Source organism: Halorubrum sp. JWXQ-INN 858 (assembly GCF_009806985.1).
Taxonomy (GTDB): Archaea; Halobacteriota; Halobacteria; order Halobacteriales; family Haloferacaceae; genus Halorubrum.
This window is the reverse complement of the sequence record NZ_WUAX01000011.1, coordinates 109982-166599: the sequence shown is the minus strand read 5'-3', so window position 1 is coordinate 166599 and position 56618 is coordinate 109982. Positions and strand designations below refer to the sequence as shown.

The window sequence follows — 56618 nt, the reverse complement described above, 5'->3', positions numbered from 1 at the left end:
TGTACTTTCCGACGGAACTCCTTCAGCTCGGCCCCTTTGATCGAGGTCACGTCTTCGCCGTTGAAGCGGATCGTCCCGTCGGTCGGTTCGAGGAGCCGGATCAACGTCTTTCCCGTCGTCGTCTTCCCACAGCCGGACTCCCCGGCGATGCCGACGATCTCCCCGCGTTCGAGGCGGAGGTCGACGCCGTCAACCGCACGAACGTACTGTCGATCGCGACCGAGAACCGTATCGAGGAGCCCCTGATTGACGGGGAAGTACTGCTTGAGTCCGACACACTCCATTACGTACTCGTCAGTCATCGGCGACCTCCTCCCGCTCGGCGGGCCCCGTCCGTCGTTCCGTCCACGTCTCCTGTTCGGGTGCGCGTCGTCGCATGTCCTCGATAATGTCGTGCCGATAGCACGCGGAGAAGTGATCCTCCCCGACCTGTTCGACCTCCGGATGTGCCTCGAGACATCGGTCGGTGGCGAACGGACATCGGCCTGCGAACTGACAACCGGATGGTCTCTCGGCGATGTCCGGCGGGTTCCCGGGAATACTGACGAGTGCCTTTTGCTCGCCGAACAGGGTCGGGAACGCGTTCTGTAGCCCGAGGGTGTACGGGTTGTACGGGTTCCTGAATAGCGATTTGATGTCGCCGTGTTCCATCATGTGTCCGGAGTACATCACACCCATTCGATCACACGTCTCCGCGATGACGCTGATGTCATGGGAGATGAGCAGCATCGACACGTCGAGCTGGTCTTTGAGCTCGTTGATCCGTTTGAGGATCTGGTCTTGAACGATCACGTCCAGTGCGGTCGTCGGCTCGTCCGCGACGATGAGGTCCGGTTCCAGCGCCAGTGCCATCGCGATGTATGCACGCTGCTTCATTCCGCCGCTGAACTGGTGGGGATAGTCGTCCATCCGCTCAGGGTCGAGCCCGACCAGTTCGAACAGCTCGCCGACGCGTTCGCGGGCATCGTCCTTCGACGCGTCACGGTGCGCCTGGATGGCCTCAACGATCTGAGTCGATATCCGATGGACCGGGTTAAGCGCGTTCATCGCACCCTGACTGATGAGCGAGACGTGCTCCCATCGGATCTCGTTGAGTTGTTCGCGATCGATCGAGGCCACGTCGACGCCACGGTACCTGATCTCCCCGCCAGTGACGTGGCCGTTTCTCGGGAGCAACCCCAACACCGCCTTCGCAACCGTGCTTTTCCCGCAGCCGGATTCGCCGACGAGCCCGAACGTCTCGTCGCGACCGACGGTGAAACTCACCCCGTCGACGGCGACGAGCCGGCCGTCGGCGCGCGTTTCGTACTCGATGACGACGTCGTCGACGTCGAGCAGCGGTGCGTTCGGATCGAAGTCTGTGGTGACAGTCATGGTTCTCGAAGCTGTGGGTTAGCGATCTCTTCGTATCCGCGCCCCGCCATGTACGCCCCGAACACGACGAGGGTGATCGAGATCCCCGGCGGGATGGACCACCACCACGCGGTGGTGAACTCTTGCGTAACGAACGCCCGTTGCAGCATGACTCCCCACGAGGACACGTTCGGGTCCCCGAACCCGAGGAAGGAGATGCTCGCCTCTGCGGTGATCGAATAGCCGACCGCGATGGCGGCGTACAGCGCCGAGAGGGGGATCACGTTTGGCAGGATGTGGTAGAACATGACGCGGAAGTCGCTCGCCCCGGCCGCCTTCGCAGCCTCGATGTACGGGCGTTCCTTCAGCGTGAGCACTTCGGAGCGGACGACCCGTGCAGTCGTGAGCCAATACAGCATCGCGATACCGAAGATGATGTTCCAGATGCTCCCACCGAGGATCGTCGCGAGGACGATGACGAACGGAATAAACGGGAGCCCGTAGAGGATGTCAACTACCCGCATTACGGTCTCGTCCACCCATCCACCGTAGTACCCCGCGACCATCCCGACGGTGGTGCCGATAACGGCCACCATGAACGCCCCGAGGAGGCCGACGAACATCGCGACGCGGCTCCCCATGATGAGTTGTGAGAGGACGTCGTACCCGGAGTCGGTCGTTCCGAGCGGGTGTGCAGCCGTCGGTGATTCGAGCGAATACCAGCTTCCGTCGTCCGCGATTATCCGTTCGAACGGTTCGTACGGGACGAGATATGGTGCAAGCAGGGCGACGAGGAAGTAAAAGACGAGAATCCCCATCCCCACCATCGCGATCTTCGACTCGGAGAAGATCGCGGCCTGTTTGTACGTACTCCGTTTGAGGTTCTCGAAGAACCGCCGCCAACCGGTCTCGACGGTTGTCGTGGGTTCGACCGCCCTCGACTCCGATGACTCCCCGGACATCACTCCTCACCCCCGATCTGCACGCGCGGATCGAGATACGAGTACGCGAGGTCCGCCATGAAGTTCATCGAGATAACGATCACCGAAAGCAGGAAGAACGTGGCCTGTGCTAACGGGTAATCGTTCCGTAGCGACGCCTGTACCATCTCGCGTCCGAGCCCCGGCCAAGAGAACACCTGTTCGATCAGCACTTGGCCGCCGACCGAGAACCCAACCGCGATCGCGAAGGCGGTCACGACCGGCAGGATCGCGTTCCGTGCGGCGTGCCGGATCATGATCCGACGCTCCGCGAGCCCTTTCGCTCGAGCGGTGTCGATGTAGTCTTCCGTCAGGACTTCGAGCAGGTTGTTCCGCATCAACAGCAGTGGAAGTCCCGTGTAAAACAGGCTCAACGTGATAACCGGGATGACGAGGTGGTAGAGGAAGTCCGGACTGAGGAACTTCTCGAATGCGTTCGCGTACTGTGCGTCGACGCTCCGCATCCCGCCGAGCGGGAACCATCCGAGTTGAAACGAGAAGACGTACAGCATGACCATCCCGACCCAGAAGACGGGTGCAGAGCGGATGAGAAGCACTATCGTCATCTCGACACGCTCGCGTGCGGTACCGCGTATCCAACCCAGGTGTGCGCCCAGATACGTCCCGACGGCGTACGACATCACGAAGGCGGTCAACATCAGTGCGAGCGTGTTGCTCAGCCGTCCCCAGATGATATCGAACACCGGTCGCTGGTAGTAAAACGAAATTCCGAAGTCGCCCTGTACGACGTTGGTCATGTACAACGCGTACTGGACGTACAACGGCTCGTTCAGCCCGTACTGCTCGGCAACCATCTCACGGGCTTCCGGGGGCATTCGGGGATCCATCACCGTCGACATCGGATCGCCCGGAACGAGCCTGAACAGAACGAACAGGACCGAGAGCACCATGAAAAGCGACACTAACATCAGCGCGAAACGCCGAACTACGTACCGTCTGTTGACCATTATTGTGGAATAAACAGGTGTTGAAGAACTACTCCGGGTGGTAGAGTCTCCCCTCCGAGTCCCACACGTATCCGGCGTCTTCGAGGAGTTCGACCGCAACGTCCTCGCCGTCGAAAACCGGAGTGTCCGGGTTGTGCCAGAACTCGATACTCTCGTTGATCGGGCTGATAGCCCGTCTCCCGAAGCCACCGTAGACCTCTTCGACAATTACCGGATTCGCGGCGGTCATCACCGCGTTAACGGCCTGTCGGAACGCGACGTCGTCGAACGGCTCTCGTTCGAGGTTGAGCCACGCGGCCTGTCGGCTGTCGTCCAGGTGGACGACCGAAGTGAGGTGGTCGTTCTCTTCGACGGACTCCTCGAGGCGGTTGAGGTCTCCGAACCAGTAATCGAGGAGATCGTACTGGCCTTGGACGAGCGCCTCTAACTCTGCATCTCTCGTGGAGAGCGGACGCTGAACCCGCGTTTCGATGTTCGGTGCGGCGAACGGGTGATCCTCGAACGCTGGCATCTCGAAGCGCTCGCCTTGATCCCACTGTCCCCACTGGAACGGGCCGCTTCCGATGGCGGGGCGGTCGTCGTCAATGACGACTTCCCACGGCGTGTCCTCGTTGCCCGTCTCCGAGAGGATGTTCTCCCAGTAATGTCGCGGAAGGATCGGAACCTCTCCCAGCGAACTGACGAGGAACGGGGCGAACGGCTCCTCGAGGACGAACGTCACCTCGTCGTCGCCGGTCTCTTCGACGGACTCGATGGGGTCGACAAACGCGATGTACGCCGGCGGCTCGGTCTCCATCATCGTTTGGAACGTCCAGACGACGTCGTCCGCGGTCACCGGTTCGCCGTCGTGGAACCGCATGCCGCTTTCGAGGGTCACCACGATCTCCGTATCCGAGAGCCACTCCCACCCCTCGGCGGCCCACGGATCCGGCGAGAAGTCGTTCGGATCCGTTCGCACGAGGAAGTCGTGCATCATCGACGTCGGGTTGTTGTTCCGACTCGGCCCGCGAGCGTTGTGATGGAACGGATTGAGTTGGTCGCTCGGATCCCAATTGTTCGTCACGAGGACTTGTCCTTCCTCGTTGAGGGGTTCCATACTCACCCAGTTGTAGATGCTGGGGAAGCCGTTCGTCAACGGGTCGACGACGATCGAATCGGGGTCGATCCGGTCGCTATTGTACCCTTTGACGTTCTCGTTGTAGAGGTGCTGACTCTCCTGGCGCTGTTCGCCGAGGATTCGTTGTGCCTCAAAGACGAGGCTCTGTCGTTCGTCCACATCCGTTTCAGACGCCTGTTGCTCGGCGAGGTCGTCGAATTCCGAGTGGCTGAAGCCGCTGTGGTTGCGCGGACCGTCCGAATGGAACCGTTCCATCAGGATGCTGTGCGGGTCTCCGTCCCCCGTGGTCCAGTTGTAGGTGACGATGTCGTACTCGCCGTTCTCCTCGCGTTCGACCAACACGCCGATCTCGGTCGCATCAACCGAGATGTCGATCCCGAGGGTTTCGCCGAGCCGCTCCGTGATGTACTCGACCGACTGGTATCGATCCGGGTCGTATCGCTCGGTGTTGATCAGGTACTCGAGGTCCTCTCGAACCCGTCGCTCTTCCGGCAAGTCGTCTTCGACTGCCCTGTCTTCGGCACCGTCGTCGCCGGTACAACCGGCGACGGAGATTCCAGTCACCGCAGCGCCGGCACCACCGAGCTTCCTGAGCAGCTCTCTTCGATTGGGACTCATTGACAATGCACTGTGTCACAAAGACGGGAATAAACACACAACCAATCATACACGGGGGACTGTCATCGCTTTCCGATGGCTCATTCGGCCCCGATAACCGTACCCGGGGTTCGCCCCGTGTGGTCCCCGTCGCGGACGACGAACTCGCCGTTGACGAGGACGTGATCGATCCCGGCGGCGTACGCGTGCGGGTTCACGAACCCGCCGCGCTGAGCCACCGTGTCCGGATCGAAAACGGTGACGTCGGCTCGATGTCCGGCGACGAGCCGGCCGCGATCGCTTAGGGAGAGCCGGCTGGCGGGGAGGCCGGTCATCTTGTACACGGCATCCTCGAGCTCCAACACGCCTTCCTCACGGACGTACGTCCCGAGCACCCGCGGGAACGCCCCGTAGTTCCGCGGATGTGGAGTTCCCTCGCCGAGGGGACCACACGTACACAGCGACGAGCCGTCACTGCCGACCATCGTCAGCGGATGACGCATGACCGTCCGAACATCGTCCTCGTCCATACCGAAGTTGACGTGCATCGTCCCGTTCTCGTCCGCGAGCAGCACGTCGAGCAGTATCTCCGGAGGGGTCCGATCCTCCCCGTCACGGTCGGCGAGCTCCGCCAGCGTCCGTCCCTCGAGGTCCTCGAGGTCCTCGTTCCGCACGCGCGTTATCAGCACGCCGTCCCACGAATCGGTTCGGCTCCCTCGAAGCTCGTCGAGCAGCGCTTCCCGTGTCGGTCCGTCACGGAGCCGTTCCAGCAGGGCGTCGTCCCCGCCGTCATGGGCCCACGTGGGAAGGAGCGCACCGAGGCTCGTCGACGAGGCGACGTAGGGGTACTGGTCACACTGGACGTCGATTCCCTCCCGCTCGCGGGCGATCTCCATCCGCCGAAGGGTGTATCGGACCTTCCCCCAGTTATCCGGGCCGATAGCCTTGTGGTGGGAGATCTGGACCGGCACGTCGGCCTCCCGACCGATCTCGATCGACTCTTCCACGCTGGCGACGAGTTCGTCGCTCTCGCTCCGCATGTGGGTCGTGTATATTCCACCGCGGTCCGCAACGGGCTCCGCGAGCGCGACCACCTCGTCCGTGGCCGCGTAGGCCCCTGGTGGATAGAAGAGCCCGGTCGAGAGCCCGACGGCCCCTCCGTCCATCGCGTCGGCGACGATCCCCCGCATCCGGTCCAGCTCGTCGGCGCTTGGCTCACGGTCCTCGAAGCCGAGTACCTCGGCACGCACGTTCGCGTGGCCGAGGAGCGTGGCGACGTTGACGGAGAGCTCGCCGTCCTGGAGGTACGTCAAGTACTCTTCGACCGACCGCCAGCGGTCGACTTCGACCTCGCCGCCGAGCCCGTTTCGCTCGAACCAGGAGTCGACGAGCTCCGCGGCCTCGCCGCGGCGGGGTGCGGCGCTCGCCCCGCAGTTGCCGACGACTTCCAGTGTCACCCCCTGCCTGACCTTGCTGTGAGCCTCCCGGTTGACCGGAAGGGTGAAGTCGGAGTGAGTATGGATGTCGATGAAGCCGGGTGCGACGATCGCGCCCTCGACGTCGACGATCTCGTCCGCCGTCCCCTCGGCCCCGCCGCCGACCGCGACGATGGTGCCGTTCTCGATCCGGATCGATCCGGCACGCCAAGGTGCTCCCGTTCCGTCGACGATACGCCCGTTCCGGAGCAGTACACTATCGCTCATCGATCCGGGATCTCGGCGAACGGATAAAAAGACACGGCCGCGCACTACCGGCCCGTCTCGAGGCAACGCTTCCGCGGATGCCACATGCGGTCCCGCGCCATGCGGTCCCGCGTTCCGTTTCCGCGCGTGAGTCAGTCCGTCCGGAGTCGTTCGATCGCCTCCCGATCGGGCTCGATTCCGAGTCCTGGCCGCTCCGGGACTTGAAACGTCGGTCCGTCGACCGCCCACTCGTCGTCGTTGGCGACGAGCGTGTCGTCCGCGTACTGGTTCATCACGCCGGTCGGATAGGTTATCGTGGGCGTCGAAACCGTCAGGTGAGCGCTCGCCGCCGCGCCGATTCCGAGTTCGACCATACTCCCGGTAAAGCACGTCAACCCGTTAGCGGCTGCGACGGTCGCGACGTCCTTCCCGCGATGTAACCCACCGGTCTTCGCCAGCTTGATGTTGATGATATCCGCAGCACCGGCCCGGGCTATCGCTGCCACATCGCGGGGAGAGAAGGCCGCCTCGTCGGCCAAGACCGGCGGATCGACCGCCTCGCGGACGCGCCGGAGCCCGTCGAGCGTATCGTATTCGACCGGCTGTTCGACGAGGGTGAGCCCGTTCGCGGCGGCGTCGAGGGACCGGACCTTCCGGATCGCTTCCTCGGGCTGCCACCCCTGATTGGCGTCGACCCGGATCCTCGCGTCCGGAACGGTGTCGGCGATCGCAGCGATACCGTCGCGCTCGGCCCCGTGGTCGTCACCGCCGACCTTCACCTTGAACGCTCGGAACCCGTCGGCCGCCGCCGCTGCGGCGTCCGCGGCCATCTCTTCGCTCCCCTTGATACCGATCGAGTAGTGCAGATCGAAGGTCCGGTCCTCGGTCTTCGGACCGCCGAGAAGGTCGTACACCGGAACCCCGAGGTGCTTCCCGAGCGCGTCGTGTAGCGCGAGGTCGATCCCGTACACCGGGAACGGCTCGCCCGACAGTTGGCGTTCGAGGTCGTCGACGATCCGCGGCAGCCGCATCACTCGACGCCCCTCGACGGTCGGCGCGAGCGAGTCGTTTATCAGCCGCGTGCAGGCGTCCTGCGTGAGCCCGTGTGGCCACGCGGCCATCGGGGCGATCTCGCCGTAGCCGGTCACGTCCGCGTCGGTCTCTACCCGCACGACCACGTGGTCGTGTGTCCCGGAGTCCCCGCCCGGCGCGGACGAGAGGCTCGTCTCGTAGGCGCGTTCTATCGGAACCGACACGGGGATCGCCGTGACGTCCGTGACGTTCATGACGACCTCGACCACGACGGGTAGTCGCCGTCCGCCATCTCGTCGATCGGGAACTTCGGCCGGGCGATCCGTTGATGGTCGAACCGAGCGGGGTTCATCGCGACGAGGCCGGGGCTATCGACGGGGATCACCTCGCTCGCCATCGGCTCGTAGTCCGCACGGAAGTGGTTCGTGCTTTTCACGACGAGCACGTCCAGCCGCTCCGGTTGGATCCCGACGTGACGCCAGACCTCCGCGTCGAGCGGCTGTATCCGGTTGTCGACGAGGATCACCTCGACCCCATCACCGCCGCCCGTGACGGCCCGTACGGCCCGTCCGAGATCGTTTCGGGTCCCGGTCCCCATCGGGCCGGTGTTCCGGAACTTCCCGTCGGTGATCGCTTTCACGTACAGGTCTACGTCCGCGATCGGGTCCCCGTGGAGGTCGTCCTTCTTCCCGCCGAGCGTGGCCGTGATCCGCTCGCCGACCCCCGCGTCGACGGCCTGCGCGACGACCTCCGGGTCGTGCATCAGCGCGAACCCCGCGTTTTCGACCCCCTGATCGATGAGCTCCCGAAGGACAGTCGTCCCGTCGGTCGCACCACCGCCGCCCGGGTTGTCCCCGAGGTCCGCCATGACCACCGGCCCCGCCTCGGCACGGCCGTCGGCGACGAGCGATTTCGCCCTCGAGACCGCCTCTTCGGGCCCCGGATACTCCCCAACGAAGTCGTGCCGTCGGTCCCAAACCGTCTCGGCGAGCTCCCGTGCAGTGTGCTCCGCGACGTCCGTCGATCCGTCCGCGACGACCGGGATCGAGAACCCCATCGAAGGGATGTCGGCCTGGTGGAACCCGGGGAAGACGTTTACCTTGATAACGTCGTCCCGCTCCTCCAGTCCCCGTGCGTCGGTCATGACCTCCGCCATCGGGCCGGCGCGCGTGTTCTGTTTCGGGCCGTAGGGTAACACCGGAGGACGCTCGATCCGCATCACCGGATCGATCGCTCCGTCGATGGCGTCCAAGAGGATCGACATCGCCCGTCGTCCGGTCGGCCCCATATCCGTGTGTGGATAGCTCTCGAAGGCGACGAGCGCGTCCGCGGCGTCGATCATGGTTTCAGTGACGTTCCCGTGGAGGTCCAGGGTGACGACGATCGGCGTCGCGTCCCCGACGACGTCACGCACCGCCTCGATCAGTGGTCCCTCACCGTCGACACCCCCTTCTTGAACCATCGCGCCGTGTAACGAGAGGAAGACGCCGTCGATGTCGTCCGCCACGTCGGCGAGATCCGATCGGATGTGATCCGTATAGAACGCGTAGGCGTCCGCTGTCACGGTCCCGCTCGGCATCGCCGCCACCGACACGCTCGGGTGCAACTCGACTCCCTCCTGCTGAGAGACGTCGATCGCCCCGCCGATCGTCGTGTTGGTTCCGTCCAGTTCGGTCAGTACGTCCTCTCCGAAGTATTCCCGCCGTTCTTGGAACTCCGCTCTCCCGGTCGGTGTCGGCGAGAAGGTGTTCGTCTCGTGTGAGAACTCCGCGACGAAGACTGTCGGTCGTTCCATGTCCGTCGATCACAGGTGACGTGGATAAACCCGGTACCGATCATGCCTTGTACCCGGCCGCTCCGCGCGTCGTGGGCCTCAGTCGTCGGCCCCGACTCGGAGGGCCCGCCCCGGCGTCGCACCCGTCGTCTCGCCGTCACGCACGACGAACTCCCCGTCGACGAGCACGTGCGGCAGCCCGCGGGGTGGTTTCAACGGGTCCTCGTAGGTCGCCCTGCTCTCGACGGTGTCGGGATCGAACACGACGAGGTCGGCGTCCATCCCGGGACGGATCACGCCCTTTCGCTGGAGCCCCATCGCGCGCGCCGGGAGCGACGTCATCTTCCGAACGGCCTCCTCCAAACCGATCGCGTTCCGGTCGCGAACGTACGTCCCGAGGACCCGAGTGAACGTCCCGGCGAGCCGCGGGTGCGGGGTACCGCCGAAGAGCCCGTCCGTCGCGACGTTTACCACGTCCGTTTCGAGGATGGCTTCCACGTCGTCCGGGTCCATCATGTGGATCCGCATGCTCACCGCGAGGTCTTCCTCGACGAGGAGGTCACAGACCGTCTCGACCGGGTCCTGGTCCCTTTCGGCGGCGATGTCGCCGATGCTCCGCCCTTCCAACGGCTCGTTTCGTTCCGAACGAACGCTCGTCACGACGACTTCGTTCCACCCGGCTAACCCGGCGATGTTCTCCCATCCGTCGATCCGCCATTCCTCGATGTCCCGCCGGATCCGCTCGCGCGTGTCCGGCTCCGCGATCAGCTCCTTCGCGCGTGCAGGGCCTTCCGCGTGCACCCACGGCGGGAGCGCAGCGGAGAGCATCGTGCTCCCGGCCGTGTACGGGTACTGTTCGACCGTGAGGTCGACGCCGCGCTCCCGCGCGGTTTCGAGGAGGGCGTTGCTCCGATCGACGTGCCCGTGCTGGGCGGTTCCCGCCAGTTTGTAGTGTGACAGGTGGAGCGGCACGCCGTGTTCGGACCCGATGTCGACGAACTCGTCGAGCGCCTCCCATATCCATCGCCCCTCGCTTCTCACGTGGGCGACGAACGGCCGTCCGTACCCCTGAAGCGTTTCGGCCAACGCGGATACCTCCTCGGTCGAGGCGTACGTACACGGCGTGTAGATGAGGCCGGTCGAGAAGCCGACTGCGCCGTCGTCCAGCCCGTCGCGGATCAGCTCGCACATCTCCGCGAGCTGTTCGTCGCTCGGCTCGGCGTCCGACATTCCCATCACGTTGAATCGAACCGTTCCGTGTCCGACGAGGAGCGCGACGTGTGGGCTCACGCCCGACTCCTCGACGGCGTCGAGGTAATCCGCGACGCTTCCCCACGTCCACTCGGTGTCGACGCGTCCGGCAAGCGCACCGAGCTGGGTCGACCACTCTTCGGCACCGCCCTCACGATGCATTGGAGCCATCGAGAAGCCGTCCTGGCCGAGCACCTCCGTGGTGATCCCCTGACGGATCTTCGGCTCCAACGTGGGATCCGCGAACAGCTCGAGGTCCGAATGTGAATGCGTGTCGATGAAGCCGGGCGCGACGACCGCACCGTCGACGTCGATGACCTCGTCCGCGGATGGGGAATCGCCGCGGTAGACGCCGTCTATCCGTCCGTCCACCACGGCGACGGCTCCGTGGAACCAGGGGGCACCCGTCCCGTCGACGACTCGTGCGTTCTCGAGGCAGTAGTCGAGGCTCATACGGCCCGATCGGAAACGGCCGACATAACCGCACCCCCCCGTAAACCCGGGTCGAGGCTCGGACGCGGACGGCGATGGCCCGGCGGATCGAACGACACGCAGCCACGAACGACGCGTCGGAGCGATCGATCGCGACGCGTCAGACCGCTCGCTCCCAGAAGTCGAGGAAGTTCCCGCCGACGATCCCCTCGATCTCGGCCTCACTGTAGCCGCGCTCAGCGAGTCCCTCGGGGATGACGCCCCAGTCGCGGTACGACTGCATCGGGCCGAAGCCGGTCCCGATCCTGACGCCGTGCTCCTCGCGGAACCCCATCGACTCGAACGCGGACAGCAGGCCGTCGTGGAGCGGGGCGGGCAGCTCCGGCGTCCACGAGCCCCAGTCGGTGCCGATCCCGACCCGATCGATCCCGACGACGTCGACCGCGTGGTCGATGTGGTCGAACAGCACCTCGAACGGCGGCGACGACTCGCCGGGCGCGAGGAAGAACGGCACCGCGAGGACGCCGACGTAGCCGTCCGTCGCCGCGAGCGCCTCCAGCTCGGCGTCGGACTTCGCGCGGTCGTGGTCGGCGAGCGCGCCGCAGAAGGCGTGGGTGATCGCGACCGGCCCCGACGCGGCGTCCATCGCGTCGAGCGTGGTCGCCCGTCCGCAGTGGGACAGGTCGACCACCATCCCGTGCTCGTCGAGCGCTTCGACGAAGGCGACGCCGTGGTTCGAGAGCCCGGCGTCGACGCGCTCGGTGCAGCCGACGCCGACGAGGTTCTGGTCGTTGTACGTCAGCTGGACCACCCGAACGCCCGCGTTGTAGAGCCGCGTCGTCTCCGCGACGTCGCCGTCGATCGCCGCCCCACCGTTCTGGACGTTCATGACGACGCCGACGTCGCCGCGCTCGACGACCGCCGCCGCCTCCGCCGGCGTCGTCACCTTGTGGAGCCAGTCGACGGCGTCGAACCGGGCCTGCCAGCGGAGGACGTCCTGCCGGACGCCCTCGGGGAACCGCAGGGTCGAGTCGAGACTGCCCATCGTCGCGCTGACCAGGTCGACCCCGGCGTCCGCGTACGCGCCGCGGAGCTCGTCCCGGTACGCCGGGTCGTCTCGGAGCTGCCGGACCTGCGCCTCCTCCATCGCGTCGTAGGCCGCGCCCGCGCTGCCGCCCGCGTCGAGCACGTCCGTCATCGCGGCCTCGATGCGGTCGGACACCACGAGCGGGGTCCCCCGGGGGAAGTAGTCGAACGTCGGCGTGTGAGCCATGTACGGGGTGGACGGGCGAGCGTCTTAAGCGGACCCCCCCGTCAACACGGGGGTCGGCGACGACGACGCGGCGCGCCCAGTACACCTCTTACGCACCCAGTACGCCCCTCACGCACCCGGTACGCCCCTCACGCACCCGGTACGCCCCTCACGCACCCAGTACGCGCTCTAACGCGTCCATCGTTTCGTCGACGCGGTCGACGCGCGCGTTGTGTCCCATGTGGCCGATCCGGAGGACGTCGGCGGCGAGGTCGGCGAGCCCCGTCGCGACCGTGACGTCCTCGGCCTCGCGCAGTCGAGCCTGTAGCTCCCTCGCCCGGCCGGGAACCGAGAACGCCGTGACGGTCGGCGAGCTGCGCTCGGGGTCCGGAAACGGCTCCAGTCCGAGCGCCCCGCCGCGCTCGCGACACCGGGCGGCGGCGGCCTCGTGGCGATCGTACACGTCCGCGACCCCTTCCTCGACGACCAGCGACAGCGCCGCCTCGAGCGCGACGACGTTCGTCGTCAGGTGCGTGTACGGGAACCCCTCGGAGACGTCGCGCCACGGCAGGAAGTTCGTGTACAGCGAGTGCGGGTCGCGCTCCTCCATCGCGGCCCAGGCGCGGTCGCTGATCGCGGCGGTCGTCAGCCCCGGCGGCGCGCTGAAGCACTTCTGTGACGCGCCGAGACAGACGTCGATCTCCCCGGTGGGAACCGGGACGCCGCCGAGCGAGGAGACCGCGTCGACGACGGTGATCGCGCCGTGTTCGTTCAGCAGGTCGAGCGCCGGCCCGATCTCGTTGAGCGTCCCCGTCGGCGTCTCACAGTGGACCATCGTTGCGACCGCGAAGTCGCCGTCGGCGAGCGTCGCCTCCAGCGCCGCGAGCGGCAAGGGCTCGTCGTAGCCGGCCCCGACGAGCGTCGCCTCGCCGCCGTACTGCTCGACGAAGTCGGCGAAGCCGTCGCCGTAGAGGCCGTTCGAGAGGCAGAGCACCTCGGTTCCGGGCTCGACCAACGACGCGATCGCCGCCTCCAGCCCGAGGATCCCCTCGCCGCCGGGGACGACGACGTCGTGCGAGCCACCCGCACCGCCCGCACCACCCACGCCGTCCGCATCACCAGCACCACCAGCACCGTCTCCGATCCCGTACACCGTCTCCAGCTTCTCGACGACGTCCTCGTAGATCCCCGCGAAACGGGGGTCGACGTCGGGGTTGATCAGCTCGCGACTCATCGCTTCACGGACGGCGTCTGGGACCGCCGTCGGGCCCGGCGTCATGAGCATGGTCGGTGGGGGTCGCCCGCCGACTTATAAGGACTGGTCGATCGGCCCCGTTCCCGGCCGTGGTCGCTGCCTGCGGAGCCTCTATATATATGCCGTCGACGAACTCGGCTTATAAACGCCGCCGACGAACCACTTTTAAAGGGTCGGCGGCGGCGCGAGCGACCCCGTCCGTACCCCGTTCGCCTGACCTACAGCCGCCAGGTCCGGTCGAGGACCGTCTGTCCGTCGTGGGTGAGGTGAACTGCGAGGTTCGACCCGTCGTGGGTCGTACGCGCGGTCGTCTCCGCGCGCACGACGTCGCTCCCGTAGTCGAGTTCCGCCTCGATGTCGGTCCACGTCCGCGCCGTCGCGGGGTCGTCCGCGGTGACCGACCACCTGACGGTCTCCCGCCAGCGCATCGTCGGGCCGTGTGGCAGCTCGATCGTCTTCTCGTCGGTCGTGTGGACGGTGACCGTGTCCGACCGGTGTTCCCGGGTCGTCTCCCACTCGCCCTCGCTCCGGGTGACGAACGGCGACGACAGCGGCCCGCCCGTCGTGTCCGGCTCGGGGAGCGTCACCGTCTCGGGGTCGAACCCGTCCGCGTGTACCGCGCCGGGAAGCGTGACGACCGAGGGCGCGGTCGCGTCCGACCGGACGGTGATCGTCGCTCCCGCGCGCGGGGCGAGCAGCCGCGGGAAAAACGAGGTCCCGACGGCGACGCGGAGCCGGTGGCCCGGCTCGAGGACGTGCGAGAGCGGCCGGAGCGGCACCTCGACCGTGTGTTCCGCGCCCGGGGTCAGCGGGCCCGGACCGTCGCCGTCCCCCGTTCCGCCGTCCCCTCCCTCGTCGTCCGCCGCCTCACCGTCCCCCGTCCGAACCGTCCCGTACGTCAGCAACGAGGCCGAACCGTCGGGGCTCACGTCGACGAGCCGGACGGAGAGGAGGACGTCCGGCTCCGTCGACTGGACCCGGAGCCGCGCCGTCCCGGTGCCGGTAAGCTCGACCGGGTCGGCGGCTGGCTCCGTCTCGAACGTCAGCGATCGGGCGTCGTCGCCGTTCGTGTCGAGGGGCGGGGAGAGGTAGTGGATCGACTCGACGCCGACCGTGGCGTCCCCGTCGTAGGTCGCCTCGAGCGACCCGTCGACGGCCGCCGCCGGGTCGTCGGAGTCGGCCGCGCGAGAGAGGCCGTCCGGCGTGAGCGCGAACGACAGGACGTCCGCCGCGGGTCGCGTGAGTGCGCCGCCGTCCCCGTCGGCCGTCGGCCACTCCTCGCGGGTCCGCCAGACGCCGCCGTCGACGACCCCGCCCCCGTCGCGCTCCGTCCAGTAGGTGACCCTGGGACGGTCGAGCGCCCCGTTCTCCGCGCCCTTGAGGAACCGATCGAACCACTCGACGATCCGGTCGCGGCACTCGACGGCGACCTCGCGGCCCTGGTACGGGAGGGTGTGCCGCCACGGCCCCATGAGGAGTCGCGTCGGTGCGTCGATCCGATCGAGGTGGGTCATCGTCGTCGCCGAGAAGTAGTCGCGCCAGCCGCAGATCGCGAAGACGGGGACGTCGACCCGCTCGACGTCGGCGTCGTTGTCCGCCCAGTAGGCGTTCTTCGTCGGGTTACGCTGTTGGTCGAACAGCCACGGGCCCCGGTCCGCCATCCCGTCGAGCCGCTCGCGCCACACCTCGGCCCAGCGCCCCTCGTCGTCGCGGTAGCTCGGGGGTAACGCCTCGAACGTGTGCATTCGCGGGAGCCAGCCGCCGGTGTGTTTGAACGACATCGCCCCGGTGGGGTACCGCGAGTCGTCGTACCCCGAGAACGGGGCCATGATCGGGACGATGGCCTTCAGGGCGTCGGGACGGCGCGACGCCGCGAGGTACTGGGTCCAGCCGCCGTAGGACTTGCCGACGGTGCCGACGGTGCCGTCGGTCCACTCGCGCTCGCCGAGCCACTCGATGACCGCCGCGACGGCGTCGCCCTCGCGGTCGTCGAGCGGCTGCGGCTTGACGCCGGACGACCCGCCCGTCCCGGGGAGGTCGGCGACGATCACCTCGTAGCCGGCCCGCGCGATGTAGCGTAGCAAGGGGTCGTACGCGCCGAAGGTAATGTAGTCGTCTTTGCGGTACGGGATCGCCATGAGGACGGCGGGAAACGGGGCCCCGTCGCGATCGGTCGGCTCGTATCGCGTCGCGGCGACGGTGCCGTCGCCGACCGGGATCCGCACGTCGTGGTGTAGCCTGATGGCCGTCTCGGGGTTCACGGTCACACCGTCGACCCCGAGGGTATAAATCACTACGTGGGGCGACGGTACCTTGCCGGGATCGGCCGTCGCGACGAGCGGCCGTCGCGACCGTCCGCCGCCGCGATCCGGTCCCTCTCAGGGCCCCGCCGTCGACACGATCTTGATGACGTCACCCTCGCTGAGCTCGTGGCTCTCGCCGATCCGACGGCTCGACCGGGCGTCGACCGCGTGGAGGTACCCCTCCCCGATGTCCGTGTGGACCGCGTACGCCAGATCCGGCGGCGTCGACCCGGCGGGCAGGAGGAACGCGTCCGGGAGGACGTTCCCGGTGCCGTCCGTCCACTTGGCGGCGTCCTGGACCGGGAACACCGTGATCCGATCGAGCAGCCCGTAGACGGCGTCGTTCAGCGCGGTCTGGACGCCCGTCCCGCCGAACGACGACATCACGTCGCGGATCGATTCCAGACCCGCCTCCTGCTGCTCCGAGAGGTCGCCGACGATCTCGAAGCCCTCGTCGCCGGGGTCGTACTCGACGACGCCGGCCTCCGCGGCGCGCCGGAGCGCGAGTTCGCCGTCGGCGGTCGCCGGGATGACCGGGACCTCCGCCGCCTCACGCAGCCGGTCGAGGTTCTCCGGCGGCGCGACGTCCGCCTTGTTCGCCACGACGACCAGCGGGAGGGTGTGCGCGCGGAGCTCCCGCGCCAGCGTCTCACGGTGGTCGTCGGTCCACCGTTTGGGGTCCTCGGGATAGTCGAGCCCGCGGAGCACGGCCGCGACGTCGGCCTCCGTCGCGCCGAACCCGGTGAGCATGTCGGCGAGCGCCTCGTCGAGGTCGAAGTCGGGCGAGCGGGACTTGCGCTCGACGGACTCGAAGTTGTCCGCGACGATACCGGCCAGCCAGAGGTCCATCTCCTCCTCGATGAACGTCACGTCCTCGACGGGGTCGTGACTCCCGACCTCGACCGGTTCGCCCTCCGCGTTGGTCCCGCCGGAGGCGTCGACGACGTTGACGATGACGTCGGCGTTCGTCAGCTCGTCGAGGAACCGGTTGCCGAGCCCGCGCCCCTCGTGTGCGCCCGGCACGAGCCCGGCGACGTCGAGCAGCTCGATCGGGACGTAGCGCTTGCCGTCCTCGCAGTTCTCGTTCCCGCAGCGCTGCTCTCGTGCGAGACAGGGACAGTCGGTTCTGACGTGGGTCACCCCGCGGTTGGCGTCGATGGTCGTGAACGGGTAGTTGGCGACGTCGACGTCGGCCATCGTCGCGGCAGTGTAGAAGGTGGACTTGCCGGCGTTCGGCTTGCCCGCCAGCGCGACCGTGATCATGGCCGTGAGTCACGGCGACGGGAAAAGCGCCTTTCGGTCATCGGTCGTCGGGTCGAGTCGTCGGGTCGCGTCATCGGGCCGAGCCGTCGGGTCGCGCCGTCGGACCGAGTCGTCGATCCCCGTGGGAACCCGGACACCGGCGCGCGTCGTGGGCAACGACAAGGGATTTATCCGCTCGGACCGGACGATTCCGGTATGATCGGCTCCGGCCTTCCGGCCGTTTTGAGCGTCCTCCCGGACACGTTCACTTTCGCGTGGGCCGTGGCCCTGCTGTTCGCCGCCGCGTGGGTCCTCGACCACCGGGGCCACGCCGCCGGCCGGAGCCTCGCGGCCGGGACGTGGGGGCTGTTCGGGCTGTTCTGGCTGACGATGGTGCCGTACTTCGCGTTCGAACACCAGAGCTACGTCGAGTCGATACTCGCGCTGGTCGGCGCTCCGGCCTGTGCGTACGCCGGCTACCTGCTGTACTCCGGGCGCGGATCGCTGTTCGTGCTCACCCGTGCGGTCGCGGTGATGCTGTTCATCTACCTGCCGTTCGAGACGATCCCCGCGTTCACCGTCGCCGGGCTCGCGGTGCCGGAGCCGCGACGGGTCCTCATCGAGATCGTCGCCACCCAGACCGGGCTGCTCATCGACCTGCTCGGCTACGCGCCGGAGCGGGTGACCAGCCCGGAGGGGTACGACGCCGCCTACCTCTGGCTGCTCGACGACGGCCACTCCTACCGCGTGAGCGTCGTCCTCGCGTGCACCGGGCTCGGGAGCATGGCGATCTTCGGCGGGCTCATCGCGGCGGTGGACGCCCCCCTCGGCCGCAAGCTCCGCGGACTTGCCGTCTCCATCCCGCTCATCTACGTCCTCAACATCATCCGGACGACGTTCATCACGGTCGTCGCCGGCAACCAGTACATGCACTGGCAGCCCGACCTCGTGTTGGCGATGTTCGGCGCGACAGACCCCTACCGCGTCTCCTTTCTCCTCTCCGACCGGATCATCAGCCAGCTGCTCGCGGTCGTCGCGTTGGTCGCGATCACCTACCTCGTCGCGCGCGAGCTCCCCGAGCTCGTCGTGGTGTTGGAGGACGTCCTCTACATTCTGACCGGCGAGGAACACGACCTCACCCAGTCGCTCGACCTGCCCCGGGAGCCGACGAACCGGGACTAACCACGGTCGAATCGGCGTCTCGAGCCTTTCGAGGGCGGTTACGGTGCGATCGAGGCGGTGTCGGGGTGGTCGACCATGACCCCGTCGACACCGCGACCGTCGAGACGGATCACGTCCGCGGACGTCTTCGCCGTCCAGACGTTCACGCGGAGGTCGAAGGCGTGTGCCAACGCGACGACGTCGGTGTCCGTCGAGAGCCCGCCCTCCGTGTCGACCTCGACCTCGATCCGATCGGGATCGTCGACCGTCGTTCGGGTGTCGGTGCCCGTCCACGCGTTGACCAGCTCGATCGACGGATGGAACGCGTCGGCGTCGAGGGCGTCGGCGAGCGCGATCCGGTCGTCGACGGGCTGTGACTCGTGACACAACACCGCGAGCGCCGCGTCGGGGGCGTACTCGCGGACCTCGCGGATCGCCTCGTCGTGAAACGACGAGTAGATCGTGTCGACGCCGTGCTCGCGACAGGCGTCGACGGCCTCCGCGCCGATTCCGACCTCCTTCAGCTCCAGGTTGACGCGTAGCCCCTCGGGCGTCTCCGCGAGGAGTTCGTCGAGCGTCGGCACCGGCTCGTCGCTGTCGCCGACGGTGAGCTCCCGGAGCTCGTCGAGCGACGTCTCGTCGAGGCGTCCCGACACGCCCGTGGTCCGTTCGAGGTCGTCGTCGTGAAACACGACGAGCTCCCCGGTCCCGCATCGGCGGGTATCGACCTCCATCATGTCCACGTGCCGCGCGGCCCCCCGGACCGCCGCGATCGTGTTTTCCGGATGGTGCTCGGCGAACCCGCGGTGTGCAATGATGCGTGGCCCCGTCATCGACTGATCGACCGTACTTCGCCGGCGTATTAAAACGCCCCGCTCACTCCGGTTTCCGACTCGGGTTGCCTATATAATCTATATAGTCTATATATCGTTCTATAGTTCTCCATAATGTTTTTAAAAGAGAGGCGGATAGGACGGGTATGAACCGAACGACGCGCCCGTTCGCGGCGGCCATCGTCGATCTCGACGATACCGCCTCCCGTGGCGAGGGATCGACCCCCGGCGGGGTCGACACGCTGACGGATCGTGGGACGCGGCTCGGCGACGGGGCGGTCGGCGACGGGGCGGTCGGCGGCGGGGAGGTCGCCGGATGACGCCGGAGACGGACCTGCTCGTCCACCTCGAGGACGAGGTGGTGATGCTCGTGTTGGCGACGCTGCTCGGGATGTTCCTCGGGCTCGAGCGGGAGTGGTCACAGAAGTCCGCCGGCATCCGGACGTTCGCGCTCATCAGCCTGCTCGGGGCCGTCTTCTCCATCCTCGGCAACGACGGCCTGATCGTGTTGGGCGGCGTGTTGGTCGTGACGAGCTCCGTCCTGCTTGCGGTCCAGAGCTTCGTCGAGGAGGAGGTCGAAGGGCTCTCGCTGACGACGTCCGTCTCGATGCTCGTCGCGTACAGCATCGGGACGCTCGTTGCCCACGGCTTCATCATCGAATCGGTGACGGTCGCGGTCCTCTCGTCGCTACTGTTGGTGCTCAAACGGGAGCTCCACCAGTTCGCGTGGGGGCTCTCCCGCGAGGAGATGCGCAGCGCCGTCGAGTTCGTCATCCTCGCGTTCGTCGTCTATCCGCTGCTCCCGAACGAGACGATCGACCCGTGGGGGGCGATCCAGCCGCGGCTCATCTGGTCGCTCGTCATCGCGATCAGCGCCATCGGTTTCGTCAACTACGTCCTCGTGAAGAAATACCAGGGTCGTGGCTACGCGTTCACCGGCTTCTTCGGCGGGCTCGTCAACTCGACGGCGGTCGTCGCCGAGATGGCCAAGCGGGCGAAAAACGAGACGGGACTGATCGGGATCGCCGTCGGGTCGATCCTCCTCGCCAACGCCGCGATGGCGGTCCGAAACGCGGTCATCGTGGCGGCGTTCGTCCCGGAGGCCGCGCTCGTCATCGGGGCCCCTCTCGGCGCGATCGCGATCGCCGGGATCGCCATCGCGGTCCTCCGGAGCGACTGGCGGACGAAACTCGAGGCGGACCTCACCTCGCCGTTCAGTCTCCGGAACGCGCTCACCTTCGGGGCGCTCTTCCTCGGCGTGCTGCTCGTCTCCGTGCTGGCCGAGGGAGCGTTCGGCGCGACCGGGTTCGTCGCCACCGCGTTCCTCGCGGGGCTCGTCTCCAGCGGGACGGCGACGACGACCGCAGTGTCGCTCGTCGGCACCGGCCAGATCACCGTGGAGACGGCCGCCGCGGGCGTCGTCGCGGGCACCGCCGCGAGCATCCTCGTGAAGACGTTCTTCGCCGCGACGATCGCGCGGGAACTGATAAAGCCGGTCCTCCTGTGGAACCTCGTGTTGATCGTGGTCGGCGTCGTCGTCGGAGCTCCGTTATTGCTCCGCTGATGCGGCTCGGTGAGGTCGTTTCACTGACCGTTTCGAGTCGCCTCGATGCAGCTAAAACCGTAGTACGTGCGCCTACATACGTCTCTATAGAATATTAGCAATATATATGAAAAATACCAAGGGTTATGTATGGCAGATATCTATCTAATCCCATGGCGAATAAACGTTCACGACGTGACGTACTGTACGGAGCCGGTGTCGCCTCGACGGTCGGGTTGGCCGGCTGTATGGGTGGCGACGACGGCGACGCGGGCGATGGCAGCGGCACCGGCGGAGAAGACATCGAGGAGCCGGACGACGACGCGATCACCGTCTGGCACGCGATGGGCGGCGGCAGCGGCGACCTGGTTGACGACCTCGTCGAGCGGTTCGACGCCGACACGGAATCGGAGTACCAGGGCAGCTACGAGGACATCCTCAACAGCCTGTTCGGCTCGATCGAGGCCGGTCAGATGCCCGAGGTCGTGATGATCGACAGCCTCCACAACCAGCAGGTGCTCGACACCGAGGCCACCCAACCGGTCGCCGACATCATCCCGTCCGATTACCCGGTCGACGACCTCGTCGGCGCGGTTCAGGACTTCTTCGTCGTCGATGAACAGCTCAACTCGATGCCGTTCAACAACTCGAACGCCATCATGTACTACAACAAGGACGTCTACGCGGAGGCCGGCCTCGATCCCGAGTCGCCGCCCGAGACGATCCACGAGGTCCGCGAGCACTCCGAGGCGATCGTCGAGTCCGGCGCCGCCGACTACGGGATCACGTGGCCCAACCACGTCTGGTTCGTCGAGCACTGGTACGCGCTCGCCAACGAGCTGATCCTCGACGCGGAGAACGGCCACGACGGGGCCCCGACGACGATGCACACGGAAACGGAGTTCGCCGAGGACCTGTTCACGTGGTGGCGCGACATGTACGACGACGACCTCTTCTTGAACCCCGGCATCGAGGCCTGGGACGAGGCCCGCAGCGCCTTCCTCAACGGGAACGCCGCGATCAAACTCGACTCGACGGCCGCCGTCGAGTCGACCCTCTCCGGCGCGGAAGACGAGGGCTTCGAGCTCGGCACGGCCTTCTACCCCTCGCCGACCGAGGACCGAACCGGCGTCCCCATCGGCGGCGCCTCCCTGTGGGTCTCGGATGAGATGGACGACTCGCGAGCAGAGGACGTCGGCGAGCTGCTCGCACACCTCGGCTCCGTCGAGAACCAGATCGAGTGGCACCAGGGCAGCGGCTACTACCCGATCCGCCAGGAAGGGATCGACCAGCTCGAGGATGAGGGCTGGTTCGACGAGCAGGAGCACTTCGCGACCGCGTTCGACCAGCTGCTCGCGTCCGAGACGACGCCGGCGACGCTCCGCATGCTCATCGGTCCCGCGCGCGAGGTCCAGCTCACCGTCCAAGAGGGATCTCAGGACATCTTCTCCGGTAGCGTCGGCGTCGAGGAAGGGCTCGCCGACATGAAAGAGTCCGTGGAGACGGAGCTCGACCGCTACTCCCGCGTCATCGGCGCGTAAGCCCGAGGAGAAACGCCTTTTCGACACATGTCACGTGAAATCTACGACCGGTCCTGGGTCGCGTACCTGCTGTTACTGCCGACGCTCGTCGTTTCGGCGGTGTTCCTGTACTACCCGGCTGCCAGGGCGGTCGAGCTCAGCCTATACGAAACGCTCCAGTTCGGGACCAGACGGCTCTGGACCGGGCTCGGAAACTACGAGTTCCTGCTCACCTCCGGGGACTACCACTCGAGCATCCTCATCACGCTCGGCTTCTCGGTCATCGTGATCATCGGCGTGATGGCGGTGTCGCTCGCGGTGTCGTTTCTCATCTACGAGGTCACGACCGGGCAGGCGTCGTATCTCGTCGCGGCGATCTGGCCGTACGCGCTCCCGCCCGCCGTCGCCGGGATCGTGTTCTTCTACATCCTGCACCCGAGCCTCGGGGTCATCTCCCAGCCGATCGAGGCGCTCTTCGGAGTCAACGTCGACTGGTTCACCCGCGGCGGACAGGCGTTCGTCGTCCTGACGGTCGCGGTCATCTGGAAGCAGATCGGCTACAACGTCATCTTCATGATCGCGGCGTTGAACAACGTGCCCGACGCGCTCGGCGAGGTCGCGGACCTCGACGGCGTGAGCCGAACACAGCGGCTCCTTCGCGTGTACACGCCGCTGATCTCGCCGACGCTCCTGTTTCTGGCCGTGATGAACACGATCTACGCGTTCTTCCACACGTTCGCGTTCATCGACATCCTCACGCAGGGTGGTCCCGGCGGGGCGACCAACATCATGATCTACGACCTGTACCGCAACGCCTTCGAGTTCAACAACCACGGGCTCGCGTCCGCACAGTCCGTGATCCTGTTCCTCGTCGTGGGTGCGCTGATGTTTCTTCAGCTGAAGGTCTCCGACCGCTACGCGCACTACGGGTGATATTCGATGAGTCTCAGTAATCCCACGGCGTACGTCGACGAACTGACCGGCGAGAACACGGACACCGACAAGCTGCTGGTTCACCTCGGCCTGTTCACCGCGGTGCTGCTCATGGCGCTCCCCATCCTGATCGCGCTGCTCGTGAGCACCCAGCAGCGCGGCGTCATCACGAGCCCGGCGGACCTGCTCCCGGGCAGTCACATGGTCCACAACTACTACACGGTGATGACGGACTACAACTTCGCGGTGTACATGTGGAACTCCTTCGTGATGTCCACTATCATCGTGGTCGGCAAGCTCGCCATCTCGCTTCTGGCGGCGCTCGCCATCGTCTACTACCGGTTCCCGTTCAAGAACCTGATGTTCCTGCTCATCCTCTTTACGCTGATGTTGCCGGTCCCGGTGCGGTTCGTCCCGCTTTTCAACATCGTGACGGACCTCGGCTGGTACAACAGCATGCTGGCGTTGACGATCCCCTACCTCGCGAGCGCGACGACGGTGTTCCTGTTGCGCCAGCACTTCCTGTCGATCCCCGAGTCGATCGTCGAGACGGCGAAGCTCGACGGCGTCGGCCCCCTGAAGTTCCTCGTGTACGTCCTGATCCCGATGTCGAAAGGCATGCTCGCGGGCGTCTCCGTGATCATGTTCATCTACGCGTGGAACCAGTACCTCTGGCCGCTCGTCATCATCGACTCACAGAGCCAGCAGGTGACACAGGTCGGGATCACCCTGCTTCAGGGAGACATCCAGGCCGGCGAACTGCAGTGGTCCATCGTGATGGCCGGCGCGATCATCACCCTGATCCCGCCGCTTCTCGCGTTGATCGCGTTCCGAAAACCCCTACTCGAGACGTTCGGGGTCCAACAGAAGTGAAACCATGACGGAGATACAACTCACGGATATCACGAAACGGTTCGAGGACGTAACGGCGGTCAACGGGATCGACTTGACCATCAGGGACGGCGAGTTCCTGGTGTTGGTCGGTCCGTCCGGCTGCGGCAAGTCGACGACCCTCCGGATGCTCTCCGGGCTCGAGACCGTGACCGACGGCTCGATCCACGCCGACGACCGCGAGCTGACACACCTCGAACCGCGGGACCGGAACGTCGCGATGGTGTTCCAGAATTACGCGCTCTACCCGCACATGACGGCCAAGCGCAACATGACCTTCGGCATGAAGTCGGCCGGCGACTACACCGACGAGGAGATCGAATCGCGCGTCGCCGAGGCGGCGTCGATCCTCGACATCGAGGACCTGCTCGGCCGCAAACCGAAAGCGCTCTCCGGCGGCGAGCGCCAGCGGGTCGCCATCGGGCGGTCGCTGGTGCGCGATCCGGAGTACCTGCTGATGGACGAGCCGCTCTCGAACCTCGACGCCAAGCTCCGCATCCAGATGCGCGCGGAGCTGAGCAAGCTCCACGAGGAGCTGGAGACGACGACGGTGTACGTCACCCACGACCAGACGGAGGCGATGACGCTGGGCGACCGCGTCGCCGTGATGGACGCCGGCGAGCTGCAACAGGTCGCACGCCCACAGCACCTCTACGACTTCCCGGCCAACCGGTTCGTCGCGGAGTTCATCGGGAGCCCCGCGATGAACACGGTCCCGGTCGAGGTCGTCGAGGAGGGCGACGCCGTCTACGCGGTCGGCGAGGACGTCCGCGTCCGGCTCCCCGAGACGGGCGGCCTCGAGCCGCTCGTCGGGCGGACGCTCGAGTTCGGGGTCCGTCCCGAGGACCTCTCGCAGGCGGCCGCCGCCGCCGACAACCGGGTCGTCGCGAACGTCTCCGTGACGGAGCCGCACGGCGACCGGATGCTGTTACACGGCGACGTCGACGGGACGCTGATGAAGTTCCAGATCTCCGCCCGGTCGACGCTGTCGGGCGGCGAGCGCGTGGAGTTCGGCACGGACCCCGACCGTCTCCACCTCTTCGACGGCGAGACGGGCGAGGCGCTGTACCACTCCTCGACGCCGGAGCAGGACCAAGCCGCCGAGACCGCCGCACGGTAGCGAGGCGGGCGGTTCGGAAGCCCCTGCTCGGGTGGTCAGGAGAGGTGTGCAGTTACGTCGGTCGACGACACCATCCCGACGTAGTCGTCCTCGACGACCGGGAGGTGTTTCACGCCGTACATCGTCATCATCGCCGCCACCTCCTCCATGAGCAGGTCCGGAGTGACGGTTTCGACCTCGCGCGTCATCACGTCGCTCACCGGCGTCTCCTCGACGGACAGCCCGTCGGCGACGGCACCGATGACGTCGGACTGTGTCACGATCGACCGCGGCCCCGTCGTCACCACCAACGCGCTGATGTCCTTCTCGCGCATCCGTCGGGCGGCCTCCTGTATCGACGCGTCCGGCGCGATCGTTTCCAACGGGGTCGACATTACCTCCGAGACGCGGGTCCGGTCGTTCGGGTCCATACGCAGTTCATGATAGCATAGCACATGGCTGTTTCGACGGGGCGAGACGTTGCCGGTGCTTGATCGTTCGCGAAGGACGGGGGTCGCCCGACCTACCGGTCGACGAGGTACGCGGTGACGTCGGTGGTCGACACCATCCCGACGACCTCGTTATCGTCGGTCGTGACCGGCAAGTGGGTGTAGCCGTGCTCGGTTAACTCCGCGAGGTCGTCGAGCGTGTCCTGTGGATCGGCAGTCACCACGTCGACGGTCATACACGCGGCGACGGGCGTCTCGTCCTCGGGGTCGTTCTCGCGCACGAGCCTGACGAAGTCGGTCGCGGTGAGCAGCCCCGCGAGCCGCCGGTCCTCGTCGACGACGAGGATCGAACTGACCCCCTCCTCGAGCATCCGCTGCGCCGCCGTCGCGACCGTGGCGTCGTCGTCGACGGTGACGAGGTCGGTGGACATGAGCCGGGCGACGAACACGTCTTCCATGGCTCGTGGTAACACAGTGCAACGATATCAATCGATCGGCCGGCCGGCGGGGACGGTCGCTCGGGCGAGGGCGGGCGTCAGGGGCGAAGGGGCGAGGACGGGTATCAGGGGCGAAGAGGCGAGGGCGGGTTAGGTCGTGAACGAACTCGTCCGCTACAGGAGGTCGTCGGGAGCGCCCGCGAGCCCCGACAGCGCCTCGGCCTCGACGTGGTGGAGGTCGCCGGGGATCACGAGCAGGTGGAGGGGGTCGCCGAACTCCCGGGTCGCGAGCGCGGAGAGCCGGTCGGCGGCGACGACCGCGTCCGGCGAGCCGGCGCGGGCGACCGCCACCGCGAGGACGTCGTCCCACCCGTCGGCGAGCAGATCGGCCGCGTAGTCGGCGGTCATGTACTCCTCGTGGTCCGGGTCGGGACCGGTCGGCCCGGTGCCGACCTTGATGTCGAGGTAGACGACGGTGTGGAGGCCGCGCTCGCGGTTCGCCTCGATCGTCTCGACGACGCTTCCGGGGACGTCGTCGCCGCCGTGTGCGTACGGGAACGGGAGGGTGACCGCCTTGCCGAACCGGTAGTTCTGGAGCCCGGTGAGGCTGGAGGCGGCCGACTGTGCGGTCACCCCGTGGATCACGCGCGTCTCGATCCCCCGCCGCTCGGCGCGCAGCCGGAGGTCGGTGTGCGTCGTCGAGATCATGGTGTCGCCCGCGGTGAGGAACGCCGCGTCGCCGGTCGCGGCCGCCTCGAGTATCGCCTCGGGGTCCTGTTCGACGCCCTCCCGAGGGCGGACTTCGATGTCGACGCCGTGGTACGCTTCGAGGTCCACCACGTCGGCGCCGACGAGGCGGCTCGTGTAGAACTCCGCGAAGACCCGGTCGGACGTCCGGAGCGCTTCCCGTCCCTCGACGGTGATGGACCGCTCGTCGTAGAGGCCGAGCCCGATGAACGTGAGCATACCCGCGTTCGGGGGGGCGGCGAGTAAAAGGGCGCGAAAGGGGACGGACGGGGGATCGGCAGGCGATGGACGGGGGACCGGCAAATCCCTCATAATCGTTCCTTGTGATTCCATAGCAAGCCCTAAGAGGTGACCGACGTAACTTCGATCCACTAGGCCTGTGGAAGGGCCCAGATCCATACTATGACTGACCAAGAACTCATCTGGCGGATTTCGGGAGGATCCGGCGACGGGATCGCTTCCACCAGCCAGAACTTCGCGAAAGCCCTGATGCGATCCGGGCTCAACGTGTTCACGCATCGGCACTACCCGTCGCGGATCCGTGGTGGTCACACGTATACGGAGATCCGCGCGGCGGCGGACCCGGTGAAGTCACGCGGCGACGGCTACAACTTCCTGCTGGCGCTCGGCGACTCGTTCGCACGGAACCCGCAGGAGGAAGCCGTCTACGGGAACGAGGAGATCAAACCGCTCTCGGAGAACCTCGACGAGCTCCGCGAGGGCGGCGTCATCGTCTACGACGAGGGGCTCCTCGACGCCTCCGAGATCCCCGACTTCGAGGAACGTGCCGAGGAGAACGACTGGCACGTCTACCCGCTCGACCTGCGCGGGCTCGCCCGCGAGCAGGGTCGTGAAGTCATGCGGAACACCGCGGGCGTCGGCGCGACCTGCGCGCTCACCGGCATGGACCTCGACCACGTCGAGGAGCTCATGCGCGACGCGATGCCGGAGAAGATCCTCGACCCCAACCTCGAGATCCTCCATATCGCGTACGACCAGGTCCGCGAGGAGCACGACGTCGACGCACACGACGTCTCCGTCCCGACCGGCGAACACGACGAGGAACAGCTGCTCATGTCCGGCTCCGACGCGATCGCCTACGGCGCGATCGACGAGGGCTGTCGCTTCATTGCCGGCTACCCCATGACGCCGTGGACCGAAGTGTTCACGATCATGACCCAGAACCTGCCCGAGCTGGGCGGGATCTCCGAGCAGGTCGAAGACGAGATCGCGGCGGCCGCGCTCGCGGTCGGTGCCTCGCACGCCGGCGTGAAGGCGATGTCCGGCTCCTCGGGCGGCGGCTTCGCGCTCATGTCCGAGCCGCTCGGGCTCGCGGAGATGACCGAGACGCCGGTCGTACTCATCGAAGCGATGCGTGCGGGCCCCTCCACGGGGATGCCGACCAAGCCGGAGCAGTCCGACCTCGAACACGTCCTGTACACCTCCCAGGGGGACTCCCAGCGCGTCGTTATCGCGCCCGGGACCGTCGAGGAGGCGTACGACCAGTCGCGGCTCGCCTTCCGGCTCGCCTACGAGTACCAGATCCCGTCGATCCTGCTGTACGACCAGAAGCTCGGCGGAGAGCTGATGAACGTCCCGAAGAGCCACTTCGACCGCGAGCCCAACCCGGCGCTCGGCAACACGCTCACCGAGGACGAACTCGCCGATGAGCCGCACTCGGCCGACGGGAAGTTCCACCGCTTCCAGCACGACGTCGAGGACGGCGTCCCGCCGCGGTCGATCCCCGGCCAGAAGGGCGGACGCTACCTCGCGACCGGCAACGAACACGACCCGACCGGCCACATCTGTGAGGACGCGGACAACCGCATCGCGCAGATCGACCGGCGGACGCAGAAGCTCGAGGCGATCCGCGCCGACCTCGACAGCGAACCCACGAGCGCGTTCTACGGCCCCGACGAGGCCGAGTACGGGATCATGACGTTCGGCAGCCAGCAGGGGACCGTCGAGGAGGCGGTCGACCGGCTCAACGACGCCGGCCACTCGGTGAAGTCGCTCGGCGTCTCGGACATGCTGCCGTTCCCGAGCGACGAGGTCGAGGCGTTCATCCAGAGCGTCGACGAGGTGCTCGTCGTCGAGATGACGGCGTCCGGCCAGTTCCGCGGGCTCGTCCAGAAGAACCTCGGCCAGTACGGCGAGAAGCTATCGAGCCTGCTGAAGTACAACGGGAACCCCTTCGAGCCGGCCGAGATCGTCGACGGCTTCGAGGCCGTCGTCGTCGAGGGCGACGCGGAGGCACCCAACCATCAGACCACTTTCGTCCCCACGGCAGGTGACTAACCATGAGCGCATTCTCAGCCATCAACGAGGAACGCGAGATCGACCGCGACGAGTACACCCCCGGCGTCGAGCCGCAGCCCACGTGGTGTCCCGGCTGTGGTGACTTCAGCGTCCTCAAGGCGCTGAAACAGGCGCTTCCGGAGATCGGCCGCTCCCCCGAGGAGACCCTGCTGTGTACCGGGATCGGCTGTTCGGGGAAGCTGAACAGCTACCTCGACACGTACGGGTTCCACACGATCCACGGTCGCTCGCTGCCCGTGGCCCGCGCGGCGAAGCTCGCCAACCCCGGCCTCGAAGTGATCGCCGCCGGTGGCGACGGCGACGGCTACGGGATCGGCGGGAACCACTTCATTCACACCGCCCGGGAGAACCACGACATGACGTACATCGTCTTCAACAACGAGATCTTCGGGCTGACGAAGGGGCAGACGTCCCCGACGAGCCCGAAGGGCCACAAGTCGAAGACGCAGCCTCACGGCAGCGCCAAGGAGCCGCTCAAGCCGCTCTCGCTGTCGCTCAACGCCGGCGCGTCGTACGTCGCCCGCACGGCGGCGGTCAACCCGAACCAGGCGAAGGAGATCCTCATCGAGGCGATGGAGCACGACGGCTTCGCGCACGTCGACTTCCTCACCCAGTGTCCGACCTGGAACAAGGACGCCCGGCAGTACGTCCCGTACATCGACGTCAACGAGTCGGACGACTACGACTTCGACCCGACCGACCGCGTCGAGGCCGCGGAGATGATGCGCGAGACCGAAGAATCCCTCAACGAGGGGAAGGTGCTCACCGGCCGCTACTACGTCGACGAGGACCGCCCCTCCTACGGTCAGGAGAAACGCGCGATCGGCGAGATGCCCGAGGAGCCGCTCGCGGAGCGGTACTGGGACGACGACTACGAGTGGGAGCGCTCGTACGACCGGTTCGTCGGGAAGCACGCCTGAGGCGGCCCGTACGCCCGCCGTCGGATCGACGCCGGGCCTTTACGGGTTCGCAAGGTATTTTTTCTGTGGCGACAAACGGACTGTCATGAGCGCCGTATCGACGGAGGAACGGATCCTCTCCGTGTTGGAGGACGACGCACAGGCGTCCTGTGCGGAGATCGCGAACCGGGCAGAGGTCTCGAAGCCGACGGTTCGCAAGTACGTGAGCAAGCTCGAAGAGGACGGGGTCATCGTCGGCTACTCGGCCGACGTCGACCCGAAGAAGCTCGCCTCCCAGTCGATCGCGTTGGTCGGGATGGACGTCGACTCCGGGAAGTACGTCGAGGCGACGCGCGCGCTGAAGGCGCTCGACGAGGTGAACTCGCTGTACACGTCCTCGGGCGACCACATGTTGATGGCGGAGGTCCGCGCCGCCGACGGCGACGAGCTCGGTGACGTCATCTCCGATCTGCTGCTCGCGGTCGACGGCGTCACCGCGGCCCACCCCTCCTTCCTGCAGGAACGGCTGAAGTAGCGTTCGGCCGCCATCGAACCGCTCATTCACCCTGAACCGTTCGCGACCACGCTCGTAGCCCCGGAAACGCCTGCCGGTTTTATCCCCTCGGAGAGCGTCGGTCCCGACATGAGCGATGAGATCAACCTCTCGCGGCTGGAGGGACGGCTCGAGGACGGATCGTACCCGGCGTCACGCGAGGAGCTGGCCGAGGCGTACGCGGGGACCACCGTGCTGTACGCCGACGGCGAGGACGACCTCGGCGACCTGATCGAGGCGGTCGATCAGGACTCCTTCAACGGGTCCGAGGACGTCTTCGTCGCGCTCCAGAACGTGCTTCCCATCGAGGCCCTCGGCGAGCCCGGACAGTCGGACGGGGACGCCTGATCGCCTCGCCTCGAGACACGCGCCGGATCCCGTCGTTTATATACGATCCCCGGTTGGTTTCGGCATGAAGTTCTGCGACGAGTGCGGCTCGATGATGAAGTCCGGCGAGGGGGAGGACCACTGGGTGTGTGGCTCCTGTGGCCACGAAACCGGTCGCGACGAGGAAGCCGAGGAGGACGCCTGGATCACCGAGACACAGGAGGAATCCGAGATCATCGACGTCAGCGACGCCGAGGACAAGGGACTGCCGAGGACGACCACCCACTGTCCCGAGTGTGGACACGATCAGGCGTATTGGTACATGCAGCAGATCCGCTCGGCCGACGAGTCCGAGACGCGCTTTTTCGTCTGCACGGAGTGTGAACACAAGTGGCGCGAGGACGACCACTGACCCCGGTGCGTCGACGCGGGGCGGCGTTCCCCCGTCCCGCGGCTGTCTTTTAAGTGTTTCACCGACGAACCCGTACGGTATGGACCCGCCCGTCGTTCGCGACGCCCGCCTCGCCGGGTGGGAGCGGGTCGCGGAGACGACCGAGCGGCCGTTCGTCGCCGGCCCCGTCTCGGTGACCGCGCGGACGGTCCGGTACGAGCCCGCCGCCGACCCGGAGCCGCGGCCGTTCTTCTTCGCCAGCCGGCTCCGGATCCGTCCCGACGTCCCGCCGAACGCCCTCCTGACCCGGATCGTCGAACGGGGCGCACGCGACGGGTTCCGGGAGACGCTCGCGGAGCGCGACGTCGACAGGCTCGACCACCGGGGGGACCGCGAGGTCCTCGTGGACGATCCGGCCGCGTCGCCGGCGACGTGCTCGACGTTTCGCGGGCGCTGTGTCGTGGCCGGCGACCCCGTCCCGATCGAGGCGCTGCTCGCGGTGTGGGAGGCCGGCGAGTACCTGCTCGCGGGCGGCGCGTACCGGATCGACGACGACCCCGCGGCGGCTCGAACGCGGCTCTTGGGCCTCGTTCGGGCCGTCCGAGCGCGGTAAGCGGTCGGCTGACGTGAGCGGTTCACTGCTCTGACCGCCCGGTCCGCCGATCCCCCGGATCCGACTTCCGCCCTTTTAAGAAACGCACCGTCGATGAACGGCTGTATGCACGAACGCGCAGCGGAGTTCGCCGAGCAGGCGCGGGATCGGTACGGGATCGACGTCGACGTCCGCGAGTTCGACGAGGGGACGAAGACGGCCGCCGCGGCGGCCGACGCGGTCGGGTGTGACACCGCGGCGATCGCGTCCACGATCGTGGTGTCGCTGGCGGGCGGCGAGCGGGACGGCGCGCTCGTCGCCGCGATCACGAGCGGGGCGAACCGGCTCGACCTCGACGCGGTCGCCGACCACTACGGCGCGGACGGCGCGTCGATGGGCGATCCCGACGCGATCCGCGACGTGATCGGCTGGAGCATCGGCGGCGTCCCGCCGATCTGTCACGACGCCGCCGTGCCGACGGTTCTCGATCCCACGCTGTTGGAGTTCGACGTCGTGTACGGGGCCGCGGGCACCCCGAGCGCGCTGTTCGCGATAGATCCCGAGGACCTGGTCGAGCTCGCGGACGCGACCGTGGTCGACCTGACCGAGTGAGGCGTCGGGCGGACGACGGTTGCCCGACGAGTCGCGGTCCAGCGGATCGGCGAGCCGGGGATTCGCCGCTTTCTCTCGACCCTGACCCGGACGTGGTGCGGTCGTATCCTGGGGCCATCGAGCCTCGCGACCGTCCCGCTCCCGGGAACGGCGTGCGGCGGTGTCTCCGCACCTAGTTAATAACTTGACTAACCTTAGACCACACAAGATAATAAAAATACACTCATAGATAACAACTCTTTTGAGTCGCTACACCCATCTCGGACGTATGGACGACAACGATCGGTTCAACGCATCGCGCCGTCGTGTGCTGCTCGGCTCGGCCGCCCTCGGTACGGTCGCGCTTGCTGGATGTGCAGACGATGAGCAGCCCGACTCGACGACCAGCGGAGATGTCGGTTCTGATGACGATGACCACGACGACCACGACGATCCCTCGCCGGCGAGCGTCACCCTGCTCGTCGAGGGCGTCGGTGGATACGACGATCACGACGATCACGACGACCACGGCCACGACGACGACCACGACGACCACGATCACGACGACGACCACGGCCACGACGACGACCACGACGACCACGATCACGACGACGACCACGGCCACGACGACGACCACGACGATCACGGTCACGACGACGACCACGACGACCACGGCCACGACGACGACCACGACGATCACGGTCACGACGACGACCACGGCCATGACGGCGAACTCAGCGGGGACGAGATCGATCACGCCTGTGGTCACCTCGAGTTCGACGGGGGTGAATCCGTAACGGCGGGTAGCTCGCCCGACGACGCGCCGACGATCTCTTCGACCCACCAGCCGTACGACGTGAGTTTCGAGGGCGAGTCAGGATACGTTGTGTTCGAGTCCGAGGATGACGGCCACGACGACGATCACGACGACCACGGCCACGACGACGATCACGACGACCACGGCCACGACGACGATCACGACGACCACGGCCACGACGACGATCACGACGATCACGGCCACGACGACGACCACGACGATCACGGCCACGACGACGACCACGACGATCACGGCCACGACGACGACCACGACGATCACGGTCACGACGACGACCACGACCACGGTGCCGACAGCACGTTCGGCTTCTTCACGAACGGTGGGACCGCCACGGTGCACGAAGGGCACGTTCGCCACGAGGAGGAGGGCGTGGACGCCTGTGCCGAGATCGACCGCTACGTGGTCGCCGAGGCCGACCACGGGCGCGTCGTCGTCGAGCTGACGCCCGACTCGTAACCTGGTCGGGAGGAGAAGGCGGGAACGACCGAACCGGCCGCACGCCTTCGCGGTGCCGGCGTTTCAAGATATCATCCGATCCGTCCGGCCGCGTCGCGTTTCACCCCTTCCCCGTGTCGATCCGCTGAGGAGGTCTCATCCCCCGCAGACGTGTCGGTGGAAGTGGTCGCGCTCGCTCTCTCGACCGGCCGGGTCGTCGACCGTCTCGAAGGTGATCGTCTCGGTCACCTCGAACATGCTGATGTGCGTCAGCTCGATCCCGTGCTCCGCGGCGTACGTGGCACAGAGATGCTCGCCGTAGTTACGGGTGAGCTCGCCGCCGACGGCTCCTCGCCGGACGCTGTTCATGAAGAAGCGCTGCCGGTAGGTGTCGTGTTGTCGCTGTAGCTCGTCGCCCGGGCGGTCCCACGTGAACGGGCGGTCGTTGTAGACGTCGAGCCGATCGCCCTCGACGGTTCGGGCACCGAAGACGTAGTACCGGTCGGTCGTTCGCGGGCTGGGCGCAAAGACGCTCCACTCCGGCTGGTCGATCCCGACCGCCTCCGCGACGGTGACGACGTGCTCGCCCGCGGGGTGAGCGGCCACCTCGTCGTTGAGGGCGTTCTGGTCGTAGTTTCCGTCGATGACGGCCCCGACGTTGAGCAGGAACACGGCGACGACGAGCGCGAGCGCGACCACCACCGCGCCGATCGCGAGCGTGTATGCGATCGACCGGACCCGCGCGACGCGGTCGGGCACGACGCGGAACGCGGGAAGGGCCGCCGCGAGCGGTTCCCCGACGCGATCGCGGACCGTCCCGTGAACCCGCGTCGGATCGACGCCAATGAGCCGGGCGATCCGTCCGGCGTCCCGCCAGAACGCCGGCTGCAAGAACAGGGTCAGCCCGGCCATCGCCACGTACGCGAACGCGCCGATCCGGACCGTCAGCGCGAACGAGGCGTGGCCGACGAAAAAGAGCGCGACCATCGCGACTCGGGCCCGCCCGGTAAACAGGACCAACAGCAGCGACGCGAGCAACATGTAAAACCAGAGCAGCCCACCGTAGGAGATCAGCGTCGGGACGGCCCGCAGCAGGTCGCCGATCAGGAACGTCATCTCGTCGATCCCGAACACGAGCGGCGCGGCGTCGCCGCTTCGCCACAGCGGCGACATCGACTTGTGGATCCCGTTGAGGAGGTACATGAACACCATCTGTGAGAGCGCGAACGCGGTCGCGAGCCCCGCGACGGTGTCTCGAGGCGCTCCGCCGCGGTGGAGCGCGTCGACCGACCAGCGCTCGCCGAGCGGGAGGAACATCGCCCAGAAGAACAACAGCCGGAACAGGGTGTCGGCGTAGCTCAACACGAACGGGTTGTGGTGGTCGAGCGAGACGACGAACAGGAACGAGACGACGGTCGCCGCCCGGGTCCGATACCCAACCACCATCGCGAGCGCGACGAGCGCCTGGACGACCATCAGGGCCGCGATCAGCTCCGTCTCGCTCGTCAGGTAGTATATCGATATCGCGCCGTCGGCCGTCCCGCGTTCGGCGAGTTCCTGCGGGACGATCCCCGTGTCCGTATAATAAAACGAGAAGTTGCGCGAACGCAGCCCGAGGTCGGCGATCACGAGCAGCCCGAGGAACACCCGGAACGTCGCGAGCGACCGCGTGTCCACGGTGAAACACCGAACGAGGAATCGCCGAAGCCGTCGCGTCGCGACCCGCACGACCCGTGCGACTCGGGCGATCCGCGGAGCGGTGCTCATACTCGTGACCAGTCCCCGTCGGCGTGCCCGTCGAGGCGAGGGATCGTCGGTGTTCGTGTCGGGATCATCGGTCACTTCTCCCGGGCGGTCGGGTCGACGACGGCCGGTCCGAAGCGCGTCCCGACCGCCCGATCGGTTACGGACCGGTTGTCGGCTATCATATATCTACGTGCAGGATATTTATAATAACGGTCCGGAGGCGTCGAGAGCGCCGATGGGTGACACGGGTAGACACCCGACCGCCGATGTTTATTAACACCCTGCCATCTTATAATAACGCTTTTAGTCGTAACCGCACAACGGGTGCGTATGCAACCAACGAGGCGGGCGCTCCTCCGTGCCGGCGCTGGATCCGCGGCCGTGGTGGCCGCAGCCGGCTGTCTCGGGCTGGGTAGCCCCACCGACGAGAGCGCGGAGAACGCGGGGTACACCTCGTTCTTTACCATCCAGGACTGGGCCGAGCAGGTAGCGGGCGACCGGTTCGGGTTCACCAACCCGGTGTCGGTCGGGCAGATGGGTCACGGCTGGAGTCCGGACGGTAACCTCGCGCGCGACATCGCCTCCACCCGCGCGTTCTTCTACCTCGACACGCCCGAGTTCTCTTGGGCACAGGAGGTCGCCGCGGAGCTCGACCGCGACTACGACGACGTCGTGACCTACGACCTGCTCGACGGGCTCGGTCCGCACCTCATCGGGTTCGACTCCGGCGCACTCCCCGCCCCCGACTACGGCCACGACTACCCGCCCGAGAGCCTGCGGCTCGACGAGTTCGACATCTACGACCTCCGGTCGGACGACCAGCTCGGCTACTGGCACACGGAGCACTGGCACGGCGGGGTCCCCGACGTCCCCGTCGGCTCGATGGTGCCCGTCGGGATCGTCATCGAGGACGACCAGGGCCGCGTGGTCCCGCTGGGCGACGGGGAGCGCTACCGGGTCGACGCGCGGGTCGCCGACGGGGAACCCGAGAACGTTGATATCAACGCACACGGTCGCCAGGTGGAGTTCACCGGCGTGGAGACGGGTCGGACCGCCGTCGTGTTCGAGGTGATCGAGGGCGACGAGGTCATCTACGACACCGCGGCCGAACCCGCCCCCTTCGAGGTGATCGAGGAGGACGCGACGGGCGCGACCGAGTTCCACGACCCCCACGTCTGGATCGACCCCGTCCTCGGTCAGGAGATGGTCGGGGGGATCCGCGACGCGCTCGTCGAGCTGGACCCCGACAACGCCGACCACTACGAGGAGAACGCGGCCGCGTACGCCGAGCGGATGGACACGGTCCACCGCGAGTTCGAGGCCATCGATGAGGAGGCGGACCGCGAGGTGGCCGTCCTCGCCGGTCACGACTCCTTCCGGTACCTCGAGCGGCGGTACGGATTCGAGCTCCGGACCCCGACCGGCATCTCCCCGGACGCCGCCGAGTCCTTCGAGGACATCGCCGACCTCATCGAGGTCATCGAGGAACGCGACATCCACACGGTGCTGTACGACCCCTTCGAGGCACCCGATCCCGAGACGGACGTGCCCCAGATGGTAGAGGTGATCTTCGAGAACACGAACGTCGAGAACGCCGAGCCGTTGACGCCCGCCGAAGGGATCACCGCGACGTGGCAGGAGGAGGGGTGGGGATGGGTCGAACAGATGGAGGAGATCAACGTACCGTCGCTCCGGAAGGCCCTCGATGCGTGAGGGGGACGCCCGTCGGCTGGTCCGGCGACACGGACGGGGACGGAGCGGACACGGACGGGGACGGATAGGTGGAGTAATGAGGACACGCCCCCCGAGGCGATCACAGTGACCCCGGTCATCGACGTCACGGACGCCACGTTCAGCTACGGAGAGACGGTCGCGGTAGACGACGTCTCGCTCAGGGTCGACCCCGGGGAGTTCCTCGGGTTGATCGGGCCGAACGGCTCCGGGAAGACGACCCTACTACATCTCATGTTGGGGCTCAGCGAGCCCGATTCCGGAACCGTCTCGTTGTTCGGCGAGCCCGCACACGAGTTCACGGCCGGCGAACGGATCGGGTACGTCGGTCAGCGGGCGGCCGACCGTGGCGACGCGATGCCGGTAACGGTCCGTGAGACCGTGTTGATGGGGCGGTTCGCACACGCCGGCCGAGCGCGGCTCACCGACCGCGACCGGGAGATCGCCGCGGAGGCGATGCGGACGGTCGACGTCGACGGCCTCGCGGACCGGCGCGTGAGCGCGCTCTCGGGCGGGCAGCGCCAGCGGGCGTTCATCGCCCGTGCGCTCGCCTCCGAGGCCGACGTTCTCGCGCTCGACGAGCCGACGGTGGGCATCGACGCGAACTCGCGTGACCGGTTTTACGACCTCCTCGACGAGCTGAACGCCGGTGGGATGACGATCGTCCTGATCGAACACGACATCGGCGTCCTCACGAAACACGTCGACACCGTCGCCTGTATCAACGTCGAGCTGTACCACCACGGCGACACCGTCTCGTTCCTCGAGAGCGACGCGCTCGCGGACGCGTACGGGCGAAGCAGCGGCATCATCGAACACGACCACCCATGAGCGAGGAACACGACCACGACGGCGGTCACAGCCACGATCACGGCGACAGTCACGACCGTGACGACGTTCGCGATGACGGCCACGACAACGGCGACGGTCACGGTGACGGCCACGACAACGGCGACGATCGCGGCCGTGACGACGTAAGGGGAACGGATCGGACGACGGACGGCGGTTCCGGGGACGGGATCGCCGGCGACGGCGGCGACGTGACGGCCGCGGCGGCTGGCGCGGACGTGGACGCGTTCGAGACGCCCGGTGGCGGTCGTTCCCTGCGGGAGATCGTCGAGCTCGTCGGCGTCGGGCTCGTGGCCGCGCTCGCCGTCGGGATGCTGGCGTTCCTCGCGCTCGACTGGCTCCGGGACGCCCCCGGCGCAACCGGAGCACTCGCCGGGTCGTGGTTCGCCGGCTTCCTGGTCCTGGGCGAGTGGGCGGACTTCTACCTCGGCACCAACGTCTTTCGGCATCCGTTCGTCTGGCGGGCGGCCGCGACCGGCGTCCTGATCGGGATCGTCGGCCCGATCGTCGGCGCGTTCCTCGTCCACCGGCAGATGGCGCTCATCGGCGAGACGCTCGCACACACCGCGTTCGCCGGCGTCGCGTTCGGGATGCTCTTTATCGCGTTCGGGGCAGGCCTCGCCGGCGGGGCGGTCGCCGCCTTCGGCTCCGGCGGCACGCTCCTGCTCGTCGCGCTGGTCGTGAGTGCGGCGAGCGCGATCGGGCTGCAGTGGCTCGTGGACCGAACCGACAGCTACGGCGACGTGCCAATCGCCATCGTGTTGACGGGGAGCTTCGCGGTCGGGACGCTCGTTATCAGCTGGAGCCGCGAGTTCGTCGCCATCGCCATCGACATCGAGGACTTCCTCTTCGGGAGCCTCGCCATCGTGACCGCCACCGGCGCGCGCCTCGTCGCCGTGCTCACGGTCGTGGTCGTCGCGCTAGTCGTTTACAACTACAAGCAGTTCCTCTTCATTACGTTCGACGAGCGCGCCGCACACGTCGCTCGCCTGAACGTCGACCGTTACAACGCCCTGCTCATCGTGATGACCGCGACGGTCGTCGTCGGTGCCATGCAGATCCTCGGCGTCATCCTCGTCGCCGGGCTGCTCGTCATCCCGGTCGCGGCCGCCTCACAGGTCGCTCGGAGCTTCCGCGAGACCCTGTACCTCTCGGTGCTCGTCGGACAGCTCGCGGTCCTCGGCGGGCTCGCCGTCTCCATCGGCGCGAGCCTCCCGCCGGGCGGCTCGATCATCGTTATCGCTATCGGGGCGTATCTCGCCGCGGTCGTCGTCTCCGACCGGGACGCGTCGCTCTCGATGCACTGAGGGACGGCGGCGATCGGTACCCCGCGGCCAAGGGTCCGCACGCGCTCGAACGACGACGCGCATCCCACAGACGCTTATGTCCGTGCCTCCGATCCTCGGACATGGTAGAGACCGAGACGTACACCGTGACCGGACCCGACGGCGACGAGGACACCTTCGAGCTGCCGGCGGGACTCGTCGACGTGTTCAGCGAGCAGGGCGAGCAGAAGAGCAAGGTCATCAGCGACGTCGTCGTCCAGACGATGGCCCAGCAGGCGCATATGCTCGTTCACCACAGCCAGGGTGAGGTACCCGCGGACATCCAGGAGATGAACGCGGCCGCGGAGGAGCTGTTCGAGGAGCGCTTCGGCGAGCCGCTATCGGAAGCGCTCGGCCACTCTCACTGAACTCGCCGACCGTCGGACGCTTATAAACGTGTACGGAAGCGAGCGACCGCTTAAAAGTCGGGAGCCCCAAGCGGGAGCATGGGAGAGGCTACGGACGCGCCGGTGTTGGTCTTCGACGGCGACTGCCCGTACTGTTCGGTCGCCGCCGTCGCGCTCAAACGGCTGGAGGGCGTCGTCGCGGTGCCGTGGGAGGCCGACCCCGTCGGCCCGTTCCTCGACGCGCAGTTCGACGCGCGCCCGTTCGCGATGGTGTTCGTCGATCCCGGGGAGGGACGCGTGTACGCCGGCCGCGCCGCCGCCGAGGAGCTCGCCGGCCGCGCCGGGACGCCGGGGATCGTCGGCGGGCTCGTCCGCGACAACTACGACCGGATCGCGAGCGTGGTCGGCGCGCTCTCGGGGCGCGATCGCGACCCCGACGACTTCCACGAGGAGTACGACCTGACCGACGAGGCGCGCATGCTCGTCGACGATCTCCGAGCAGCTGCCAGCGACCCGCCACCGGTGGCGTCGTGACCCGGGACGAGCCGACGGGAACCACCGGCGAGTCCGCAGGGGGGAGCGACGGACGGGCCGCGTCGACGACCGGCGGGACGTACACGCTCGTGATCGACCTCCCCGAGCCGACGGTCCTGTCGGTCGGAGCGCTCGGCGACCATCGATTCCCCGCAGGTGCGTACGCGTACACGGGTAGCGCGCTCGGTACGGGCGGATTCGCGCGGGTCGACCGCCACCGGCGGGTCGCCGCGGGCGAACACGACGTCCGCCACTGGCACGTGGATCACCTGCTCGGACATTCGGAGACGCGGATCGACCGCGTCATCGAAAGCGCGGGGGCCGACGTCGAGTGTGTCGTCGCGGGTCGGCTCCCCGAGGGCCCGGTCGACGGGTTCGGCTCCTCGGACTGCGGCTGCGTGTCACACCTGTCGACCGCTCCCGACGTCGGCGCGCTCGCCGACCTGGCCGTCCGTGCTCACGGGGCCGCGACCGAGTGAGATTGAGGGCCCGCTACCGGGATCGGGACGTCGCCGGCGAGAGCTCGTGGCGACGCGTCGATCGGCGAAAAACGCGACGGCCGCCCGGGCAGGCAGCCGTCGCGACACCGGGAGCGACCGCCCGGGCAAAGCGGTCGCCTGAAGCGCCGGGGGCGCGGTCCGGCCGTCCGGGCAGGCCGGCCGGCGGCGTCACCCCGACGTCGCTGCCGATCGCGTGGCACCCCGGCACCGTAGCTGTACGTGTCAATCCGTTATAATTCGTTCGCCCGTCAGCGCCGTCTCCGCGAGGGCCGAACGCCTCAGAGGTCGTACCGTTCGACGACGCTTCGGAGCTGTTCGCGGCGACCCTCGATCGCTTCGGCTCGCAGCGCCGCCTCGCTCTCGGTCGGGCATTCGAGGTCCGGAACCTCGGTGGGAACGCCCTCGTCGTCGAGCGCGACGAACGTGAAATACGAGGTCGTCGCGCGGCGCTGCTCGTCGGTCCTCGGGTTCTCGGCGCGGACGTCGACTTTCACGTCGAGGCTCGTGCGGCCGGTGTTGAACACGTACCCCTCGATCACGACGACCTCGCCCATCTCGATCGGCGAGAGGAAGTCGACGTGGTCCATCGAGGCGGTGACCACCTGTCGGCTCGCAAATCGCATCCCGGCGATCGCCCCGCAGATGTCCATCCAGTGTAACACGGCCCCGCCGAGCGCTCGGCCGAGGTTGTTCGTGTCGTTCGGCAGGAGCAGCTCCGTCATCTCGGTGTACGACTCCGCGAGGGTCGCCGTCTCGCTCATACACGGCGTGGGCGGGCCGCCGACTTGAACCTACAGATACCGGGACGGCGACCCGCTCCGGATCGGCCGCGGGTCTCGTGCGTCCTCGCCGCGCTTCGTCCCCCGCGTGTCCTCACCGTGCCTCGTCCCCGCCGTCGCCGCCGTCGCCGAAGCGGAGCGAGTCGGGCGGGCGACCCGCGGCCTCGATGACCTCGTCGGTGACGACGATCGGGCAGTCGACCCGGACGGCCAGCGCGAGCGCGTCGGAGGGGCGCGCGTCGAAGACGAACCGCTCGGGGCGACCGTTCTCGTACCGCTCCGCGTCGATCTTTGCGTAGAACGTCCCCTCGGAGAGGTCGTCTATCCGCACGCGGTCGATGGCCCCGCCGAACTCGGTGAGCATCTCGACGAGCAGGTCGTGGGTGAGCGGCCGCTCGAACGGGGTGCCCTCCAGAACGGTCCCGATCGAGCGCGCCTGGTCGCTACTGACGAAGATGGGAACGTACACGTCGCGCACGGAGAGGACGACTGCCGGGACGTCGCCGCCCGGCGCGGAGCCCGCGCCGACCCCGACGACCTCGGCTTCGTGTTCCATACGTCCCGATCGGCGCGCCGGCATGAATAGCTGTCCCCGCGGCAGACGGGGTGACGACGATCACCCGCCTCGAACCCGGTTACTGACTTCGAGCGGGTCACTGACTTCGAGCGGGTCACTGACTTCGAGCGGGTCACTGACTTCGAGCGGGTCACTGACTTCGAGCGGGTCACTGACCCCGGTACCACTCGTCGCGGTACCGGTACGCCCAGGCGACGGTGAACACGAGGGCGGCGCTCACGAAGAGGGCGATCTCCGGCCCCAGCGTCGACAGGACGCCGTCGATCACGGCGTGGCCGTACCCGAAGGGGTCTTCGAGCGCGGAGCCGACGCCGTCGAAACCGTCGCGCCCGCTCTCGGGAGCCGGGTCGGCCGCCGTCTCCGCGGCGTCGTCGTCCGCCTCCGCGCCGCCGGCCGCCGGACGGTCCGCCGTTCCGTCCTCGGCGGCGTCGTCGGCCCCCCCAAGCCCGCCGTCGACCAGCAAGCGAACCTGTGTCGCGACGAGGGTGAGAACCGCCAGTAGCCCGTATCCGCCGAGCAAGCGCTTGAGGGCGGCTTTCAGTCCGCCGGAGTCGCGTTGCGGGCTCGCGTACAACACCAACGGGTCGTCGGCCGGCGCGTACACGTCCATCTCGCGCCCCTTCTCGGAGTAGGCGGTGTCGACGACGTCGACGAGGTCCGCGTCCGACAGCCGCCCGAGGTGGTACTGTACGTTCTGGAGCGACGTGTCCACCTCCGCCGCCAGCTCCGACGTCGTGGCCGGCTCGTCGTGGAGCGCCGAGAGGAGGCTTCGCGCGGTTTCGGAGCCGAGAGCGGCGATGAGTTCGTCCGCCTCGTCGTCGTCGACGCCGACGATCCGGGGCTCCCGGTCGTCCGGCGTGGCGTCCGGCAGGGAGGGGATCAGCCGGGACATGTCCTTCCGTGTGTCGTGCACCGATACAAGTCTGTTGGACGGGTGAGGGTCGAACGCGTCGACGTGCTCGGTGTGCCCGACACATCCGACCACGTCGACGCGTGTGCCGCGCTCACGCCCGTCGGACTCACAAGCCCTAAACGCGGTCGCGGAGTACGGACCCCTAATGACAGAGACGCCCGGGCACGCGGGCGACCCGCCGACGGGGTCGCACGCGGACGCGCCCGACGCGGACGCACCCGCCGGACGCGAGCCCGGTAGCGTGACCGTCGTCGGCACCGCACACATCTCCGAGCGGTCCGTCGAGGAGGTCGAGGAGACGATCACCCGGGAGCGACCGGACGTCGTCGCGGTCGAGCTCGACGAGGGTCGCTACCGACAGATGCAGGGGGAAACCCCCGACGACCTCGACGCGAGCGACCTGCTGAAGGGGAACACCGTCTTCCAGTTCCTCGCCTACTGGATGCTCTCGTACGTCCAGACGCAGCTCGGCGAACGGTTCGACATCGAACCGGGCGCGGACATGCAGGCCGCGATCGACGTCGCCGAGGAGCTCGGCATCGACGTCGCCTTGGTCGACCGGGACATCCAGACCACGATCCAGCGGTTCTGGGCGCGGATGACCGTGGTCGAGAAGCTGCGGATGGTCGGGGGGCTCGCGTTCGGCGTCACCGACTCGCGGGTCGTCGGCCTGACGGCGGGGCTGATCGTCGGGATCCTCGCCGGCCCCGCGATCGGGCTGTTCGGCGGAACGGTCGGGATCACCGGCGCACTGTTGACGAGCGTGACGGCGGGGACCCTGACGGCGGTCGTCGTCGCGCTCGCGGTCGATCAGCTCGGCAAGGCGGGCCTCTCGCCGGACGCGCGGCTGTACGCCGCGGCCGGGCTCGGGCTCGGCGCGGGGCTCGCGGTGGCCGTCCTCGGCGTGGCCGACGGGCTCGTCGCGACGTACCTCGGCGACTTCACGATCCGAGCGGTCGGCAGCCTCGGGCTGGGGATCGGGTTCGGGCTGACCGTCGGGCTCGTTGCCGCGGCACTGCTCTCGGCGTTCGGCGGCGACGGGGCCACCGAACACGACGGCATCGAGGGGCTCGACATCGAGGAGCTCACCGACACCGACGTGGTGACGATGATGATGGAGGAGTTCCGGCAGTTCTCCCCCGGCGGGGCGGAGGCGCTCATCGACGAACGGGACGCCTTCATCGCCCACCGGCTCGTCGCGCTCCGGAACGCGGGCCACGACGTCGTCGCCGTGGTCGGCGCGGGCCACCGGGCCGGCATCGAGCGGTACCTCGCGAACCCCGAGACGCTCCCACCGGTCGAGAGCCTCGTCGGCCAGGAGACCGGTCGACGGTTCCCGTGGGGGAAGGCGATCGGGTACGCGATCGCCGTCGCGTTCGTGACGTTCTTCGTGCTGTTGGCGATGGCTGGCGTCCGCGACGGGTTCCTGCTCCGGCTGTTCGGGGCGTGGTTCCTGATCAACGGCGTCTTCGCGTTCTCCTTCGCGAAGCTCGCCGGCGCGCGCTGGTCGTCGGCCGGCGTCGGCGGCGCGGTCGCGTGGATGACGTCGATCAACCCGATGCTCGCGCCGGGCTGGTTCGCGGGCTACGTCGAGCTCCGGAGCCTCACCGTGAACGTCGGCGACATCGGGACGCTCAACGAGCTGCTGGGCGACGAGACGAAGTCCCCGACGGAGCTGCTCTCGGCGATGCTCGACGTCCCGCTGTTTAAACTCATCATGGTCGTCGCGATGACGAACGTCGGCAGCATCGTCGCCAGCTTCCTCTTCGCCGTCTACGTCCTCCCGGCGATGTTCGGCGCAGAGGTCGGGAGCATCGACGAGGTCTCCCGGCTGATGGTGCGGGGCGCACAGAACAGCGCGGAGCTGATCCGCGGGCTACTCACCGCAGTCTAGCAGAGTCGAAACCACACGACGCGACTCGAAACCACACGACACAACTCGGAACGACACGATACATGGGAACTACCGTACGCGGCCGCCGGATCGGCGGCCTCTACTTCAGCGGGATCGAACTCAGGGACCTCCTCGTCGCGTGGCTCGCGCTCGGGGTCGCGTTCATGCTGTTCTTCGCGGGCGGCGCGGCCGGCTTCGACCGGTTGCTCGCGGCCGGGATCGTGTTGCCGCTCGTCGTCAGCCTCGCCACCGCCGGCGTCGCCTTCCTGCTACACGAGGTCGCCCACAAGGTCGTCGCCGTCCGTTACGACCAGGTCGCGGAGTTCCGCGCGGACAACGGGATGCTGTTCCTCGCCGTGATGAGCGCCATGCTGGGGTTCATCTTCGCCGCGCCCGGCGCGGTTCACCACCGCGGCCGGCTCACCGATCGGGAACACGGCCACATCGCGATCGCCGGCCCGGTCGTCAACCTGCTGTTGATGGGCGTGTTCGTCCCCGTCTTCCTCGCGGGCGTCCTCCTCGGCAGCCCGGTCGTCACCCTGATCGGCGAGCGGGGGATCGCGATCAACGTCTTCCTCGCGGCGTTCAACCTGATCCCGTACGGACCGCTCGACGGGAAGACGGTGATCGGGTGGAGCAAGGCGGTATGGGCCGCGACGTTCCTCCCGTCGCTTCTCGTCGCCGTCGTGCTCGTCTTCGGGTTCGGCTTCGGCTTCGGCGGGCCGTTCTGACGGCCGTCCCGTCCCCGCGTCTCGTCGCTGAGCCACCACTCCCGGTCCGGCGATCGCCATCGATCCGACTCTCACCACCGATCCGACTCTCACCACCGATCCGACCGTCGCGGCAAACGGTGCGTTTTTGCTCCGCGGGCGTCCCCCCTGAGACATGACCGAGGGCGACGGCCACGACGAGGACGGGGAGGAGCTCACCTACGCGGACGCCGGCGTCGATATCGACGCGAGCGAGGCGGCGACCGCCGCGCTCGTCGGGGTGGTCGGCGAGGGCGAGGGCGACTACGCGGGCCTGCTCGACATCGGCGACCGATACCTCGCGTTGGCGACGGACGGCGTCGGCACGAAGCTGTTGGTCGCGGAGGCGCTCGCCGACTACTCGACGGTCGGAATCGACTGCGTCGCGATGAACGTCAACGACCTCGTCGCGGCCGGGGTCCGGCCGGTCGCGTTCGTCGACTACCTCGCGGTCGACGAGCCCGACGAGCGGTTCGCCGAGCAGGTCGGCGAGGGGCTCGCCCGCGGCGCGGAGCTGGCGGACATGGCGCTCGTCGGCGGCGAGACGGCGGTCATGCCCGACGTGATCAATGGCCTCGACCTCGCGGGCACCTGTGCCGGGCTCGCGGCGAAGGACGCGGTGTTCGACGGCGAGGCACGGCCCGGCGACGCGCTCGTCGGCTGGGAGTCGTCGGGGATCCACTCGAACGGGCTGACCCTCGCCCGGGAGGCCGCGACGCGGAACCACGCGTACACCGACGACTGTCCGTTCGCGGGGTACGACACGGTCGGCGAGGCGCTGTTGGAGCCGACCCGGATCTACACCGACCTGCTCGATCCGATGCGTGACCACGGCGTCCGCGGCGCGGCCCACGTCACCGGCGGCGGGTGGACGAACCTCGAACGCCTGGGCGCGAACCGGTACGTCGTCGACGACGCCGTCGACGCCCAGCCGGTGTTCGAGTTCGTTCAGGCCGAGGGGAACGTCTCCGACGAGGAGATGCACCGGACGTTCAACATGGGAACCGGCTTCGTCGCGGCCGTCGACCCGGACGCGGCGGCGTCGCTGGCGGCGGCGACGGATGGCCGCGTGATCGGGCGTGTCGAAGAAGGCGATGGCGTCGCGATCCGCGGGCTGGAGCTGTAGCTGGCGGCACGTCGCTGCGTGGCGAACGGGCGGCGCGTTCTCGGCTTCCGCGACGGCGCGCCGCGCACCCGCCTCGACCGTCGCGGCCGTCGGTCAGGCCACGCGCGGTCTGGTTCGCTATCGGTTATAAACGATCGGCCGAGCGGTCGTGCGGTCATGCGGCCGAACGGTCGAGCAGTCGTGCGGTGGTCATGCGGCCGAACGGTCGAGCAGTCGTGCGGTTTCGCGGTCGGCTCTACGACAGGTGTGCCGCGATGTCGGCCTCGGTGATGATCCCGACCGTCTCCCCGCCCTCGGTGACCATTACGGCCTTGTAGTGGTCCAACAGGTTCCGGATCTCGTCGACGGTCGCGTCGCCCGCCACCGTCGGGAACGACTCGCTCATCACCTCGCTGACCGGCAGGTCGCCGACGTTCTCTCCCGCGTGGATCACGTCGCCCTGGCTGATCGAGCCGACCGGGACGCCGTTCTGCAGCACCGGGAGCTGGGAGTACGCCTCCTTTTCCATCAGCTCGACGGCGTCCCTGACGGCGTCGTCCGGCGCGACGCTGATCACCGTCTCGTTCATCAGGTCGGTCGCGCGCACCACCTCGCCTTCCGCCTCGTCGAGCGCGTTGACGATCCGCCGCAGCGTCGAGAGCCGCGGGTCGACGTCGCCCCCTTCGATCCGGGCGATGAGCGGCTGTGAGACGCCTGCAGCGTCGGCGAGCGCGCTCTGTGTCAACTCGAGGCTCGTTCGCCGCTCGCGTAGGTCCTGCGGCGTCGGGAGTTCCATACGTCTAATTACCAGAAGTTATTAGAAAAGCTTTCGACGACGGCCGTCCTCGCCGGACGTTCGATCGGCGACGAACGAGGGCCGACGGACGCTTTCCGTCCCCGGCCGCCGGACGCGTCCGGCTCCCGAACGTCGCGCTACTCGTCGTCGTCCTCGTCGGCTTCCGTCTCGATTATCTCGATGACCTCGAGCGGGACGTCCCGGAGCGCGCCGCCAACTTCGCTTTTCGCGATCCGCTCGGCGTGCTCCTCGCTGTCGGCGTTGAAGATATCGATCTCCAACACGAGCCCGACCAGGGCCGTGTTCGCCGCGAGGAACGCGGCGTCGAACGGCTCGCCGCAGGCGGGACAGCCGGTGACGCCGGGTTCGACCTCGACGTACTGCTTGTCCGTCTCGTTGAGTCGCTTTCCGGCCTCGCTGACCGCGACGCCGATGGCGTCGTCGGTCTTCTCGACGTCACGAACCAACCAGGCGGCTTCCATCGCGACCAAGTAGTTGCTCATACGCTCGGAACGAACCGCAGGGTTTCGTGTCTTGTGGTTCGCCCGCGCGGGGCGGGCCGAGCCGGACCGGGCGGCCACTCCCCGTGGCGGGGGTGGCGGGGCGACGCCTTACAGTCGTTCGACGATCGCCGCGGTGACCTCCGAGGTCGTCGCGGAGCCGCCGAGGTCGCCGGTCCGCGGGCCGTCGCGCAACACGCCCTCGACGGCGTCGCGGACACCTTGCCCCTCGTCGACGTAGCCGAGGTACTCGAGTAGCATCGCCGCCGACAGGATCGCGGCAGTGGGGTTCGCGACCCCCTCGCCGGCGATGTCGGGCGCGGTCCCGTGGACCGGCTCGAACAGCGCGTTGTCGTGGCCGATGTTGGCCGACGGGAGCAGTCCGAGCCCGCCGACGAGCCCGGCGGCCAGATCGGAGAGCACGTCGCCCGCGAGGTTCCCGCAGACGACGACGCCGTACTGGGTCGGGTCGAGCGGGAGCTTCGTCGCGAACGCGTCCATCAGCTCCTCGTCGGCGTCGACGCCGTGCTCCTCGGCGACCGACAGCACCTCCTCGCGGAACCGCCCGTCGGTCTCGCGCATCACGTTCGCCTTGTGTGCGACCGTGAACCCGTCGCGGTGGTCCGGGCCGCGCCCGTCCGCGACGAACTCGCAGGCGAACTCGGCGAGTTCGCGCGACGCCGACGACGTGACGACGCGCGTCAGCGTCGAGAGGTCCTCGGAGAGCCGGTCCTCGTGGCCAGAATACACCCCTTCGGTGTTCTCACGGAGGAAGACGACGTCCGTCTCCGGTCGCACGGCGTCGACGCCGGGGTACGCCTTCGCCGGGCGCACGTTGACGAACGATCCGACCGCGTCGCGGAGCGGGAGGATGACGTCCGCGGCCGTCTCGCCGGCCGCGCCGAACAGCGTCGCGTCCGCGTTCGCGGCCGCCTCGTACGTCTCCGCCGGCAGCGCCTCGCCGGTCTCCGCCTCCACCGCGTCACCGGCCGCGGCGTACGTGTAGGTGAAGCCGTCCGCGTCGATCGCGTCGCTCGACGCCGCGGCCGCGTCCAGTACGTCGATCGCGGCGGGGACGACCTCGCCGCCGATCCCGTCGCCCTCGATGACGACGATCTCCTCGGCCATTCAGTCGTCCCCCGCGCCGTCGGCCGGACCGTCAGCACCGGCCTCGTCGGGTACGTCCGACGCCGGGATGTACGGCAGCGAGCGTGCCGTCTCGGCGACGGCCGCCTCGTTCGCACCCATCAGCGCCGTGGTGTCCCAGACGCCCTCGACGAGCGCCTTTCGCTGTGCCTCGCTCACCTCCGCGTCGACGACCGTGTCGCCGTACGTGATCGTCTCCGACTCGACGTCGATGTCGATGGTCGTGTCGGGGGTCGTCTCGACGTGGTCCTGGAGCGCTTCGATCTCCGCGGCGCTCGCGGTGACCGTGGGGATCCCGAGCGCGAGGCAGTTGCCCGCGAAGATCTCCGCGAACGACTCGCCGACGACCGCGTCGATCCCCCAGCGCATCAGCGCCTGCGGGGCGTGCTCGCGCGAGGAGCCGCAGCCGAAGTTGGCGTTGACGACCAGTACGTTCGCGCCCTGATAGCGCTTCTCGTTGAACGGGTGGTCCTTCTCGTTGTCCGCGTCGTCGAACCGCTGATCGAAAAACGAGAACTGTCCGAGCCCGTCGAACGTGACGACCTTCATGAACCGGGCCGGGATGATCTGGTCGGTGTCGATGTCGTTGCCGCGCACGGGGATCCCCGTACCCGAGACGTCCGTCACCTTCTCGGCAGGCGCATCGCCGTCCGCAAAGCCCGAGTGGTCGACGTCGCCGCTCATGCGACGGTCACCTCCGTCAGTTCGCGGACGTCGGTGACCTCGCCGGTCACCGCCGCCGCCGCGACCATGATCGGACTCATCAGAACGGTCCGCCCGTCCTTCGACCCCTGTCGCCCGACGAAGTTCCGGTTCGAGGAGGAGGCGCTCGCCTCGTCGCCCTCCAGCTGGTCGTCGTTCATGCCGAGACACATCGAACAGCCGGGCTCGCGCCAGTCGAAGCCGGCCTCGATGAACACCTCGTCGAGCCCCTCGGCCTCCGCGGCCCGCTGGACCCGCTGGCTGCCGGGAACGACCATCGCGCGCACGTCGTCGTCGACGGCCCGGCCCTTCACGAACGCCGCGGCCTCCCGCAGGTCCTTCAGGCGGGCGTTCGTACACGACCCGAGGAAGGCGACGTCGATCTCGTACCCTTCCATCGTCTCGCCGGGCTCGACGCGCATGTGTTTCTGTGCGCGCCGTGCGGTGTCCCGTTTGTCCGCGGGGAGGTCCTCCGGCTCCGGGATCGGTTCCGAGATGCCGATCCCCTGGCCGGGGGTCGTTCCCCACGTTACCGTCGGCTCGATCGCGGAGCCGTCGATGACCACGACGTCGTCGTACGTCGCGTCGTCGTCGGAGGCGACGGACTCCCAGTACGGCTTCAGCTCCTCGAACGCTTCGGGGTCATCGGCGAAGGCGTCCGTCTTCCGGAGCCACTCGTAGGTGGTCTCGTCGGGATTGACGTACCCCGCGCGGGCACCGCCCTCGATCGACATGTTGCAGATCGACATCCGACCCTCCATCCCGAGGCTCTCGATGGCCTCGCCGGCGTACTCGTACACGTAGCCGACGCCGCCGTCCGTCCCGAGCTCCCGGATGATCGTGAGGATCACGTCCTTGGCCGTGACGCCCTCGCCGAGCTCGCCGGTGACCTCGATCTTCCGAACCCGCTGTTTCCCCATGGCGATACAGCCGGTCGCCAGCACGTCGCGGATCTGTGAGGTCCCGATCCCGAACGCGAGCGCGCCGAACGCGCCGTGTGTCGACGTGTGCGAGTCGCCACAGACGATCGTCATGCCGGGCTGGGTGAGCCCCTGCTCCGGACCGATGACGTGGACGATCCCCTGGTTCCCCGAGTCGGGGTCCGAGAAGTCGATCCCGGAGCCGCGGACGTTCGCTTCCAGCTCCGCCATCATCTCCTCGGCGGCGTCGTCGCGGTATGGGCGGTCGCGGTTCCCCGTCGGAACGATGTGATCGACCGTCGCGTGCGTGCGCTCCGGGAAGGCGACCGTCTGGTCGCGCTCCCGTAACATCCCGAACGCCTGCGGGCTCGTCACCTCGTGTACGAGGTGGAGGCCGACGAACAGCTGGTCCTGTCCGGTCGGCAGCGACGCCACCCGGTGTCGGTCCCACACCTTGTCGTACAGCGTCCCGCTACTCATCGGTGCGCTCCGTCCCGGCCGCGCCGTCCGGGCCGCGGATCCACACGTCGTTCACGTCCGCGTTTCGCGGCGTGTGGTCGACGTCGCCCATCGTCGATCGGTCGGTCGTCGATCGCTCCCCCATCAGGCTTTCACCTCGGTTTTCTCGTCGTCGGCTTCCTCGTCCTCCTGCCAGGCGAACAGCCCGCGGAGCTCCTCGCCGACTGCCTCGATCTCGTGGTTCTTCTCCGCGGTCCGGAGCTGCTCGTAGTTCGGGCGGCCCGCCTGGTTCTCGACGATCCACTCGCGGGCGAACGTCCCGTCCTGGACCTTCTCTAAGACCTCCTCCATGTTCTCGCGGGCGTGCTCGTCGACGACGACGTCGCCCTGGGTCAGCCCGCCGTACTCGGCGGTGTCGGAGACGGAGTCCCACATGCCGCCGAGCCCGTCCTCGTACATCAGGTCGACGATGAGCTTCAGCTCGTTCAGGCACTCGAAGTACGCCATCTCCGGCGAGTAGCCCGCGTCGACGAGCGTCTCGTAGCCCTGCTTGACGAGCGAGGTGACGCCGCCACAGAGGACGGCCTGCTCGCCGAACAGGTCGGTTTCGGTCTCCTCGCGGAAGGACGTCTCCACGACGCCGGCGCGGGTACAGCCGATCGCGGCCGCGTACGCGAGCCCCTCGTCGTGGGCGTCGCCCGTCGCGTCCTGATAAATGGCCAGCAGTCCGGGGGTCCCCTCGTCGTTCTCGTAGTTCCGGCGCACCAGGTGGCCCGGCGACTTCGGCGCGACCATCGTCACGTCGACGTCCTCTGGCGGCTGGATCTGGTTGTAGTGGATGTTGAACCCGTGGGCGAACTGCAGCGTGTCGCCGGCCTCGAGGTTCGGCTCGATGGCGTTCTCGTACACGTCCGGCTGGACCGTGTCCGGCACGAGCACGCTCACGATGTCCGCCTCCGCGACCGCGTCGGCGGGCGTCGCCACGCGGAGCCCGTCGCTCTCTGCGGCGTCCCACGAGGAGCTGCTCTCGCGGAGCCCCACGACGACGTCGACCCCGCTGTCGGCGAGGTTCTGTGCGTGTGCGTGTCCCTGCGAGCCGTAGCCGAGCACGGCCACGGTCTTCTGTGCGATGTGTTCGCTGTCCGCGTCGTCGTCGTAGTATACGGTCGAGTCGAACGTCTGAGTGTCGTCTTCGGTCATCGTGTCTGTGAGTAGTTGTCGTCTGGTGTCGTCGGTTCGCCGGCCGTTCCGGGTTTCTCTCCTGGTGCCGTCGGGACGTCGCCGCGCGCCAGCGCCGTCTGGCCGGTCCGGGCGATCTCGATGATCCCGAACTGGTCGAACGCGTCGAGCGCGTCGTCGATCTTCGACTCGTCGCCCGTCAGTTGGACCGTGATCGTCCGCGGCCCGGCGTCGAGCGTCTGCCCGTCGTACATCTCCGTCACCGCGTGGACCTTGTCCGGCTCCGCCCCGCGGACCTTCAACAGGACCAGCTCGGAGCGGACGGCGTTGCCGGACACCTCGCCGACCGAGATGACGGGTTTGAGCTTCGCCATCTGCTTTTCGATCTGGTCGATCCCCGGGTCAGTCTCCTCGACCACCATCGTGATGCGGGAGTGGCCGTCGACGGTCGTCGGCCCCACCGTGAGGCTCTCGATGTTGAACTGCCGTCGGGAGACGAGCCCGGAGACGCGCGCGAGCACGCCCGGCTCGTCCTCGACCAACGCGGAGATGACCGCGCGACGGACGTGGTGTTCCGCCTCGACCACGGGGTCGATCCGGTGACCCTCGCTGTTGCGTCGCCCCTCGGGGTGCGGGCGGTCCTCGGGCGCGGGGCCGACGACCTGTGTGGTCTCGTCGCCGCTCATAGCTGGTCCTCCGAGAGCGCGAACTGCCCGTTCGCCCCGCCGCTCGGGACCATCGGGAGCACGTTCTCCTCGGGGTCGACGTGGAAGTCGATCACCGCCGGGCCGTCGTACGAGAGCGCCTCCTCGATGGCGGGTGCGACCTCGTCGTAGCCGTCGACGCGGATCCCGAGCGCGCCGAACGCCTCGGCGAGCTTGTCGAACTCGGGCATCCAGTTGTACTCCGAGGCCATGTGGCGGCCCTCGAAGAAGGCGTCCTGCCACTGGCGGACCATCCCGATGTACTCGTTGTTGAGCACGGCGATCGTGACGTTCATCTCCTCGCGGACGGCGACGGAGAGCTCCTGTAGCGTCATCAGGAACGAGCCGTCGCCGTCGAAGCAGATCACGTCGCGATCCGGCTCGCCCGTCGCGTCGGCCGCGAGCCGCGCGCCGATCGCCGCGGGCACGCCGTACCCCATCGTCCCCAACCCGTGTGAGGACACCCACGTCCGCGGCTCCGTGTACGTCCAGAACTGTGCGGCCCACATCTGGTGTTGGCCGACGCCCGTGGTGACGATCGTGTCGTCGTCGGTCGCCTCGTCGAACGCCTCGACGACGAACTGCGGCTTGAGCGGCTCGTCGTCCGGCGTCGCGTACGCGAGCGGGTACGTCTCCTTCCACTCCTGACACCGCTCGCGCCACGGGTCGGCGTCGGGCTCCGCCCGCACCGCCGCCGTGAGCTGGTCCAGCACGGTCCCCGCGTCGCCGATCAGCGGGTAATCGGCGTACACGTTCTTCGAGATCTCCGCCGGGTCGATGTCGACGTGGACGACCTCCGCCTCGGGCGCGAACGTGTCGATCCCGCCGGTCAGCCGGTCGTCGAACCGGGTCCCGACCGCGATCAGACAGTCCGTGTGAGTGATCGCCATGTTGGCGTAGCCGGTGCCGTGCATCCCCGCCCACGAGAGACAGAGCTCGTCGTCCTCGGGGAACGTGCCGATCCCGGGCATCGTCGTCGTCACCGGGATCCCGTACGTCCGCGCGAACGTCCGCGCCGCGCCGCTCGCCTCGGCCTTGACGACGCCGCCGCCGAACAGACACAGCGGTCGGTCCGCCTCCTCGATGGCGCGGGCGGCCGCCGCGACCGCGTCGGGGTCGGCGCTCGGCTCCGGCGTGGTTCCCGGGGGAGCCGCGGCCGGACCGGGCGTCTCCGCGGTCTCGGCGAGGGTGACGTCCTTCGGCAGGTCGACGAGCGTCGGGCCGGGACGACCGACCCGCGACAGCTCGAACGCCTCGCCGACGACGTCGCCGACGGTGTCCGCGTCGCCCGCGAAGTAGTTGTGTTTCGTCACCGGGCGCGTCACGCCGACGGTGTCGGTCTCCTGGAACGCGTCGTTGCCGACGAACTCGGTCGGCACCTGCCCGGTCAGCGCGAGCATCGCGTCGGAGTCCATGTCGGCGTCGGCGATCCCGGTGACGAGGTTCGTCGCTCCGGGGCCGGAGGTCGCCAGACAGAGTCCCGGCTCGCCCGTCACGACCCCGTATGCGTCGGCGGCGTGTGCCGCGCCCTGTTCGTGGGCCATCGTCACGTGTCGGATCGAGGACCCGTACAGGGCGTCGTAAACCGGCATGATCGCGCCGCCCTGCACGCCGAACGCGGTCTCCGCGCCGGCGGCCTCCAGGGCGGCGACGACGGACTCCGCGCCCGTCGACACGGTGCCGCGTCCGTCGTCCGCGTCCGGTGCGGGCTCTGCGGGCTCCGCGCCGGTCCGTTCGTCCGTGGGATCCCCGTCCTCCGTTCCGTCGGGGTCCTCTCGTGGCTGTGCTGCTGTGTCGCTCATGTTCGTGGTGGCGTGTAGTGTCTGCGCATGTTCCCTGCGCTGGTGTGGCTCGGTCCGAACGCCGAAACCACGGCCGGGAGCCGGCCCGACCGCTGGCGTTCGTCGGTACGTCGCATCGGTGAGGAAGGGGTGATGTAGGGGGTTAGACCCCTACGATGATCGTGGCGACGGCTCGCGCGTCGGAACCGATCGTGCGGCCCTGGGTTCGCCGTCGCATCTCGTTCCGGCAGACGCATGCCACCTATAAATTCCTGTCGGGACGAGCAACCGTTGCGGCGATCCGTCGGCCGAAACGGGGTGTTCATCGAGGATCCGTCACCGCATCGTCGGACGAACCCCGAACGCGGCCGCTCCGGGTCGGCTGCCTCGTCGGGGGAGGCCATCAGATCCTGACCTCCTCGTCCTCGCGGGCGATCCCCGCCTCACGCGCGAACCGCTCGACGTCGCCGGCGGTTACCTGCTGCTTGCCCGAGCCGTACTCCTTGACGCGTTTCGTCATGGCGCGGACCTCGCTCTCGGACGGGTCGAAGCCCGCCTCGACCAGGTGCTTTCGCACGCTGTGGGTGCCGGTGTGTTTGCCCAGCACGAACTCCCGTTCCGCGCCCACCATCTCCGGGGTCATCACGCCGGTCTCGAACGTGTCCGCGTTCTCGATGACGCCGGCGGCGTGGATGCCCGACTCGTGGGCGAACGCGTTCCGCCCGGTGATGGGCTTGTTCGCCGGCACCGGGATGTCCGAGGCGGCCTCGACGATCCGGGCCAGCTCCGTGATCTGGGTCGTGTCGATGCCGGTGTCGACGCCGTAGACCGACTCGACCGCCATCACGACCTCCTCGTAGGCGGCGTTGCCGGCGCGCTCGCCGATCCCGTTGACCGACACCTGCGCCTGCTCCGCGCCGTTCTCGAAGCCCATGACCGCGTTCGCGGCGGCCATCCCGAAGTCGTCGTGGGTGTGGACGTCGACGCGCGCGTCGGTCGCCTCCACCACGGCCTTCACCGTCTTGCCGAAGCTGGTCGGCATCCCGACGCCGCAGGTATCGGGGATGTTGATCCAGTCCGTGCCGGCGTCGGAGACCGCCTCGACGATGTCGATCAGGTAGTCGGGGTCGGTCCGGGTGGCGTCCATCGGCGAGAACATGCATTCGACGCCGGCGTCTTTCACCTGGCGGACGGCGTCGACGGCGCGGTCTTTCGCCTCCTCGCGGGTCGCGTGCATCGAGTCCTCCAGCTGGACGTCGCTGGTGGAGACGAACACGTGGACCAACTGGACGCCCGAATCGATCGCGGCGTCGATGTCGCCCTCGACGACCCGGGCGAGCCCGCAGACGGTGGTGTCCGTCGCGGCGGCGATATCGCTCACGGCCTCGAACTCCGCGTCCGAGTTCACCGGGAACCCCGCCTCGATGACGTGGGTGCCCATGTCGTCCAGCGTCGCCGCTATGCGGCGTTTCTCGTCGTAGCTGAACGACGTCCGTGGTGACTGTTCACCGTCTCGTAACGTCGTGTCGAAGATCCGTACAGGACCGATATCGATGTTAGAAGCTATCGTGCCCTGGAAGAACTCGATC

General features: G+C 67.8%; 55 protein-coding genes (1 of these 55 cut by a window edge). 24 read left to right on the top strand and 31 right to left on the bottom strand.

Translation table 11 applies throughout. From position 1 onward, the window contains the following. The 13 genes from GRS48_RS09620 to GRS48_RS09560 form a co-directional block, all read right to left on the bottom strand. A protein-coding gene (locus GRS48_RS09620) for an ABC transporter ATP-binding protein (RefSeq protein WP_159485911.1) crosses the window boundary here: on the bottom strand, positions 1-302 show its 5' portion. Its footprint begins 856 nt before the window's first position; 302 of the gene's 1158 nt are visible here — the first part of the coding sequence; its start codon is at positions 300-302; the stop codon falls past the left edge of the window. Beyond that, a complete protein-coding gene (locus GRS48_RS09615; RefSeq protein WP_159485909.1) occupies positions 295-1374 on the bottom strand; it encodes an ABC transporter ATP-binding protein in 1080 nt (359 codons plus the stop codon). The genes GRS48_RS09620 and GRS48_RS09615 overlap by 8 nt, the downstream gene beginning before the upstream one ends. After that, a complete protein-coding gene (locus GRS48_RS09610) occupies positions 1371-2315 on the bottom strand; it encodes an ABC transporter permease (RefSeq protein WP_159485907.1) in 945 nt (314 codons plus the stop codon). The genes GRS48_RS09615 and GRS48_RS09610 overlap by 4 nt, the downstream gene beginning before the upstream one ends. Then, positions 2315-3301, bottom strand: coding sequence for an ABC transporter permease (locus GRS48_RS09605; RefSeq protein WP_159485905.1), 987 nt, complete (start codon positions 3299-3301; stop codon positions 2315-2317). Before GRS48_RS09605 ends, GRS48_RS09610 begins: the two co-directional genes overlap by 1 nt. A gap of 28 nt (positions 3302-3329) precedes the next feature. Further along, the gene (locus GRS48_RS09600) at positions 3330-5036 is read right to left on the bottom strand and encodes an ABC transporter substrate-binding protein (RefSeq protein ID WP_159485903.1); all 1707 of its coding nucleotides are present in this window, start codon (positions 5034-5036) and stop codon (positions 3330-3332) included. An 80-nt stretch (positions 5037-5116) separates the two neighbouring features. Continuing rightward, complete coding sequence (locus tag GRS48_RS09595) at positions 5117-6718, bottom strand: amidohydrolase family protein (RefSeq protein ID WP_159485901.1); 1602 nt, start codon at positions 6716-6718, stop codon at positions 5117-5119. Between the two features lie 131 nt (positions 6719-6849). Further along, positions 6850-7983 (bottom strand): mandelate racemase/muconate lactonizing enzyme family protein, encoded by a 1134-nt coding sequence (locus GRS48_RS09590; RefSeq protein ID WP_159485899.1) that lies wholly within the window; start codon positions 7981-7983, stop codon positions 6850-6852. After that, positions 7980-9524: a M81 family metallopeptidase gene (locus GRS48_RS09585; protein ID WP_159485897.1), complete on the bottom strand. Its 1545-nt coding sequence runs from the start codon at positions 9522-9524 to the stop codon at positions 7980-7982. The genes GRS48_RS09590 and GRS48_RS09585 overlap by 4 nt, the downstream gene beginning before the upstream one ends. 78 nt (positions 9525-9602) lie before the next feature. Then, a complete protein-coding gene (locus GRS48_RS09580) occupies positions 9603-11207 on the bottom strand; it encodes an amidohydrolase family protein (protein WP_159485895.1) in 1605 nt (534 codons plus the stop codon). Positions 11208-11346: 139 nt separating this feature from the next. After that, positions 11347-12459 (bottom strand): dipeptidase, encoded by a 1113-nt coding sequence (locus tag GRS48_RS09575; RefSeq protein ID WP_159485893.1) that lies wholly within the window; start codon positions 12457-12459, stop codon positions 11347-11349. A gap of 148 nt (positions 12460-12607) precedes the next feature. After that, complete coding sequence (locus GRS48_RS09570) at positions 12608-13723, bottom strand: alanine--glyoxylate aminotransferase family protein (RefSeq protein ID WP_159485891.1); 1116 nt, start codon at positions 13721-13723, stop codon at positions 12608-12610. 188 nt (positions 13724-13911) lie between these two features. Next, on the bottom strand, positions 13912-15954 hold the full coding sequence (locus GRS48_RS09565; protein WP_159485889.1) for a CocE/NonD family hydrolase: 2043 nt from the start codon (positions 15952-15954) through the stop codon (positions 13912-13914). 117 nt (positions 15955-16071) lie between these two features. Then, positions 16072-17259, bottom strand: a complete 1188-nt coding sequence (locus GRS48_RS09560; protein ID WP_159485887.1) for a redox-regulated ATPase YchF — start codon at positions 17257-17259, stop codon at positions 16072-16074. Positions 17260-17454: 195 nt separating this feature from the next. Here GRS48_RS09560 and artA point away from each other — a divergent pair, with 195 nt between their 5' ends. Continuing rightward, positions 17455-18420 (top strand): archaeosortase A, encoded by a 966-nt coding sequence (artA, locus tag GRS48_RS09555; RefSeq protein WP_159485885.1) that lies wholly within the window; start codon positions 17455-17457, stop codon positions 18418-18420. A 38-nt stretch (positions 18421-18458) separates the two neighbouring features. On the opposite strand, the gene GRS48_RS09550 is transcribed toward artA, so the two are convergent. Continuing rightward, on the bottom strand, positions 18459-19232 hold the full coding sequence (locus tag GRS48_RS09550; protein ID WP_159485883.1) for a glycerophosphodiester phosphodiesterase family protein: 774 nt from the start codon (positions 19230-19232) through the stop codon (positions 18459-18461). Between the two features lie 146 nt (positions 19233-19378). Here GRS48_RS09550 and GRS48_RS09545 point away from each other — a divergent pair, with 146 nt between their 5' ends. The 6 genes from GRS48_RS09545 (at position 19379) to GRS48_RS09525 (ending at position 25239) form a co-directional block, all read left to right on the top strand. Continuing rightward, entirely contained in the window at positions 19379-19552 is a 174-nt protein-coding gene (locus tag GRS48_RS09545; protein ID WP_159485881.1) for a hypothetical protein, read from the top strand. After that, positions 19549-20796 (top strand): MgtC/SapB family protein, encoded by a 1248-nt coding sequence (locus GRS48_RS09540; protein ID WP_159485879.1) that lies wholly within the window; start codon positions 19549-19551, stop codon positions 20794-20796. Before GRS48_RS09545 ends, GRS48_RS09540 begins: the two co-directional genes overlap by 4 nt. Before the next feature lie 152 nt (positions 20797-20948). Next, the gene (locus GRS48_RS15080) at positions 20949-22316 is read left to right on the top strand and encodes an ABC transporter substrate-binding protein (RefSeq protein WP_200840246.1); all 1368 of its coding nucleotides are present in this window, start codon (positions 20949-20951) and stop codon (positions 22314-22316) included. A gap of 27 nt (positions 22317-22343) precedes the next feature. Further along, a complete protein-coding gene (locus GRS48_RS15075; protein WP_200840245.1) occupies positions 22344-23228 on the top strand; it encodes a carbohydrate ABC transporter permease in 885 nt (294 codons plus the stop codon). A gap of 6 nt (positions 23229-23234) precedes the next feature. Next, entirely contained in the window at positions 23235-24101 is an 867-nt protein-coding gene (locus GRS48_RS09530; protein ID WP_159485877.1) for a carbohydrate ABC transporter permease, read from the top strand. Between the two features lie 4 nt (positions 24102-24105). Next, positions 24106-25239 (top strand): ABC transporter ATP-binding protein, encoded by a 1134-nt coding sequence (locus GRS48_RS09525; protein WP_159485875.1) that lies wholly within the window; start codon positions 24106-24108, stop codon positions 25237-25239. Positions 25240-25274: 35 nt separating this feature from the next. On the opposite strand, the gene GRS48_RS09520 is transcribed toward GRS48_RS09525, so the two are convergent. The 3 genes from GRS48_RS09520 to dph5 all read right to left on the bottom strand — a co-directional run bounded on the left by GRS48_RS09520 (position 25275) and on the right by dph5 (position 27070). Beyond that, the gene (locus GRS48_RS09520; protein WP_159485873.1) at positions 25275-25649 is read right to left on the bottom strand and encodes a cyclic nucleotide-binding/CBS domain-containing protein; all 375 of its coding nucleotides are present in this window, start codon (positions 25647-25649) and stop codon (positions 25275-25277) included. Positions 25650-25741: 92 nt separating this feature from the next. After that, a complete protein-coding gene (locus GRS48_RS09515; protein ID WP_159485871.1) occupies positions 25742-26125 on the bottom strand; it encodes a cyclic nucleotide-binding/CBS domain-containing protein in 384 nt (127 codons plus the stop codon). A 153-nt stretch (positions 26126-26278) separates the two neighbouring features. Continuing rightward, entirely contained in the window at positions 26279-27070 is a 792-nt protein-coding gene (gene dph5 / locus GRS48_RS09510; protein WP_159485869.1) for a diphthine synthase, read from the bottom strand. A 183-nt stretch (positions 27071-27253) separates the two neighbouring features. Between dph5 and GRS48_RS09505 the strand changes: the two genes are divergently transcribed. The 8 genes from GRS48_RS09505 (at position 27254) to GRS48_RS09470 (ending at position 33814) form a co-directional block, all read left to right on the top strand. Beyond that, on the top strand, positions 27254-29149 hold the full coding sequence (locus GRS48_RS09505; protein ID WP_159485867.1) for a 2-oxoacid:acceptor oxidoreductase subunit alpha: 1896 nt from the start codon (positions 27254-27256) through the stop codon (positions 29147-29149). Positions 29150-29151: 2 nt separating this feature from the next. After that, positions 29152-30090: a thiamine pyrophosphate-dependent enzyme gene (locus GRS48_RS09500; RefSeq protein WP_159485865.1), complete on the top strand. Its 939-nt coding sequence runs from the start codon at positions 29152-29154 to the stop codon at positions 30088-30090. Between the two features lie 85 nt (positions 30091-30175). Continuing rightward, positions 30176-30604, top strand: a complete 429-nt coding sequence (lrpA1, locus tag GRS48_RS09495) for an HTH-type transcriptional regulator LrpA1 (protein WP_159485863.1) — start codon at positions 30176-30178, stop codon at positions 30602-30604. Between the two features lie 108 nt (positions 30605-30712). Beyond that, positions 30713-30970, top strand: coding sequence for a hypothetical protein (locus GRS48_RS09490; protein WP_159485861.1), 258 nt, complete (start codon positions 30713-30715; stop codon positions 30968-30970). Positions 30971-31034: 64 nt separating this feature from the next. Further along, the gene (locus GRS48_RS09485; RefSeq protein ID WP_159485859.1) at positions 31035-31361 is read left to right on the top strand and encodes a transcription factor S; all 327 of its coding nucleotides are present in this window, start codon (positions 31035-31037) and stop codon (positions 31359-31361) included. 79 nt (positions 31362-31440) lie between these two features. Beyond that, the gene (locus GRS48_RS09480; RefSeq protein ID WP_159485857.1) at positions 31441-31953 is read left to right on the top strand and encodes a hypothetical protein; all 513 of its coding nucleotides are present in this window, start codon (positions 31441-31443) and stop codon (positions 31951-31953) included. 105 nt (positions 31954-32058) lie between these two features. After that, entirely contained in the window at positions 32059-32544 is a 486-nt protein-coding gene (locus tag GRS48_RS09475) for a YbaK/EbsC family protein (RefSeq protein ID WP_159485855.1), read from the top strand. 268 nt (positions 32545-32812) lie between these two features. Further along, positions 32813-33814 (top strand): hypothetical protein, encoded by a 1002-nt coding sequence (locus tag GRS48_RS09470; RefSeq protein ID WP_200840244.1) that lies wholly within the window; start codon positions 32813-32815, stop codon positions 33812-33814. Positions 33815-33949: 135 nt separating this feature from the next. Here GRS48_RS09470 and GRS48_RS09465 read toward each other — a convergent pair whose 3' ends face one another. After that, positions 33950-35560 carry an HTTM domain-containing protein gene (locus GRS48_RS09465; RefSeq protein WP_159485853.1) on the bottom strand — a complete coding sequence of 537 codons (1611 nt, stop codon included), beginning with the start codon at positions 35558-35560 and terminating at the stop codon, positions 33950-33952. Positions 35561-35869: 309 nt separating this feature from the next. Between GRS48_RS09465 and GRS48_RS09460 the strand changes: the two genes are divergently transcribed. From GRS48_RS09460 to GRS48_RS09435, 6 genes are all read left to right on the top strand, one after another. Then, positions 35870-37252: a metal ABC transporter substrate-binding protein gene (locus GRS48_RS09460; RefSeq protein WP_159485851.1), complete on the top strand. Its 1383-nt coding sequence runs from the start codon at positions 35870-35872 to the stop codon at positions 37250-37252. Positions 37253-37357: 105 nt separating this feature from the next. Beyond that, a complete protein-coding gene (locus GRS48_RS09455) occupies positions 37358-38101 on the top strand; it encodes a metal ABC transporter ATP-binding protein (protein WP_321168378.1) in 744 nt (247 codons plus the stop codon). Continuing rightward, positions 38098-39426 (top strand): metal ABC transporter permease, encoded by a 1329-nt coding sequence (locus GRS48_RS09450; RefSeq protein ID WP_159485849.1) that lies wholly within the window; start codon positions 38098-38100, stop codon positions 39424-39426. The genes GRS48_RS09455 and GRS48_RS09450 overlap by 4 nt, the downstream gene beginning before the upstream one ends. Positions 39427-39527: 101 nt before the next feature. Beyond that, a complete protein-coding gene (locus tag GRS48_RS09445; protein WP_159485847.1) occupies positions 39528-39812 on the top strand; it encodes a hypothetical protein in 285 nt (94 codons plus the stop codon). 78 nt (positions 39813-39890) lie between these two features. Then, on the top strand, positions 39891-40325 hold the full coding sequence (locus GRS48_RS09440) for a DUF393 domain-containing protein (protein ID WP_159485846.1): 435 nt from the start codon (positions 39891-39893) through the stop codon (positions 40323-40325). A gap of 89 nt (positions 40326-40414) precedes the next feature. Further along, positions 40415-40804: a GIY-YIG nuclease family protein gene (locus tag GRS48_RS09435; RefSeq protein ID WP_321168408.1), complete on the top strand. Its 390-nt coding sequence runs from the start codon at positions 40415-40417 to the stop codon at positions 40802-40804. Positions 40805-41103: 299 nt separating this feature from the next. On the opposite strand, the gene GRS48_RS09430 is transcribed toward GRS48_RS09435, so the two are convergent. From GRS48_RS09430 to GRS48_RS09420, 3 genes are all read right to left on the bottom strand, one after another. Beyond that, positions 41104-41586, bottom strand: a complete 483-nt coding sequence (locus tag GRS48_RS09430) for an acyl-CoA thioesterase (RefSeq protein ID WP_159485844.1) — start codon at positions 41584-41586, stop codon at positions 41104-41106. A gap of 112 nt (positions 41587-41698) precedes the next feature. Next, on the bottom strand, positions 41699-42160 hold the full coding sequence (locus tag GRS48_RS09425) for a bifunctional nuclease family protein (protein WP_159485842.1): 462 nt from the start codon (positions 42158-42160) through the stop codon (positions 41699-41701). Between the two features lie 169 nt (positions 42161-42329). Then, positions 42330-43073, bottom strand: a complete 744-nt coding sequence (locus GRS48_RS09420) for a helix-turn-helix domain-containing protein (protein ID WP_159485840.1) — start codon at positions 43071-43073, stop codon at positions 42330-42332. A gap of 166 nt (positions 43074-43239) precedes the next feature. Between GRS48_RS09420 and GRS48_RS09415 the strand changes: the two genes are divergently transcribed. The 3 genes from GRS48_RS09415 (at position 43240) to purM (ending at position 46863) form a co-directional block, all read left to right on the top strand. Then, entirely contained in the window at positions 43240-44988 is a 1749-nt protein-coding gene (locus tag GRS48_RS09415) for a TraB/GumN family protein (protein ID WP_159485838.1), read from the top strand. A 62-nt stretch (positions 44989-45050) separates the two neighbouring features. Beyond that, entirely contained in the window at positions 45051-45719 is a 669-nt protein-coding gene (locus GRS48_RS09410; protein ID WP_159485836.1) for a metalloprotease, read from the top strand. Between the two features lie 154 nt (positions 45720-45873). Next, entirely contained in the window at positions 45874-46863 is a 990-nt protein-coding gene (purM, locus tag GRS48_RS09405) for a phosphoribosylformylglycinamidine cyclo-ligase (RefSeq protein WP_159485834.1), read from the top strand. Between the two features lie 235 nt (positions 46864-47098). Here the strand turns inward: purM and GRS48_RS09400 are convergent, their stop codons facing one another. The 10 genes from GRS48_RS09400 to GRS48_RS09360 all read right to left on the bottom strand — a co-directional run bounded on the left by GRS48_RS09400 (position 47099) and on the right by GRS48_RS09360 (position 56596). Then, positions 47099-47638 (bottom strand): CBS domain-containing protein, encoded by a 540-nt coding sequence (locus GRS48_RS09400; RefSeq protein ID WP_159485832.1) that lies wholly within the window; start codon positions 47636-47638, stop codon positions 47099-47101. Positions 47639-47775: 137 nt separating this feature from the next. Next, on the bottom strand, positions 47776-48141 hold the full coding sequence (locus GRS48_RS09395; protein ID WP_159485830.1) for a DUF555 domain-containing protein: 366 nt from the start codon (positions 48139-48141) through the stop codon (positions 47776-47778). A 108-nt stretch (positions 48142-48249) separates the two neighbouring features. Further along, positions 48250-49266, bottom strand: coding sequence for an isocitrate/isopropylmalate family dehydrogenase (locus GRS48_RS09390; RefSeq protein ID WP_159485828.1), 1017 nt, complete (start codon positions 49264-49266; stop codon positions 48250-48252). Further along, a complete protein-coding gene (gene leuD, locus GRS48_RS09385) occupies positions 49267-49968 on the bottom strand; it encodes a 3-isopropylmalate dehydratase small subunit (protein WP_159485826.1) in 702 nt (233 codons plus the stop codon). Beyond that, positions 49965-51386 (bottom strand): 3-isopropylmalate dehydratase large subunit, encoded by a 1422-nt coding sequence (gene leuC / locus GRS48_RS09380; RefSeq protein WP_159485824.1) that lies wholly within the window; start codon positions 51384-51386, stop codon positions 49965-49967. Before leuC ends, leuD begins: the two co-directional genes overlap by 4 nt. Beyond that, complete coding sequence (locus tag GRS48_RS15325; protein ID WP_255473087.1) at positions 51379-51510, bottom strand: hypothetical protein; 132 nt, start codon at positions 51508-51510, stop codon at positions 51379-51381. The genes leuC and GRS48_RS15325 overlap by 8 nt, the downstream gene beginning before the upstream one ends. After that, positions 51510-52565 (bottom strand): ketol-acid reductoisomerase, encoded by a 1056-nt coding sequence (ilvC, locus tag GRS48_RS09375; protein ID WP_159485822.1) that lies wholly within the window; start codon positions 52563-52565, stop codon positions 51510-51512. Before ilvC ends, GRS48_RS15325 begins: the two co-directional genes overlap by 1 nt. Beyond that, on the bottom strand, positions 52562-53230 hold the full coding sequence (gene ilvN, locus GRS48_RS09370; RefSeq protein WP_159485820.1) for an acetolactate synthase small subunit: 669 nt from the start codon (positions 53228-53230) through the stop codon (positions 52562-52564). Before ilvN ends, ilvC begins: the two co-directional genes overlap by 4 nt. Then, positions 53227-55050, bottom strand: coding sequence for a biosynthetic-type acetolactate synthase large subunit (gene ilvB / locus GRS48_RS09365; RefSeq protein WP_159485818.1), 1824 nt, complete (start codon positions 55048-55050; stop codon positions 53227-53229). The genes ilvN and ilvB overlap by 4 nt, the downstream gene beginning before the upstream one ends. Before the next feature lie 382 nt (positions 55051-55432). Then, positions 55433-56596: a 2-isopropylmalate synthase gene (locus GRS48_RS09360; RefSeq protein WP_321168407.1), complete on the bottom strand. Its 1164-nt coding sequence runs from the start codon at positions 56594-56596 to the stop codon at positions 55433-55435. Between the last annotated feature and the right edge of the window lie 22 nt (positions 56597-56618).

Excerpts from the sequence above, each read along its gene's own strand:
- GRS48_RS09615 (WP_159485909.1), bottom strand. The coding sequence starts at position 1,374 with ATGACTGTCACCACAGACTTCGATCCGAACGCACCGCTGCTCGACGTC.
- GRS48_RS09610 (WP_159485907.1), bottom strand. The coding sequence starts at position 2,315 with ATGTCCGGGGAGTCATCGGAGTCGAGGGCGGTCGAACCCACGACAACC.
- GRS48_RS09605 (WP_159485905.1), bottom strand. The coding sequence starts at position 3,301 with ATGGTCAACAGACGGTACGTAGTTCGGCGTTTCGCGCTGATGTTAGTG.
- GRS48_RS09600 (WP_159485903.1), bottom strand. The coding sequence starts at position 5,036 with ATGAGTCCCAATCGAAGAGAGCTGCTCAGGAAGCTCGGTGGTGCCGGC.
- GRS48_RS09595 (WP_159485901.1), bottom strand. The coding sequence starts at position 6,718 with ATGAGCGATAGTGTACTGCTCCGGAACGGGCGTATCGTCGACGGAACG.
- GRS48_RS09590 (WP_159485899.1), bottom strand. The coding sequence starts at position 7,983 with ATGAACGTCACGGACGTCACGGCGATCCCCGTGTCGGTTCCGATAGAA.
- GRS48_RS09585 (WP_159485897.1), bottom strand. The coding sequence starts at position 9,524 with ATGGAACGACCGACAGTCTTCGTCGCGGAGTTCTCACACGAGACGAAC.
- GRS48_RS09580 (WP_159485895.1), bottom strand. The coding sequence starts at position 11,207 with ATGAGCCTCGACTACTGCCTCGAGAACGCACGAGTCGTCGACGGGACG.
- GRS48_RS09575 (WP_159485893.1), bottom strand. The coding sequence starts at position 12,459 with ATGGCTCACACGCCGACGTTCGACTACTTCCCCCGGGGGACCCCGCTC.
- GRS48_RS09570 (WP_159485891.1), bottom strand. The coding sequence starts at position 13,723 with ATGCTCATGACGCCGGGCCCGACGGCGGTCCCAGACGCCGTCCGTGAA.
- GRS48_RS09560 (WP_159485887.1), bottom strand. The coding sequence starts at position 17,259 with ATGATCACGGTCGCGCTGGCGGGCAAGCCGAACGCCGGCAAGTCCACC.
- artA (WP_159485885.1), top strand. The coding sequence starts at position 17,455 with ATGATCGGCTCCGGCCTTCCGGCCGTTTTGAGCGTCCTCCCGGACACG.
- GRS48_RS09550 (WP_159485883.1), bottom strand. The coding sequence starts at position 19,232 with ATGACGGGGCCACGCATCATTGCACACCGCGGGTTCGCCGAGCACCAT.
- GRS48_RS09545 (WP_159485881.1), top strand. The coding sequence starts at position 19,379 with ATGAACCGAACGACGCGCCCGTTCGCGGCGGCCATCGTCGATCTCGAC.
- GRS48_RS09540 (WP_159485879.1), top strand. The coding sequence starts at position 19,549 with ATGACGCCGGAGACGGACCTGCTCGTCCACCTCGAGGACGAGGTGGTG.
- GRS48_RS15080 (WP_200840246.1), top strand. The coding sequence starts at position 20,949 with ATGGCGAATAAACGTTCACGACGTGACGTACTGTACGGAGCCGGTGTC.
- GRS48_RS15075 (WP_200840245.1), top strand. The coding sequence starts at position 22,344 with ATGTCACGTGAAATCTACGACCGGTCCTGGGTCGCGTACCTGCTGTTA.
- GRS48_RS09530 (WP_159485877.1), top strand. The coding sequence starts at position 23,235 with ATGAGTCTCAGTAATCCCACGGCGTACGTCGACGAACTGACCGGCGAG.
- GRS48_RS09525 (WP_159485875.1), top strand. The coding sequence starts at position 24,106 with ATGACGGAGATACAACTCACGGATATCACGAAACGGTTCGAGGACGTA.
- GRS48_RS09520 (WP_159485873.1), bottom strand. The coding sequence starts at position 25,649 with ATGGACCCGAACGACCGGACCCGCGTCTCGGAGGTAATGTCGACCCCG.
- GRS48_RS09515 (WP_159485871.1), bottom strand. The coding sequence starts at position 26,125 with ATGGAAGACGTGTTCGTCGCCCGGCTCATGTCCACCGACCTCGTCACC.
- dph5 (WP_159485869.1), bottom strand. The coding sequence starts at position 27,070 with ATGCTCACGTTCATCGGGCTCGGCCTCTACGACGAGCGGTCCATCACC.
- GRS48_RS09505 (WP_159485867.1), top strand. The coding sequence starts at position 27,254 with ATGACTGACCAAGAACTCATCTGGCGGATTTCGGGAGGATCCGGCGAC.
- GRS48_RS09500 (WP_159485865.1), top strand. The coding sequence starts at position 29,152 with ATGAGCGCATTCTCAGCCATCAACGAGGAACGCGAGATCGACCGCGAC.
- lrpA1 (WP_159485863.1), top strand. The coding sequence starts at position 30,176 with ATGAGCGCCGTATCGACGGAGGAACGGATCCTCTCCGTGTTGGAGGAC.
- GRS48_RS09490 (WP_159485861.1), top strand. The coding sequence starts at position 30,713 with ATGAGCGATGAGATCAACCTCTCGCGGCTGGAGGGACGGCTCGAGGAC.
- GRS48_RS09485 (WP_159485859.1), top strand. The coding sequence starts at position 31,035 with ATGAAGTTCTGCGACGAGTGCGGCTCGATGATGAAGTCCGGCGAGGGG.
- GRS48_RS09480 (WP_159485857.1), top strand. The coding sequence starts at position 31,441 with ATGGACCCGCCCGTCGTTCGCGACGCCCGCCTCGCCGGGTGGGAGCGG.
- GRS48_RS09475 (WP_159485855.1), top strand. The coding sequence starts at position 32,059 with ATGCACGAACGCGCAGCGGAGTTCGCCGAGCAGGCGCGGGATCGGTAC.
- GRS48_RS09470 (WP_200840244.1), top strand. The coding sequence starts at position 32,813 with ATGGACGACAACGATCGGTTCAACGCATCGCGCCGTCGTGTGCTGCTC.
- GRS48_RS09465 (WP_159485853.1), bottom strand. The coding sequence starts at position 35,560 with ATGAGCACCGCTCCGCGGATCGCCCGAGTCGCACGGGTCGTGCGGGTC.
- GRS48_RS09460 (WP_159485851.1), top strand. The coding sequence starts at position 35,870 with ATGCAACCAACGAGGCGGGCGCTCCTCCGTGCCGGCGCTGGATCCGCG.
- GRS48_RS09450 (WP_159485849.1), top strand. The coding sequence starts at position 38,098 with ATGAGCGAGGAACACGACCACGACGGCGGTCACAGCCACGATCACGGC.
- GRS48_RS09445 (WP_159485847.1), top strand. The coding sequence starts at position 39,528 with ATGGTAGAGACCGAGACGTACACCGTGACCGGACCCGACGGCGACGAG.
- GRS48_RS09440 (WP_159485846.1), top strand. The coding sequence starts at position 39,891 with ATGGGAGAGGCTACGGACGCGCCGGTGTTGGTCTTCGACGGCGACTGC.
- GRS48_RS09430 (WP_159485844.1), bottom strand. The coding sequence starts at position 41,586 with ATGAGCGAGACGGCGACCCTCGCGGAGTCGTACACCGAGATGACGGAG.
- GRS48_RS09425 (WP_159485842.1), bottom strand. The coding sequence starts at position 42,160 with ATGGAACACGAAGCCGAGGTCGTCGGGGTCGGCGCGGGCTCCGCGCCG.
- GRS48_RS09420 (WP_159485840.1), bottom strand. The coding sequence starts at position 43,073 with ATGTCCCGGCTGATCCCCTCCCTGCCGGACGCCACGCCGGACGACCGG.
- GRS48_RS09415 (WP_159485838.1), top strand. The coding sequence starts at position 43,240 with ATGACAGAGACGCCCGGGCACGCGGGCGACCCGCCGACGGGGTCGCAC.
- GRS48_RS09410 (WP_159485836.1), top strand. The coding sequence starts at position 45,051 with ATGGGAACTACCGTACGCGGCCGCCGGATCGGCGGCCTCTACTTCAGC.
- purM (WP_159485834.1), top strand. The coding sequence starts at position 45,874 with ATGACCGAGGGCGACGGCCACGACGAGGACGGGGAGGAGCTCACCTAC.
- GRS48_RS09400 (WP_159485832.1), bottom strand. The coding sequence starts at position 47,638 with ATGGAACTCCCGACGCCGCAGGACCTACGCGAGCGGCGAACGAGCCTC.
- GRS48_RS09395 (WP_159485830.1), bottom strand. The coding sequence starts at position 48,141 with ATGAGCAACTACTTGGTCGCGATGGAAGCCGCCTGGTTGGTTCGTGAC.
- GRS48_RS09390 (WP_159485828.1), bottom strand. The coding sequence starts at position 49,266 with ATGGCCGAGGAGATCGTCGTCATCGAGGGCGACGGGATCGGCGGCGAG.
- leuD (WP_159485826.1), bottom strand. The coding sequence starts at position 49,968 with ATGAGCGGCGACGTCGACCACTCGGGCTTTGCGGACGGCGATGCGCCT.
- leuC (WP_159485824.1), bottom strand. The coding sequence starts at position 51,386 with ATGAGTAGCGGGACGCTGTACGACAAGGTGTGGGACCGACACCGGGTG.
- GRS48_RS15325 (WP_255473087.1), bottom strand. The coding sequence starts at position 51,510 with ATGGGGGAGCGATCGACGACCGACCGATCGACGATGGGCGACGTCGAC.
- ilvC (WP_159485822.1), bottom strand. The coding sequence starts at position 52,565 with ATGACCGAAGACGACACTCAGACGTTCGACTCGACCGTATACTACGAC.
- ilvN (WP_159485820.1), bottom strand. The coding sequence starts at position 53,230 with ATGAGCGGCGACGAGACCACACAGGTCGTCGGCCCCGCGCCCGAGGAC.
- ilvB (WP_159485818.1), bottom strand. The coding sequence starts at position 55,050 with ATGAGCGACACAGCAGCACAGCCACGAGAGGACCCCGACGGAACGGAG.